Here is a 57,671-nt window from a genome sequence, read left to right on the forward strand (position 1 = left end):
TCCAGCGGCCAGCCAAAGTGCGCGGCAACCTCGCCCGCCGTCATGCCCTGACGCACCCCGGCGAGTTTTGCCAACAGCGCATCGGCGTTGTCTGGTACGCCAGGCGGCTGCGGCGCCGTTTTCGGCGCGGGAGGCGCCGATGCACGCTGAAACCCGCCGATCAGCCACTGGGTGTCATCCTCGGGCCGACCAATCTCTTTTCGGCTGATGACGCGTCCGGTGCGCTGCGCCGCGGCGCTTCCGGCATCCAGCGCCGCCCGACAGGCCGCCAGATCGCCCTCCACTACCAGCGTCACCTTGCCAGGGTCAAGCACTTCGTGATTCAGCAGCGTGACGTTGGCGGCTTTCAGCATGGCATCCACGGCATCCACCGCCGCGACCATGCCCTCCACTTCCAGTAATCCCAGCGCATTGATCATCGGCAACCTCCGTTACGCGCGCTGGATTGGACTACGGGCGATATCCAGAACCGCATCGGTAAAGGCATTGCAGGCCGCTTTACAGGCCGCCTGGCTCCCGGTTAAAAACGCAGCGGAATAGTTGGTTTCCGACGGCGGCGGCACGTAGGTCACCAGTTGAACATCGGCAGATTTCATCGCCGCATCAATACCAAAGGTCGCTTCCAGCGGCGGCGCAACCAGATAAGCGATCGGATCGCCCAGCGCAATCCCCGCGGTTGACGAGAGATACGAACCGGTGCGCGACACCACGTGCGCGAGAAATGCCGTATCTTCCGCATCGTTCGCCCACTGGAACGCAGCGCCGCTTTCAATATGGGCGACCATCGCGTCCAGTCCGGCGCGAACCTCCGCCGGGTTTGGTCCGCCGAGCATAATCAGCACTTCTCCGGCGGTAGGCGACGGGCCGTGGGCAGCGCCAGCGTATAGCGAGCGGCCATACACCACTTCCACCATCGCCTGTTTCGTCGCTTCGTCTGCGGCAATATACGTCACGTCATCAGAGTCTGCCGTGATGAGACCGAGGCTACGTATATGCGACGGTAATTTCAGTTCGCGCGCAAACCCGTCGTTTACGGAAGCAATCACGCGCATCGCGCTGACCGAGGGTCGAATCAAATCTAATGCTGGCATGATGCCTCCTTTAACGGGTCATGTTGATGCCGGACGCCTTTTGCTCCAGCATGCGTTTGGCCAAATCGACAATGACGGCGGCCGCTTCGACCGGCGGGGTGCCGCCCTGGTGGATGTTCGAAATACAGGTGCGATCGGCTTCCACGGTGGTCGCCACACGCGGGGAATAGACCGCGTAGCAGGAGAGACTTTCTGACTGCCCCAGCCCAGGACGTTCGCCGACCAGCAGGACAACCACCTTCGCACCGAGGATCTCGCCGATCTGATCTTCTATCTTCACGCGGCCATAGCGCACAAAGAACGGCGTGCCGACCTTCAGCCCCGCCTGCTTCAGCCCGGCGAGAAGGGGCGGCAAAATCTCCTCATAGTTGGCCGTGATCGCATCAGTGGAAAGACCGTCGGATACCACCACCTGCACGTCCGGATTCATCACGCACTGCGCTTTCAGCGCCTCGACCGCTTCCGGACTCAGCCGACGCCCCATGTCCGGGCGGGTCAGATACAGGTTTTTGTCGCTGATTTCCGAACGCACCTCCAGCAACCCCTGGGCTTTCACCCACTCTTCCGGCACTTCTTTCAGCACCGTGTCTTTCGAACGCGAGTGATCGGCGAGAAAGCGCAGCAGCGCCTGGGTGCGTGGGCGCGGCCCGGCGCGCCCCGTGCAAACCCGTGCGGCGGTGCTACGACGCAGCTCCGTGAGCACGTCGGCGCGGTGCGGATGCTCAACGCCAATCCACGCTTTCGCTTGTGCGGATCCTAAATCGACCTCACAGCTTTCGCTGGCGACGGGCGCCGCGCACTGCGGCTTATGGCATCCCTGCGCGGACGGCGCGGCGGTTTGTGGCGCGTCCTGGCCCATTGACGCCATCACGCTACGTACAATTTCTTCAATCTGTTTTTGATCCATGGTGTCTCATCCCCGCGTCATCAGAAGAACAGTGACGGATCGCCCGCCCGTTTGGTCAGACGACCGTTTGCCATAATGCCCATCGTTTCCAGCCAGCGTTCAAACTCCGGCGACGGGCGCAGATTCAGCAGCTGGCGCACGGTTGCGGTGTCGTGGAAGGCGGTGGTCTGATAGTTGAGCATGATGTCGTCGCCGAGCGGCATGCCCATGATGTAGTTGCAGCCGGCGGTGGCGAGCAAAATCATCAGGTTTTCGTTGAGGTTCTGATCGGCGTCGGCATGGTTGGTGTAGCAGCAGTCGCAGCCCATCGAAATGCCGCTCAGCTTGCCCATAAAGTGATCTTCCAGGCCCGCACGAATAATCTGGCGATCGTTATAGAGGTACTCCGGCCCGATAAAGCCCACCACCGTATTAACGAGGAACGGATCGTAGTGCCGCGCCAGCCCGTAGTTACGCGCTTCCATTGTCACCTGATCCGCGCCAAAGTTAGCGCCAGCGGAAAGCGCCGAACCTTGCCCGGTTTCAAAGTACAGGCAGTTTTCCCCGGCGATGCGGTTGAATTCCGCCCCCACCGCGCGCGCTTCATCCAGCATCGCCAGCTCGACGCCAAACTCTTTTAATCCCTTCTCGCTGCCGCAAATACTCTGGAAGATCAGCCCGCCCGGCGCGCCGCGACGGATCGCTTCGATCTGGGTCGTCACATGCGCCAGCACGCAGCCCTGGGTCGGGATGTTGAACTTGTCGATGACGCCGTAAACGGTATCCAGCACGCGGCTTAAGTTTTCCACGTCGTCGGTGACCGGGTTGACGCCAATCACCGCATCGCCTGCGCCAAAAGAAAGCCCTTCATAGATTTGCGCGGCAATACTCTGCACATCGTCGCGGGTGTCGTTCGGTTGTAAGCGGCAGCTAAAGGTGCCTGGAATACCGATCGTGGTATTGGCCTTTTTAATCACCGGCATTTTCTTGCCGCCGTAAATCAGATCGGCGTTGGAACAAATTTTCGCTACCGCCGCCACCACTTCAGAGGTGAGTCCTTTACGGGTAAAAGCGATGTCGTCAACGGATGTTTCGTCGCTCAACACGTACTCGCGCAGTTCGCTGATGCTCCAGTTTTTAATGCGGTTATAAGCGGTTTCGTTGACGTCATCCTGAATCAGACGCGTCACGCAGTCCTCCTCATAGGCAATCACCGGATTATTGCGAATATCCGCCACTGTCATTTCTGACAGTACTTGTTTCGCCGCCACGCGCTCCTGCGAACTTTGCGCTGCGACGCCTGCCAGCACATCCCCCGAACGCAGTTCGTTGGCCTTTGCCAGCACCTCTTTTACATCCTTAAACTGATATACATTGCCGAACAATGTGGTCTTTAGTTTCATAAGTCGTTCCCTCAGGAAGGAAATGCGAGTGATTTCACCGTCACCGGCACAACCGATCCGCCAAAAAGAGGCGTACCAATGTCGATATAGTCCCCCGCCCGCACGACCACCTCATCGATGACCGCCAGCGGGAGTTGCTGTAACTGCGGGCGCAACAACATGCCCAGGGCTTTACCAAAATCCTGCTCGGCCACCACCAGCAGGGGATGCGGATTGGGAAAACGCGCGACAAAGGCGGTCAGCGCGTCGATGACCGACAGTAACGCGGCGTAACGCACCGGAAGCGAGGCGGGCAGCGCCAGCACGTAAGCGTCGTTTTGGGGATCGAGATCGAGTTGAATGAGCGCCTGCTGCCAGGCAAGCAACAGATCCGCGTCATCCTGCGGGATCGCCACCGGCAGATTACGCAGCGGCAGTTGAACGTCGTCCAGCCAAATCGTACTGCCGGACAGCGACAGCGTATGCGCCCCCGCGCCGATCACCGTGGCCCGTACGGTCTGCGCCGGAAACTGCACGTTCATCTCCCGCAGGCGGGGATGTTCGTGCAGCGCCGTCGCTAACAGCGGTCCGATGTCAGCAAAACAGAACGGATCGGCGGGCAGGTTGCGGTAGCATTCGCCCACCCCGCCGGAAAGCGTAATCACATCAGGTTTCGCCCCGGCAGGCAGCAGCGCGGTTTGCATCAGCGCCTGCGCCAGCGGTGACGGCGTGCCGTCAATGATTTCCACAATCAGTTCCGCCATCCGCTGCGTCACCTCAACGACCTGCGCCACAGTAAGTGTACGGGCGTCAGTTCCTTCGCCGAACAGCGCTGCGACGATCTTCTGACCGGGTTGGTGAGCGTAAACCACGCGTCCCTGGCCGTCGGTTTCCAACAGACGGCCCCCCACATTCAGGCAGGCGGTACCGGTGACCTTTCCGGCATCAAACAGCGCGTAGTTCGACGTCCCGCCGCCGATGTCGATATTGAGCACCCGACACATCCGCTGCTCTGAAAGGGTTTGCGCGCCCGCGCCGTGTCCGGCAATCACCGACTCCAGATGGGGACCGGCGCTGGCGACGACAAAGTCGCCGAGCGACTGCGACAGCGCCATTACCGCCCCGCGCGCATTGCGGGTTTTCGCGCTCTCGCCGGTGATGATGATCGCCCCGGAGTCCACGGTTTCCGGCGCGATGCCGGCCGCATGGTATTGTTCAAGGATTAATGCCCTGAGTTCGGCCTCTTTTAACCCACCCTGCTTATCGACAGGCGTAAAGAAAACCGGGCTTTGCCAGCTAATTTCGCGTTTGATGAATTCGTAACGAGGCACCTGCGACACCGCCGCGCGGTTGACCAGTTCCAGTCGTGAGAAGATCACCTGGGTGGTGGTGGTGCCAATATCGATACCAACGCTCAGTAGCTGGCGAGTGTTCACGATTGCGCCTCCACGTCGATTTCTGCCGGGACATTTTCATCTTTTGGCACCAGCATCATCGCCACGCCAATCGCCGTGACGCCGCCAATGAGCTTGCCGACAATCATCGGGAAAATCATCGCGTTCATGTTGGCTGCCGCGAAGCCTAAGTGGTCGCCCAGCGCGAAGGCGGCAGAGACAGCGAATGCGCAGTTGATCACTTTGCCGCGGGTATCCATCTGCTTCATCATGCCGAACATCGGGATATTGTTCGCCAGCGTCGCCACCATGCCGCCCGCCGCCATATTGTTGATTTTGAGCAGGCCGCCGACGCGCATCAGTGGTTTTTCGAACCAGCGGGTCAGCAACAGCACCATCGGATAAGCGCCGAGCAGCACGCAGGAAATAGAACCGATCACTTCGATGGCGCGCATCACCTCGCCGGGCGTGTCGCCAGGGGCCATGAAGATCGGATCAAGCCCTGGGATCAGATCCCAACCGAGCAGGAATTTGATCACCGCCGCCGCCAGGCCGATAGTGATCAGCGCCACGAGGAATTTGGCGAAGATCTGGAAGCCGCTGATCATCTTTTCCGGAATGAACTTCAACCCCAGCGCCACCAGCACCGCAACGATGATCACCGGGATCATGTTCATCAGGATCAGCGCGAAGGTAAACTCCACCGGCTGACCGTTGATCTCAACGCCGGAATACATTGCCACCAGCCCCCCGGCGATACAGCCGATGGGGATCGTCACGATGCCCGCCAGCACGCCGAGCGCCAGCCAGCGGCGGTCAGACGGCTCAATGATCCCCAGCGCCACCGGAATAGAGAAGACGATGGTTGGCCCCATCATCGCGCCGAGAATTAACCCTGAGTATAGCCACGCCGCCACATCGCCGCCCGCCAGCTCTTTGGCGAGGAAGAAACCGCCCATGTCGCAGGCCAGCAGCGTACCGGCGAACATTGACGGGTTCGCACCGAGCATTTCATACAGCGGAATAATCACCGGTCCGAGCAATTTCGCTAACACCGGCGCCAGCGCGGTCATACCGACCATGGCCAACCCCAGCGCGCCCATCGCCATAAAACCTTCTTCAAACTGTCCACCGGACCCTTCAATGCTTTTGCCGAATTTTCCGAGGAAACGCGCTGAACCGCCGAACTGTGACAGGATCCTGTCCACGGCGGCAATCAGCATAAAGAACATCATGATGTACATGATGATTTCGTTAATTCCCATAGCCTCTACTCCCTGTCTTTTGTGATTCGTGGGCCTGATGGCGCTGCGCTTATCAGGCTGTTAATGTGCCGCCGTGTACAGGTCGATAATCTGTTCCCGGCTGGCGGTGCGTGGGTTGGTGCGCAGACAAATATCCTCCAGCGCCCCCGTCGCCCAGCCGCTGTAATGTGCTGCTTCCGCGCCTGCGTCGCCGAGGCGCGTCGTCAGGCCCACTTCGGCGATCAGATCGCTCACTGCCGTGATGGCATCGCGATCGTCCGATTTCTTATTGGTCAACGCCCGCCCGATATGCGTAAAGCGTTCACGGCACACCATTCGGTTAAACCCCATCACCGTTGGCAGCAGCATGGCATTCGCCTGGCCGTGAGGGATGTGCAGCGTCGCCCCCGGCTGGTGCGCCATCGCATGGCACAGCCCCAGTCCGGCGCTGGAAAACGCCATTCCCGCCATACAGGAGGCAAGCAGCATACTTTCGCGCGCGGCGAGATCGTGTCCGTAGCCCACCGCTTTCGGCAGTGATTTGCCGATCATCGCTATCGCGCCAATCGCCAGGCTGTCAGTAAACGGGGAGGCATTCAGCGCGCTGTACGCTTCCACCGCGTGAGTGAGCGCATCAATACCGGTCATTGCCGTGACCGATGACGGCACGCCTTCGGTCAGCGCGGCGTCAAGAATCGCCAGATCCGGCATCAAAGAGGCATGCGCCAGCACCTGTTTGCGCCCGCTCGCCGCGTCGGTAATCACCGTGACGTTGGTGGTTTCCGATCCGGTACCGGCGGTGGTAGGCACCGCGATCAGCGGCAGGCGCGGACGCAGCGTGCTGGTTTCCGTCATCTCTGCCAGCGTCAGGCTGGGATTGGTGACCAACAGCGCGACCGCTTTTGCCGCATCCAGCACGGATCCGCCGCCAAACGCCACCACGCCGTCGCATTTAGCCTCGCGCAGCTGCGCAACCGCGGCACAGACGTCGGTAATACAGGGTTCCCCTGGTGGACACGACCAGACCGTCATCGCCACGCCCTTCATCGCCAGGCTGCGCTCAAGCGGCGCGGTCAATCCGGCCTGATGCAGAAAACTGTCGACCATCACAAACAGATGGCTGAGTTCGCGCGTCTGCGCTTCCTGTCCGCAAGCGCTCAACGCGCCGAGTCCACACAGCGTGACCGGCGGAACGCTAAAGGTTTTCACGCGTTGCAGATTCAGGGTATCGAATGCCTGAAAGAGCGCCGTCTGCAAGTCAGCTTGCATAGATTCCCTCCGCTTTCTCTTTCCCGCTGTTAGCGATAGCCAGCGGCGTCATAAACAGGCTGTGTTGGGGCAGATGCACCTGTAAAGTCGGGAAACGCTGGCGAAACAGTTCGCCCACCCCCGGCTGCATGCAGGAACCGCCCGCCAGCCACAGATCGTTAATCCCCTGCCCTTCAATGTGCCGGGCGACAATCTCCGCCATTTTTTCGTACACCGGCTTAACCACCGGCCAAATCTCCTGCGCATTGCTGCGCTTGTACTGTTCGGCGTCCTCCAGCGAGATGCGCCGGTTTCCGGCAAGGGTCAGTGAAATGTGATGACCACCGGTCGCTTCGTCGGCGGACCAGGTCACGTCCCCCCGCTTCACGATGGCGATGCCGGTCGTGCCGCCGCCGATATCCACCACGCCGGCGTTATCGAGTTGCAGCAGATCCGCCACTGCAGTCGGTTCATCCAGCACGTGGCTCACCTCCAGCCCGGCCGACTCCAGCACGTTGATTGAAATGCGCGGATCGGTGCCCGGCGGGAATGAGGTCGCCGCATGGGTGAAGCGGCAGCCGAGCCGTTTTTCGAGCGTCTCGAGATGACGGCGCACCAGGGTGACCGCGCCGAAGAAATCCCAGACGATGCCGTCACGCACGACGTCAGCCCAGTCGAGGCACACCGCGACGGGCTGCGCGTCGCCGTCGACGACCATCGACACTACGTCGCAGGTGCCCAAATCCACGCCCAGCCACAGCGGAGACTCGCTGTCAGCGGGCGTCTGATTACAGAGCTGCGCGGCTTTTTGCAGTCGCGGCGTCAGCCAGCGTTGTTCGTCGTGCGCCATGTTTTATCCCTTAAACGATTCTGAACGCATCCACCAGCACGCAACGACGCAGACGCACAAAGGTACGCGCGCTGGTGACCCCTTCCCCGGTTGGCGTAGTGATGGTCATCGTGGTCCAGCCTTCACCGCCCAGCCCCAGTCCGGCAATGCACGGCCCGTTTTTGACGAAAATGCTGGTATCAATGGCGTTGGCCATCTGGTTCATGTTGTCGATATTGCGCGAGTGCATAGCCGCCGTATGGTGACAGCCGCCTTCCAGCTCAACCGCCAACGCGATCGCCTCATCGACATTTCCCACCCGTACGACCGGCAGCACCGGCATCATCAGTTCGGTAACGGCGAACGGATGTGTGGCTGGCGTTTCGACAAACAGCAGCCGGGTTGGCTCAGGAACCTTCAGACCAATGGCTGCCGCGATTTTCGCCGCGTCACGGCCCACCCAGTCACGGCTGACGGTGCCTTTGCCGCGTTCATCAATATTTTTCAGCAGTACCGGCTGAAGCTGTTCGGCCTGCGCGGCGGTCAGTTTCACCGCCTGTTGGCCTTCCATCAGACGCATCAATTCGTCGGCAACGCTGTCGACGACAATCAGTACCTTCTCGTCGGCGCAAATAATGTTGTTATCAAAGGACGCGCCTTTCACGATGGATTCGGCGGCGCGCGCGAGGTCGGCGGTCTCATCCACCACCACCGGCGGATTACCGGCCCCTGCGGCAATCAGCCGCTTGTTGGTGTGTTTACGGGCGGCTTCGACGACCGCTTCGCCGCCAGTGACCACCAGCAGGCCGATGCCCGGGTACTTAAACAGCCGTTGGGCGGTTTCGATATCCGGATTCGCCACCGTGACCAGCAGGTTCTCCGGGCCGCCCGCCGCCACCACCGCCTGGTTGAGCAGGGTGATGGCGCGCTGTGAAACGCCTTTCGCCGCCGGATGCGGGGCAAACACCACGCTGTTGCCGGCAGCAATCAGGCTGATGGCGTTATTAATCACCGTCGCCGCCGGGTTGGTGGACGGCGTCACCGAGGCCACCACGCCCCACGGCGCGTTTTCAATCAGGGTCAGTCCGTTATCACCGGTCAGTACCTGCGGCGACAGACATTCCACACCCGGCGTGCCGCGCGCCTGGGCGATATTTTTAGCCACTTTATCTTCGACACGGCCCATGCCGGTTTCTTTGACGGCAAACTCCGCCAGTTCTCTGGCGTGTTTTTCGCCCGCCTCACGAATGGCGTGAATCGCAAGCTGGCGCATCGCCACGCTTTTCAGCCCCTGCTGGGCGATTTTTGCGGCTGCCACCGCATCATCCAGGGAGGCAAAAACGCCCATTTCATGAACGGCGGCCACCGGATGGCTGCTGTCCTTCATTTTCAGCAGCACCGCTTTTACCACCTGTTCAATGTCCTGTTGATTCATGATGTTCAGTCCTATTTATGGAAAATCACCTGACCGCCCGCCACCACTTCATCGACGATGCCAATGACGCACAGATCCACCGGCGAGGCTTCACTGCGGTGCGCCTGACGCGCCGAGCTGCCGCTGACCAGCAGTACCCATTCGCCGGTTCCCGCGCCGATACTGTCGATAGCGACAGCGCACTGCCCGTCCGGGTTGCCCGCAGCATCAATCATCTCGACCATCAGCAGCTTGTCGTGGGCCAGTCCCTGATGGCGGACGGTGCAGACGATTTGTCCTGTAACGACAGCCAGTTTCATACCCGCCTCCTTGTTGCCGGATGACCGCGCCTGGCGCCTTATCCGGCCTACACAATCCGAACGCCGTGGGTGGTCTCCCGTAGGCCGGATAAGCACAGCGCCATCCGGCACCACGTGTCATGCTTAGATGTTGCTGTCGCCTTTGAAGCTGATCGGGAAGACTTCTTCCAGATCGCCATGCGGACGTGGGATAACATGTACGGAGACCAGCTCGCCAATGCGCTGCGCGGCGGCGGCGCCAGCATCCGTTGCCGCTTTGCACGCCGCGACGTCGCCGCGCACCATCGCGGTCACCAGACCACCACCAATCTGCTTCACACCAACCAGTTTCACGCGCGCGGCTTTCACCATCGCATCAGAGGCCTCAATCAGTGCAACCAGGCCCCGGGTTTCAATCATTCCTAAAGCTTCCATTGTGTTTTCCTCTCATGGGGTCCAGAACGGGACCGTTTATACAACCAGGGTTTGCGAATCGCGTACGCGGCTCGCGTCAGTCTGGCGCGGCACCGCAGCCACCAGCGCCAGTTCGATAATTTCCTGTACGCTACAGCCCCGTGACAGGTCATGTAGCGGCGCGGCCAGCCCCTGAATCAGCGGCCCGACAGCGCGGTATCCGCCCAGACGCTGGGCGATTTTGTAGCCGATATTGCCCGCCTCCAGCGACGGAAAGACCATCACGTTGGCGTTGCCCCGCAGCGGACTGTCGGGCGCTTTTTGCGCGGCGACCTCCGGCACGAAGGCGGCGTCAAACTGCAGTTCACCGTCCACCTGCAGTTGGGGCGCGCGTTCCCTCACGATCTCTGTCGCCTGCTGCACGTTAGCGACGTTAGGATGACGGGCGCTGCCGTGGCTGGAAAACGACAGCATCGCCACCCGCGGCTCGTCGCTGGTAATGGCGCGCCATGACGCCGCGCTGGCGATGGCGATATCCGCCAGTTGCGCCGCCGTGGGCTGCGGCACCACGCTACAGTCGGCAAACCCTAACGCTGGCCCAACGTACTGCGGCAGCATCAAAAAAATGGACGACAAGGTTTTGCAGCCAGGCTGAAGGCCGATGATGCGTAGTCCGGCGCGCAGCACGTTGGCCGTCGATGACAGATTTCCCGCAATGCACACATCAGCGTGCCCCGCGCTGACCATCGCTGCGGCAAACATCAGCGGGTCGCTCAGTTTTTCCACCGCATCCGTCGGCGTTTTTTCGCCTGCTTTTGCCAGCCAACGGCGGGCAAAATCCTCGCGCATTGCGGGATTGCTTTGTGGGTCGATGACCTGAATCCCGTCCAGGGCCACGCGGTGGCTCAACGCAAACTGACGCAGAGCGAATGGGCTGGCGACCAGAACCGGGCGCGCCAGCCCCTGCTGTTGCAGGTAGTGCGCCGCTTTTAACACGCGCGGGTCTAACGCATCCGGAAACACCACCCTGGCAGGCGCCTGTAAGGCCAACTGGCGGGCGCGTTCAATGATCATTGTTCACCTCCCAGTCGCTGTTGGATCTGACTGACGGTAAGCGGCTGCGTCGCGACGGACAAAATCATCATCACGTAGACCGCGCTGGAAAGGCGGTTCAGCGCCTGCATGATGTCTGGTCGCAGAACCTCAAAACTGCGGTTGATAAAGACCTGCGCGGCAATGGTTTCCGTTTCGCGCACTTTGGTGCGTAGCAGGTTAAGCAGCGCCGCGTCGCGCCCGTGGCGGGCTTCCGGCACCAGATGGTCGTGGTCGAGATAGCGCAACGGCTGATGAGAAAGGCGGTGCAGATCGTCTTCGTTCAGGCCGACAATCGACTGCGCCGCCAGCGGCTCGTCCATCGCGTCGGCGCGCATAATATTGCCAAGCCGCGAACGAATATCCGCCAGCCACGGCTGCCAGAGGTCCGCCAGTTCTGTTTGCAGCCACACAGTCAACGCGATAGTGCTGTCCAGCGCGGCGCGAAAACCCAGGCGCGGATCGCTTTTCGCGACCATTTTGTCCGCCGTCAGATGGGTCAGCGTGTCGGGCTTCTCCTTCACCGGTTGGCGGCACAGTTCGCAGCAGGCCTGCGGATGGGTGTCGCTGCTGGTCAGGCCGTGCACCGGCTGCAGTTGCTGTTGCTCGTCGTCGACGAACAGGCGGCCCTGCTCATCAAGAAATTTGATGCGCAGACGGCGACTTTCCAGCAGTTCACGGGCAGAGGGCGTCAGGCGGGCGTCGGCGGGAAGATGGATCTCCGCACCCTCGCTGAGCGTATGGTTCGCTCTGAGCCATGCTTCGGTGATGAAGTCGTTCATACCGATTGCCAGTTCGCAGGCCACGCTACGTACAGGAAACGCACGGTCGTCGGCGTGCCAAATTCAATGCTGGAGCCTTTAGGGATAAACATGACGTCCCCGGCTCTGGCGATCAGGGTTTCGCCTTCGTGACGCACATGCAGTTCGCCTTCCAGCACCATGTCGATTTCGTCGTAGTTCAGCGTCCACGGGAAGAAAGCGTTGTCCCACTGCATAAATCCGGCGGCCATGCTGCTGCCATCCTGCTCAGTCACCAGATCGGTTAAGCCCACGCAGTGCGGTTCGGCGCCGTCAAAACGACCAAACTTCACGCTGCTGCCGTCAACAACCTTGATTCCGCCTTTGCCGGTAACGGATTTAAAGCCCGGCTGCATCCCGGCCTGCTCCAGCGACTGTTTTTCTTTCAGCACTTTCTCCATCAGTTGCGAAACCAGGCTTTCGGTGAACTGCCCTTCCGGCAACTGCGCTATGATGGTTTCACGAATGCGCTGGGTATCGGATTTGCCCGCGTCCGCGCAGCTCGTCGTCGGGGCAGATTCGTCGCATTCCGTTATCGTCACGCCCAGCAGTTCCGCGACCTCTCGCGCTTCCGGGGTGATTATGCTGGCGCGCAGGACCACCGACATCGCCTGTTCGCCGCGTGCATGAGCCGCACGTATATCATTCGCTGTGATGAGTTTTTTCACCTGCCCCTTCCTCCTTTTGGCTAAGCTCACTCAGATGGTCCACCAGATGCTGTACGCTGCCCGGATCCTGGCTGTTGAGGGCAAAAATCGGCTCTGCAAAGCCCATCCCGCGCAGTAACGCCCGCGTAGCAGGCACGTCGGCATCCGGCCTGTCCGTTTTGCTGATCACCGCAATGTGTCGTTTACTGGCGCCAATATCTAACAGCCCGGCAGGTAAGCGACTTTCTCTGTCATTTGCCGCATGGACATAAATCAACGTGTCGACGTCCTGCAGCGTGGTTATTAAGGCGTGGTACCAGCGGGGATGGCTGAAATATTCCCCGGGGGTGTCAATATCGCCGTCGGCATTAAATTCCACGGCCTGCGTTTTCCTGGCGAGGGAATAATTTCCCTGCAGCGCGTTAAAAAGCGTCGTTTTTCCCGCGCCTACCGCCCCCACAAACGCAATACGTTTCATACCGGCTCCGAATTAGCTTTTGGTCAGCTCACACAGGGTAAAATTTAATAAGCGCCCTAGCCCGCTGACCGTTTGCAATAATGCTTCCTCTACCGCGCCGACGGTTCCATAAATCACCAGCGCGCCGCTGAACCGGTCGAGAAAGCCGATATGGACATCGGCGGCTTTCATCGCCAGATCGCCTGCAATCATGGCGGTCTCACCTGGCGTCAGCGTCATAATGCCGATAGCGCCTGCCTCGGGAACGCCGATCTTTTTCGCCAGTTCTTCACCTGGATGCGCAATGAGATGCGCCAGCGTGACCTGTTTACCCGGCACAAATTCCTGAATGATGCGTTCTTTATCCATTGGCCACCGCCCCTGTTGAAACTGGTCTTATCGTGGCAATTTTTTGCTGGGGTAAATAACAAAATTCGGCAAGGTGATTTAAAAGGTGAAGGAGATCACTATTACGCAGAAATAAAAAAGCGCGGGAGAGACCCGCGCCGAAATGAATTAAAGTGAAATTACAGCGGTTGCGTTTGTGCTTCGACGACTGCCAGCGCCACCATATTAACAATCCGCCGCACAGAGGCGATCGGCGTTAATACATGTACTGGCTTCGCTACGCCCATTAATACTGGCCCGACGGTCACGCCTTCAGAACTGGAAACGCGCAGTAAGTTGTAACTAATACGTGCCGCTTCCATATTCGGCATCACCAGAATATTGGCGGAACCTTTCAGCGGACTGTCCGGCATCCGGTCATTGCGAATACTTTCCACCAGCGCCGCGTCACCGTGCATTTCGCCGTCGATCATCAGTTCCGGAGCCCGTTGTTTGATCAGCGCCAGCGCTTCGCGCATTTTGCTGGCCGCTGGCGCATTGGATGACCCAAAGTTGGAATGCGAAAGCAGCGCCACCTTCGGCTCAATACCAAAGCGACGCACCGACTCCGCCGCCATCAGAGTGATCTCCGCCAGCTCTTCCGGCGTCGGATCTTCATTGACATAGGTATCGGCAATGAAGGTGTTACCGCTCGGCAGCAGCAGCGCGTTCATCGCCCCCGCCGCATGCACGCCTTCACGGTAACCGAACACCTCTTTGACCACGCTGAAGTGCTCATGGTAGTCACCGATAGTGCCGCAGATCATCGCATCGGCTTCACCGCGCTGCACCATGATCGCGCCAATGGCCGTATGATTGCCGATCATCGCCCGTTGCGCCTGCTCCTGGGTGATCCCACGGCGCTTCATGATCTGGTAATACTCGCTCCAGTACTCTTTGAAACGCGGATCGGATTCGTTGTTGACGATCTCAAAATCAACGCCCGCTTTGATCTGTAATCCCAGTTTCTGGATGCGCATCTCGATCACGCCCGGACGGCCAATCAGGATGGGCTTCGCCAGTCCCAGGGTCACTAACTCCTGGGTGGCATGCAGCACGCGCGCCTCTTCCCCTTCCGGCAGCACCACGCGCTTCGGCTCTTTGCGCGCCTGGGAAAAGATCGGCTTCATAAACAGGTTGGTTTTATAGACAAATTCGGTCAGCTTATCGACATAGACGTCAAAGTCGGCGATGGGCCGTTTCGCCACGCCGGAATCCATCGCCGCTTTCGCTACGGCCGGGGCGATTTTAACGATTAAACGCGGATCGAACGGTTTCGGAATGATGTATTCCGGCCCGAAACTCAGATCCTGATCGCCATAGGCCGAGGCCACCACTTCGCTCTGCTCGGCGTGGGCCAGTTCGGCTATCGCATGTACCGCCGCCAGCTTCATCTCTTCGTTGATTGCGGTGGCGCCAACGTCCAGCGCGCCGCGGAAAATGAACGGGAAGCACAGGACATTGTTTACCTGATTCGGATAATCCGAGCGTCCTGTACAGATAATCGCGTCCGGGCGAACCTCTTTCGCCAGCGGCGGCAGGATTTCCGGTTCCGGGTTCGCCAGCGCCAGAATCATTGGCGCACGGGCCATTTTCTTGACCATCTCCTGGGTCAGCACTTTCGGGCCGGAGCAGCCGAGGAAGATGTCCGCGCCGTCAATGACATCATCCAGCGTGCGTTTGCCGTCATCATCCACCGCATAGGCCGCTTTGGTTTCCGCCATGTTCGGCTCGCGACCTTTGTAGATCACGCCTTTCGAGTCGCAGACCACAATATTGTGTTTTTGCATCCCCAGCGCCACTAGCAGGTTCATACATGCGATAGCCGCCGCGCCCGCGCCGGAAACGACCATTCGCACATCGGAGATGTTCTTTTCCACCACCCGCAGGCCGTTCAGAATAGCGGCTGTGCTGATAATGGCGGTTCCGTGCTGATCGTCATGGAACACTGGAATGTTCATCCGTTCACGCAGCTGTTGTTCAATATAGAAACATTCCGGCGCTTTAATGTCTTCGAGATTGATGCCGCCGAAAGTCGGTTCCAGCGCGGCCACCACGTTGATAAATTTATCCGGATCCAGCTCGTCGACTTCGATATCGAACACGTCGATACCGGCAAATTTTTTGAACAGTACGCCTTTGCCTTCCATCACCGGCTTACCGGCCAGCGCGCCGATATTGCCTAAGCCGAGCACTGCCGTACCGTTAGAGATCACCGCGACGAGGTTGCCGCGCGCAGTGTATTTGTAGGCCGCCAGCGGATCTTTTTCAATTTCCAGACAAGGGGCCGCGACGCCCGGCGAGTAGGCCAGCGCCAGATCGCGCTGTGTCGCCAGAGGCTTGGTTGGAGAGACCTGGATCTTACCGGGGACAGGGAATTCGTGGAAATCAAGCGCGCTTTGTTTTAACTGGTCATCCATCTTGTTGTTCCTTTTCACGTAACGATCAAAAAATGAGACGCAACAGCCTGGTGCGCCGCACATTATCACCGCTGTGCGGGGCGCAAACTTTGAAGGTCGCCAAACTCTTACGACTCAAAATAATGAAATTGTAATCAACTCATAACAACCATGTTACCCGGTTGCGCCAGCAATACCATGCCTGTCTGCTATGCTTTTTTGTTATGCAGTTCATGAATTTTCCAGAAGTGTGAATTAACGCACTCACCTAACACTTTACTTTTCAAGGAGTATTTCCTATGAACCAGTTAGACGGCATCAAACAATTCACTACTGTCGTGGCGGACAGCGGCGACATTGAGTCGATTCGCCATTATCAGCCCCAGGATGCCACCACCAACCCTTCTCTGCTGCTGAAAGCGGCGGGTCTTGACCATTACAGCCACCTGATCGACGACGCCCTCGAATGGGGTAAAAAACGCGGTAAAACCCAGGAGCAGCAGGTCGCGGAAGCCTGCGATAAGCTGGCGGTCAATTTTGGTGCGGAAATTCTGAAAAGCATCCCCGGTCGCGTATCGACCGAAGTCGATGCCCGCCTCTCGTTCGATAAACAAAAAAGCATCGAGAAAGCACGTCATCTGGTCGACCTGTACCAGCAGCAGGGCATCGAAAAATCACGCATTTTGATCAAGCTGGCCTCCACCTGGGAAGGCATTCGCGCGGCGGAAGCGTTAGAAAAAGAAGGCATCAACTGCAACCTGACGCTGCTGTTCTCTTTCGCCCAGGCCCGCGCCTGCGCTGAAGCGGGCGTATATCTGATCTCCCCCTTTGTCGGGCGCATCTATGACTGGTATCAGGCGCGCAGTCCGATGGATCCGTATGTAGTGGATGAAGATCCGGGGGTGAAATCCGTGCGGAACATCTATGACTACTACAAGCAGCACCGCTATGAAACCATCGTCATGGGGGCCAGCTTCCGCCGTACCGAACAGATTCTGGCGCTGACAGGCTGCGACCGCCTGACCATCTCCCCTGACCTGCTGAAACAGCTGCAGGAAAAAGAAGAACCGGTCATTCGCAAGCTGGTGCCCTCTTCGCAAACCTTCCATCGTCCGACGCCGATGAGCGAAGCCGAATTCCGCTGGGAACATAACCAGGACGCAATGGCGGTTGAGAAGCTGTCTGACGGCATCCGCCAGTTCGCCGTCGACCAGCGCAAACTGGAAGACCTGCTCGCTGCCAAACTTTAAACACTGCCACGGAGAGAAATATGTCCCGTAAAGAACTTGCCAACGCCATTCGCGCGCTCAGTATGGATGCCGTGCAGAAAGCCAATTCCGGCCATCCCGGCGCCCCGATGGGGATGGCCGATATTGCCGAAGTGCTATGGAACGATTTTCTCAACCATAATCCGACCGATCCCACCTGGTACGACCGTGACCGCTTTATTCTCTCTAACGGTCATGCCTCGATGCTGCTCTACAGCCTGCTGCACCTGTCCGGCTACGACCTGCCGCTGGAGGAGTTAAAAAACTTCCGCCAGCTACACTCCAAAACGCCGGGCCATCCGGAAATCGGTTATACGCCGGGTGTAGAAACCACCACCGGCCCGTTGGGTCAGGGGCTGGCGAACGCCGTCGGCCTGGCCATTGCGGAACGCACTCTCGCCGCACAGTTCAACCAGCCGGATCATGAGATCGTCGACCACTTCACATATGTGTTTATGGGCGACGGCTGTCTGATGGAAGGGATTTCACACGAAGTGTGTTCGCTGGCGGGCACGCTGGGTCTCGGCAAACTGATCGGCTTTTACGATCACAACGGCATTTCCATTGATGGCGAAACCGAAGGCTGGTTTACCGATGACACGGCTAAACGGTTTGAAGCCTACCACTGGCATGTGGTGCATGAAATAGACGGCCACGATCCCGAAGCGGTGAAGAAAGCGATTCAGGAAGCCCAGAGCGTGAAGGACAAGCCGTCGCTGATTATCTGCCGTACGGTTATTGGTTTTGGCTCACCGAACAAAGCAGGTAAAGAGGAGTCGCACGGCGCAGCGCTGGGCGAAGAAGAAGTCGCGCTGACCCGCCAGAAGCTGGGCTGGCGCCATCCGCCGTTTGAGATCCCAAAAGAGATTTATCGCGCCTGGGATGCCCGTGAGAAAGGCGAAAAAGCGCAACAGCGCTGGAAAGAAAAATTTGCCGCCTATGAGAAGGCGTATCCGGATCTTGCCGCCGAGTTTAGCCGCCGGATGAGCGGCGGCCTGCCGGAAGCCTGGGAAGAGACGACGCAGAAATTCATCAACGACCTGCAGGCGAATCCGGCGAAAATCGCCACCCGCAAAGCCTCGCAAAACACGCTCAATGTTTATGGACCGCTGCTGCCGGAACTGCTTGGCGGCTCGGCGGATCTGGCGCCCAGCAACCTGACCATCTGGAAAGGCTCCACCTCGCTGAAAGAGGACCCGGCGGGAAATTATATCCATTACGGCGTGCGCGAATTCGGCATGACCGCCATCGCCAACGGCATTGCTCATCACGGCGGATTTGTCCCCTACACCGCTACCTTCCTGATGTTTGTCGAGTATGCGCGAAACGCCGCGCGCATGGCGGCGCTGATGAAGGCGCGGCAGATCATGGTGTATACCCATGACTCCATTGGCCTGGGGGAAGATGGCCCGACCCACCAGGCGGTGGAACAACTGGCGAGCCTGCGCCTGACGCCGAACTTCAGCACCTGGCGACCATGCGATCAGGTTGAGGCGGCGGTCGGCTGGAAGCTGGCGGTGGAACGTCATAACGGTCCAACGGCGCTTATCCTGTCACGTCAGAATCTGGCGCAGGTCGAGCGTACGCCGGAGCAGGTAAAAGAGATTGCCCGCGGCGGCTACGTGCTAAAAGACAGCGGCGGCAAGCCGGACATCATTCTGATCGCCACCGGTTCGGAGATGGAAATTACGCTGCAGGCGGCGGAAAAGCTGACCGGCGAAGGACGTAACGTGCGGGTGGTTTCATTGCCTTCAACGGACATTTTTGATGCCCAGGACGAGGCATACCGTGAGTCGGTGCTGCCGTCAAACGTGACGGCGCGCGTGGCGGTCGAAGCCGGTATTGCCGATTACTGGTACAAATACGTCGGCCTGAAAGGCGCAATTGTCGGTATGACGGGTTACGGGGAATCGGCGCCTGCCGACAAGCTGTTCCCGTACTTTGGCTTTACGGTCGAGAATATCGTTGCGAAGGCGCAGAAAGTGTTGAAGGCCTGATATCTGTCTTCACCTTAGCGCGTAATCCACAGCGTGGGCCAGGCATCTGGCCCATGCCAGCCATCGCAGCTCGGTTCTTCCGCGTAACGCACCAGGCGAAAACGTTGACCGTCAAAGCGCCAGCGGGTCTGAATACCGCAATCAGTCATTCCCCGCCCCTTCGCCAGAGTTATCAACTCGCGGGATTTCTCATCAAAACTGGCGTTCATCAACTCCATGTCATTGCCCCCCGACCCGTTTTTAAACGGCAGACGCAGACGAACAGCGTGGGAAGCCAACGGTTTTTTGCGCGACACAACCCACGCCAGATCGACGGTGTTCCACGCGCCGGCTTCACAGGCAATCATCATCAGGGCTTTATCATCGGTGAGCGCAGTGACGCGGACATCCCGGCGCGACGGATCAAGCGAACAGCGAATACCGTTCATTCGCCAGTTACCGTAATCGAGCAGATCGTTTCGTTCTTCAAGGGACAGCGGCGTGGGCGTGGGGTTAACTACCGCCACGCCTTTCAGTGCGGGCGCGGGCGGCACGCTGAGGGGGGGATCGTCGCCTTTATCAATCCACGCCGTTTCGCTTCCCACGCGCTTTTGCTGCGCGTCAATAAACAGCAGCGCGGCCTTCAGCCCGGTTAATGAAATGCGCTGACTGCCTTTACGCAGGGTAATCGCGTCGCTTTCCTGAATCGTCTGCAGAAACTCGCTTATGGTCGTCGTATCGTCAGTCATGAGATGCCACGCCGTGACGCGCCAGCGCTGGCCGTTCAGGGCCAGAGGATGACCGTCAAGCAGCAGTCGCGGCGCGATCTCTTTTTCGCCTTCTGGCGTTTTTAAGCCGCCAAGATCGATACGCAAAACGGCGTCAGTATGTGCGCCTGCGCTACGGCTGAGGGTCATCACCAGACCGCCATGGTCACCGGTATTACGCGCAATGCAGAAGTTTTGGTTATTACAGGTCACCTGCCAGTCAGAAAAGGCCTGCTGCGCCGGGGCCGCCCATAACAGTCGACCCGGAAGCAGGCCGAGCAGGAAAAGGAAAATGACGCGATAGCGCATGGACGGTGATAACCCCAGAAGTCAAACGAGCAACAGGTCGTATCTTCGTTGCGCAGTTAGCCATCCTCAATCGGATTTATCGGATTGCGTCAATAATTCGTAAAGAAATATAACCTTTAATTATCAATCCATTAAATGCGAAGAATGCAAATAGTTAAGCAATAACACGGTCTTACCGTCTCGTATCTCGCCCGTTTTAATCATCTCCAGCGCCCGGGTAAAGGGAAGCTCCAGCACGTCGATCTCTTCATCTTCGACGCCGCCGCCCGCATTTGCGCGCTGGCTGTCACTGTACTCAGCAATAAAGAAATGGATCAGTTCCGTGACGCCGCCGGGGGACATATACAGCTCAAATAATTTACGCACTTCGCCGACGGCATAGCCGGTTTCTTCAATGGCCTCTTTGCGGATACAGGCTTCCGGCTCGTCGTTGTCGAGCAGTCCGGCGCAGGTTTCAATGAGCTGTCCGCTTTCATTGCCGTTAACCCAGGTCGCGACGCGGAACTGACGGATCAGCACCACCGTTTTTTTCTCAGCGTTATACAGCAGAATGGTCGCGCCGTTGCCGCGGTCGTACACTTCGCGCTTGTGACGAATCACCTCGCCGCTTGAGCGGGTCAGATCGTAGGTGATATTGCGCAGGATGAAATAGTTATCAGAAAGGATTTTGTCTTTAACGAGGGTAATTTTTTGCGACATACCGGCTCCACAGCGTAAGGTGAGAAAACATACTACGCCGCGGATCCGGATTTGTCTGCGTGGGATTACGCTGAATTATGTGCGATGCCGGACGACGCTGAGCGTCTTATCCGACATCAGGAGTGCGAAGTCGACGCCTGCTTAACCACACCCCATCAGGCACAGGGACTATTCCCCCAGCCAGTCGATAATTCCCTGCGCGGCATGACGCCCTTCGGCCATCGCGGTCACCACCAGATCTGCGCCGCGTACCGCATCACCACCGGCGAAGATTTTCGGGTTAGTGGTCTGGTAGCGGTAGGCGCTTTCAACGTTTGCCGCTATGCGTCCCCAGCTATCCACCTTCACGCCGTGGGTTTCCAGCCACGGCATGCCGTGCGGATGAAAACCAAACGCCATGATCACCGCGTCCGCGGGCATCACAAACTCGCTGCCGGCGATGGGTACCGGACGGCGGCGGCCCTGGGCGTCCGGCTCGCCAAGCTCGGTACGCAGGAAGCGCACGCCGCAAACCCGGCCTTCGGCATTCAGTTCCAGCTCAACAGGCTGAACGTTAAATTCAAAATTAGCCCCCTCTTCGCGCGCGTTCTTCACCTCTTTCTTCGAGCCGGGCATATTGGCTTCGTCGCGACGGTAGGCGCAGGTCACTTTGCTTGCGCCGTGACGCAGCGCGGTACGCACGCAGTCCATGGCCGTATCTCCCCCGCCAAGCACCACGACGTTTAACCCGGCGGTATTGATGTACGGTTCATCCGGGTGTTCATCCAGCCCCATCAGCTGTTTGGTGTTGGCAATAAGGAACGGCAACGCGTCATACACGCCCGGCGCATCTTCGTTAGGTAAGTCGGCTTTCATCGAACGGTAGGTCCCTACGCCGACAAACACCGCGTCGTATTCGTCCAGTAGCGTCTCCAGCCTGACGTCGCGTCCTACTTCGCAGTTCAGCTCGAAATGAATGCCCATTGCGCTGAAGATTTCCCGGCGGCGCGCCAGCAGCGATTTGTCGAGTTTAAACGCCGGAATGCCGAAGGTCAGCAGCCCGCCGATCTCCGGATGCCTGTCGAAAACCGTGGCGCTGATGCCGTGACGCGCCAGCACGTCCGCACAGGCCAGGCCCGCCGGACCCGCGCCGATAATCGCCACCCGTTTATCACTTTGCCGTACGTCGCTGAGGTCCGGTCGCCAGCCGTTTGCCAGCGCGCGATCGGATATGTAACGTTCAATATTGCCAATGGTCACCGCGCCATATTCGTCCCGCACCGTACAGGCCCCTTCACAGAGACGATCCTGAGGACAAACACGCCCGGTGATTTCCGGCAAACAATTGGTTTGATGAGAGAGTTCTACCGCCGCATCAATGTCGCCAGCCTTCACCCGTTCAATCCACTGCGGAATGTGATTGTGCAACGGGCAGGTCCACTCACAAATGCTGTGCTCGCCGCATTTCAGGCAGCGCGACGCTTCCTGCTTTGCCTGAGCGCTGCGAAACGGCAGGTAGATTTCATCAAAGCCGGTTTTGCGCGCGTCAATGGCCAGCTTATCCGGCTCACCGCGCGCAGGCGTGGCGCGCATCTGCTCGATTTTGCTGATACCCGGCGACGTTTGTCCTCCTGTTTCCGCATGCCAGGGCTGGATTTCCTGGCGCGCGGTACGCAGTCGTCGCGCTTTCGCCAGGCGGGCTAAGCTCCCTTCCGTCACCAGTTGCAGCGCGTCCGCCGGGCAGTTTTCCACGCAGGCCGGTCCGTTTTCGCGCCCTGCGCAAAGATCGCACTTGTGGGCGGTCGCGTTAACCTGATCTTTCGCGACCGGCGTCAGGACAATCTGCATCGCGCCAAACGGGCATGCCACCACGCAGGATTTACAGCCAATACATTTTTGCGCATTGACCTGTACGCTATCGTTAATATGGCTGATGGCGCCGTTCGGGCAACTGCGGGCGCAAGGAGCATCCTCGCAGTGGTGACAGGTGACGGCACTGCGCTGATGCTGGTGTTTGATGACCGCGATCCGGGGCCGGTAATGTTGTTGACTCAGGACGTGTTGCTCATCATTGTGGGCCATAACGCAAGCCACTTCGCAGGCATGGCATCCCAGGCACTGTTGGCTGTTGGCCATAATAAAACGGTTCATGGCGACCTTCTTTTTTGGTTGTAAAAACCTTATTCTTTACGTGTTATTACCGACTAAGCAGGGCGTCGGCAATGTTCATCTGCCCAGGAAGCACAACTATTTCTACAGAACCTGAAGCAGATCAATTTATTTCAGCTTCAATGAAACTGCGTTTCATCCTGAACACGGTTAAAGGAACTCACGCCAGTGATCGTCAAACGTCCCGTCTCGGCCAGCCTGGCCCGGGCCTTTTTTTACATTGTTCTGCTGTCGATTCTGTCCACCGGCGTAGCGCTGTTAACGCTGGCGAGCAGCCTGCGCGATGCCGAGGCGATTAACGTCGCCGGTTCGCTGCGCATGCAGAGCTACCGGCTGGGTTACGATCTGCAAAGCCGTAGTTCGCAGTTGACCGCCCATCGCCAGCTTTTCCAGCAGGCGTTGAACTCTCCCGCCCTCAGCAATCTGAACGCCTGGTACGTGCCGCAGGCGGTAAAAAGCCGCTACGGGCAACTGCACGCCAACTGGCTGGAGATGAATAAGCGGCTGATTGACGGCGATTTACCCTGGTATCAGGCCAACATTAATGCCTATGTCGATAAGATCGATCTGTTCGTATTGGCGTTACAGCACTACGCCGAACGCAAGGTCATGCTGGTTGTCGGCACGTCGCTGGCGGGCGGCATCGGTATCTTTACCCTTGTTTTTTTCACCCTGCGACGTATTCGCCATCAGGTAGTACGTCCGTTAAGTCAGTTGGTGATGGCCAGCCAGCGTATTGAACACGGCCAGTTCGATTCCCCTCCGCTGGAAACCCACCTGCCGAACGAACTGGGGTTGCTGGCGAAAACCTTCAACCAGATGTCGAGCGAGCTGCACAAGTTGTACCGTTCGCTTGAAGCCAGCGTGGAGGAAAAAACCCGCGACCTGCACGAGTCCAGACGTCGCCTTGAGGTGCTTTACCAGTGTTCGCAAGCGCTGAATACCAGCCAGATTGACGTTCACTGTTTTCGTCATATCCTGCAAATTGTGCGCGAAAACGAAGCCGCCCAGTTTCTGGAACTGACCGTTGGCGAGAACTGGCGCATCAGCGAAGGCGAAAAACAAGCCGAATTGCCGATGCAGATCCTGCCGGTCACGATGCAGGACACTGTTTACGGTGAACTGCACTGGCAGAGCCAGAACGTGAACAGCGCAATCCCCCTGTTGAACAGCGTCTCAACGATGCTTGGGCGCGGCTTGTACTTTAACCAGGCGCAAAAGCATTTCCAGCAGCTGTTGTTGATGGAGGAACGAGCCACTATCGCCCGCGAACTGCACGACTCGCTTGCGCAGGTGCTCTCTTATTTGCGCATCCAACTGACGCTGCTGAAGCGTTCGATTCCGGAAGATAACGCCCCTGCGCAGTCAATCATGGATGACTTCTCCCGGGCGCTGAATGATGCATACCGCCAGTTACGCGAACTGCTGACGACCTTCCGCCTGACGCTGCAGCAGGCCGATCTCCCCTCCGCGCTGCATGAGATGCTGGAAACCCTGCAAGCTCAGACGCCCGCGAAACTGACGCTGGACTGCCGCCTGCCGACGCTGGCGCTTGACGCGCAGATGCAGGTGCATTTACTGCAAATTATTCGCGAAGCGGTCCTTAACGCGATGAAGCACGCGAATGCCAGTGAAATCGCCGTCAGCTGCGTGACCGCGCCGGATGGCGATCATACGGTCTATATTCGCGATAACGGCGTGGGCATTGGCGAACCGGATGAACCGGCAGGGCATTACGGCCTGAATATTATGAGGGAACGTGCGGAACGGCTTGGCGGCACGCTGAGTTTTTCTCAACCGTCCGGCGGCGGCACGTTAGTGAGCATTAGCTTTCGTTCGACAGATTCGCAAGACGATACCGCACATCTGACGTAGAATTTCACAAAACCGGACGTAAGCGCGCAGGAAGCTGACAAACGCCGCAAAGAGGCATGATAATTTACATTATCTCCTTTTTTTCTCCACGTTTGGTTTGTGCCTTGCCGCTACAGTGAAGCACATCACACCGATAAGTTATCAAGAAAAATGAGGTCCTCTTTCTGATGGCGAATTTCTTTATCGATCGCCCCATTTTTGCCTGGGTGCTGGCTATCCTGTTGTGCCTGACAGGAACCCTGGCTATTTTTTCTTTGCCTATTGAGCAGTATCCGGACCTTGCGCCGCCTAACGTGCGCATCACCGCTAACTATCCGGGCGCATCCGCGCAAACGCTTGAGAACACCGTTACCCAGGTCATTGAGCAGAACATGACCGGCCTCGACAATTTGATGTACATGTCATCACAAAGCAGCGGGACCGGCCAGGCCTCGGTGACGCTGAGCTTTGTCGCCGGAACCGATCCGGATGAGGCGGTTCAGCAGGTGCAAAACCAGCTGCAGTCGGCCATGCGTAAGCTGCCGCAGGCGGTGCAGAATCAGGGCGTAACCGTGCGTAAAACCGGGGACACCAACATTCTGACTATCGCCTTCGTCTCCACCGACGGCTCAATGGATAAGCAGGACATCGCGGACTACGTCGCCAGTAATATCCAGGACCCGCTAAGCCGGGTTAACGGCGTGGGCGATATTGATGCTTACGGTTCGCCATATTCAATGCGTATCTGGCTGGATCCCGCCAAACTCAACAGCTACCAGATGACCGCGAAAGATGTGACCGACGCCATTGAATCGCAAAACGCGCAGATTGCGGTGGGTCAGCTTGGCGGTACGCCTTCCATTGATACTCAGGCGCTGAACGCCACCATTAACGCCCAGTCGCTACTGCAAACCCCCGAACAGTTCCGCGCCATTACGCTGCGGGTGAATCAGGATGGCTCGGAAGTGACGCTGGGAGACGTCGCCACCGTCGAAATGGGGGCGGAAAAGTATGATTATCTCAGCCGCTTTAACGGCCATGCGGCCTCCGGGCTGGGGGTAAAACTGGCCTCTGGCGCGAATGAAATGGCGACAGCGACCCAGGTGCTCGCGCGGCTGGATGAACTGGCGCAGTATTTTCCCCACGGGCTGGAATACAAGGTCGCCTATGAAACCACCTCCTTCGTGAAGGCCTCAATCGAAGATGTGGTGAAAACGCTGCTGGAGGCCATCGCGCTGGTGTTCCTCGTGATGTATCTGTTCCTGCAAAATTTCCGCGCCACACTGATCCCCACTATCGCCGTACCGGTGGTGTTGATGGGGACCTTCTCGGTACTTTACGCCTTTGGCTACAGTATCAACACCCTGACGATGTTCGCGATGGTGCTGGCTATCGGTCTGCTGGTCGATGATGCCATTGTGGTGGTGGAGAACGTCGAACGCATCATGAGCGAAGAGGGACTTTCCCCGCGCGAAGCGACGCGTAAGTCGATGGGACAAATTCAGGGGGCGCTGGTCGGTATCGCGATGGTGCTCTCGGCGGTATTTGTGCCAATGGCATTCTTCGGCGGCACGACCGGGGCAATCTACCGCCAGTTCTCCATTACGATTGTCGCGGCGATGGTGCTGTCGGTGCTGGTGGCGATGATCCTCACCCCTGCCCTGTGCGCCACGCTGCTAAAACCGCTGCATAAAGGGGAGCATCACGGGCAGACTGGCTTCTTTGGCTGGTTTAACCGCACCTTTAACCGTAACGCCGAGCGCTACGAAAAAGGCGTGGCGAAGATCCTTCACCGCAGCCTGCGCTGGATGTTGATTTACGTGCTGCTGCTCGGGGGAATGGTGGTGCTGTTTCTGCGTCTGCCGACCTCCTTCCTGCCGCTCGAGGATCGTGGGATGTTCATCACCTCGGTGCAGTTGCCGAGCGGTTCCACGCAGCAACAAACCCTGAAAGTGGTACAGCAGGTCGAAAAATACTTCTTTACCCACGAAAAAGAGAACGTCCAGTCCGTGTTTGCCACCGTCGGCTCCGGCCCCGGCGGCAACGGTCAGAACGTGGCGCGAATGTTTATTCGTTTAAAAGACTGGGACGAGCGCAACACCACGACCGGCACATCGTTTGCCATTATCGAACGCGCGACCAAAGCGTTTAACCAGATTAAAGAGGCGCGGGTGTTTGCCAGCAGCCCGCCGGCTATCAGCGGCCTGGGCAGCTCTGCGGGTTTCGACATGGAGTTGCAGGATCACGCCGGGGCCGGTCACGATGCCCTGATGGCCGCGCGCGACCAGTTGTTGCGGCTTGCGGCGAGCGACAACCAGTTGACTCGCGTACGCCACAACGGTCTGGACGACAGCCCGCAGTTGCAGATCGATATCGACCAGCGCAAAGCTCAGGCGCTAGGCGTCTCTATTGATGACATCAACGATACGTTACAAACGGCCTGGGGGTCGAGCTACGTCAACGACTTTATGGACCGCGGGCGCGTAAAAAAGGTGTATGTTCAGGCGGCGGCGAAATACCGTATGCTGCCGGAAGACATCAATCTGTGGTACGTGCGCAACAACAGCGGCGGCATGGTGCCCTTCTCGGCCTTCGCCACCTCGCGCTGGGAAACGGGCTCGCCGCGACTGGAGCGCTATAATGGCTACTCCGCCGTTGAAATCGTCGGCGAGGCGGCGCCTGGCGTCAGCACCGGTACGGCGATGGACGTGATGGAGTCGCTGGTACGCCAGCTTCCAACCGGATTTGGGCTTGAGTGGACCGCGATGTCGTATCAGGAACGGCTGTCCGGCGCACAAGCGCCCGCCCTGTACGCCATTTCGCTACTGGTGGTATTCCTGTGCCTGGCGGCGCTGTATGAAAGCTGGTCTGTGCCGTTCTCGGTGATGCTGGTGGTGCCGCTGGGGGTGATTGGCGCCCTGCTCGCCACCTGGATGCGCGGTCTGGAAAACGATGTCTATTTCCAGGTGGGACTGTTGACGGTGATTGGCTTGTCAGCGAAAAACGCCATTCTTATTGTGGAATTCGCCAATGAGATGAACGAAAAAGGCCACGATCTGCTGGAGGCCACGCTGCATGCCTGTCGCCAGCGCTTGCGACCTATCCTGATGACCTCGCTGGCCTTTATCTTCGGCGTACTGCCGATGGCGATCAGCAACGGCGCAGGCTCGGGGGGTCAGCATGCGGTCGGTACCGGCGTGATGGGCGGGATGATCTCGGCGACAATTCTGGCTATCTACTTCGTACCGCTGTTTTTCGTGCTGGTGCGCCGACGCTTCCCGTTGAAGCCGCGTCCGGAATAAACAAACAAAAAGGCGACCTGCCAACGGGTCGCCTTTTCAGTGTGATGCGTCTCACACGATCTGTTCTGTTATTTGGATGCCTTTCCAGAATTTTATTTACGAAGCATAACTTCGATAAAGTCTTTCCAGTTCCCCAGTTCACGTTCAATCATAACGACCTCTGCTTCTTATTATGGGTATTCTACAAAACACCTTCACGCCGGGTGAAGTTAAATTAGCCGATTGCTGTGATTACATCCTCCGGGGAGACCGTGAAGTGATGTAAGCATCATGGCGCTGAACCCATAAATTTTATGTGACTTACTGCAATATTTTGAAACAATCATACCTTATTATCGGCAGCGTTTATTTTGATTAAAAAACAGCCGGATGCAAGAGGTAAATTCCGAATCGCGATAAACATCGATCCGGCGCAGATCAGGAGAATTATTATTCACACTCCTTCAACAATGATATATTTTCTGATCACCATTACATGACGAATCATATTATCAGTCACAACATTATTACTGATTAAAAAATCAGTTTACGATAATAAGGATGCAAATGATTACCCTTTACGGCATCAAAAACTGCGATACCATTAAAAAAGCCCGCCGCTGGCTGGAGGCGCAAAACCGGGATTATCGCTTTCATGACTACCGCGTAGACGGCCTGGATCCCGCGCTACTTACTACGTTTATCGAAGAACTGGGCTGGGAAGCATTGTTGAATACTCGCGGCACCACCTGGCGAAAACTCGATGAAGCCACACGCAATGCCATTACCGATGCCGCAGCAGCCACCGCGTTAATGCTGGAAATGCCGGCAATCATCAAACGCCCATTGCTCTGCGCGCCCGGGAAGCCTATGCTGCTGGGTTTTAGTGAATCCAGTTATCAGCAGTTTTTTGACGAGGTGTAGTCTATGTCGTGCCCGGTTATTGAGCTGACACAGCAGCTTATTCGCCGCCCTTCCCTTAGCCCGGACGATGCGGGATGTCAGGCGTTGATGATTGAACGCCTGCGCGCCATCGGTTTTACCGTTGAGCGTATGGATTTTGCGGATACACAGAATTTTTGGGCATGGCGCGGTCAGGGCGAGACGTTAGCGTTTGCCGGTCACACCGATGTAGTGCCTGCGGGTGATGCCGACCGCTGGATCAACCCGCCCTTCGAACCGACAATTCGTGACGGTATGTTGTTTGGTCGCGGCGCGGCGGATATGAAAGGTTCGCTGGCGGCCATGGTGGTGGCGGCAGAACGTTTCGTTGCGCAGCATCCCAACCACAAAGGACGCCTGGCGTTTCTGATCACCTCCGATGAAGAAGCCAGCGCGAAGAACGGCACCGTCAAGGTGGTGGAAGCGCTGATGGCGCGCAATGAGCGCCTCGACTATTGTCTGGTGGGCGAGCCGTCGAGCACCGAAGTGGTAGGCGACGTCGTCAAAAACGGCCGCCGCGGTTCTCTGACCTGTAACCTGACGATTCATGGCGTGCAAGGACACGTGGCCTATCCGCATCTGGCGGATAACCCGGTGCACCGCGCCGCGCCGATGCTCAACGAACTGGTGGGCATTGAATGGGATCGGGGCAATGATTTCTTCCCGGCCACCAGTATGCAGATCGCCAATATCCAGGCGGGAACCGGCAGCAACAATGTGATCCCCGGCGAGCTGTTTGTGCAGTTTAACTTCCGCTTCAGCACTGAGCTGACCGATGAGATGATCAAAGAGCGGGTTCATGCCCTGCTGGACAAACATCAGTTGCGTTATACCGTCGACTGGTGGCTCTCCGGCCAGCCGTTCCTGACGGCGCGCGGGAAGCTGGTGGATGCGGTGGTGAATGCCATTGAGCACTATAATGAAATTAAACCGCAGTTACTGACCACGGGCGGGACATCCGACGGACGATTTATTGCCCGCATGGGGGCGCAGGTGGTGGAGCTCGGCCCGGTGAATGCCACGATTCATAAAATCAATGAATGTGTAAACGCCGCCGATCTGCAACTGCTTGCCCGTATGTATCAACGTATCATGGAACAACTCGTCTCCTGACGATGTTCCGTTAAGAGGTAAAGCGCATGGACTGGCTGGCTAAATATTGGTGGATTCTGGTACTGGTGTTTCTGGTAGGCGTACTGCTGAACGTGATAAAAGATCTCAAGCGCGTCGACCATAAAAAATTTCTCGCCAACAAGCCGGAGCTTCCCCCGCATCGTGATTTCAACGATAAGTGGGATGATGAGGACGACTGGCCGAAGAAAGACCAACCGAAGAAATAACCCCATTATGGACTGAAAGGGGCCGGAAAAGGCGACGTTGCCTTCCGGCCATTTCATCGCCCAGGCGGAAAACATCGTTTCGCTTTTTTCCGCTCCTGACTATGCTTCCGACTTACATCATCTCGATGATATCGTCATCCTTTGGCGTCCCGCCGCTGAGTGCTTCATCAAAATAGTGCTTCGGCACGGTGTAGCGTAAATGGTCGAGCGCAAACTGCATGCTGCGATCGTCTATCGCATGTCCCAGATCGTCCACAATATCCAGCGTCACGTCGCCGCCCGCACGTTGCAGCGCGTCTTGCGCCGCCACCGCATGGGAAAGCTCAATTACCCGATCTTCACCGCCATGAATCAGATGGATAGTCGTCGCGGTGGTTGCCGTTTCCGGCAAGCTGGCGTAGCGGCCATTGAACGCAATCACGCGGGAAGCCAGGCCTGGCTCAGCCTTGATGCTTTCAAGCGCCATGATCGCCCCCTGCGAAAAACCGATCAGCGCCGTAGCGTTAGCTCCAACGCCGCTCTGCTGTTGCCACTCGCGCACAGTGTCAATAAAGGCAGGCATCACGGCATTTATCCGCGCCTGGCGATTTTCCTCGGTCACCCCGTCCACCGAGAACCATTGCCGTCCCGACGCTGTGCCGCTCGGCTCGATGCCGCCCACGCTCACCACCAGCGCGTCCGGAAAGACGGGTGCAAACCATGAGCCGATCTCGCCCATTGCGACCGGATTATCTCCAACGCCATGAAACAAGAGCAACAGCTGCTGCGCAGGTTTACCCGGACGTTGAACAACAAAATGATCATGTTTCATGGCATTCTCCTTAGCTTAGGGTGTCAATTCTACGCCCCCCAATCGCAATGACCATGCCAGAAAATTGAAGGAGTTAGTGAAAAAATTGCCATTGCACAATGCGATCGCGGTACTGCCGGCAACGTTCATCCTCTAACGCGGCAAGCGCCTGCGCCGCCTCGTCCCGTTGTTGCCTCAATAACGCTTTGCGCCCGGAAAGTCTCAGTGCGCCGCACAACTGCGCGTCACTATGTCGATCCTGTATGCCGCCCCGTAGCGCCGGGAGTGGCAGCGTACAGGAGGCCAACAGGCGGTTCAGACAGCCAAGCGAGGTGAGCAATGGCCGGTGAGCAAAGGCAAAACCAGACAGGGCGCGCCAGTCATCTTCATTAAGCGTAGACGTTTTGAGGGGGTCTACCGGAATCGTCTCGCCATTCCATTGACTAAGGACTTCCGCATCGCGGCGTAAACGCCCATGTTCCTCATTCGCGAGTCGTTTTCCAGCCGCCGTTAACGGCAGTATCGCCATCGCGGCGTAACAGCCGCTGCTGGCTTCTTTGTGATTCCCCATGCGGACCAGAATGAAGCCGCAGCGCTGCCAGAAACGCCAAAGCAGCGGCGTGTAGCCAAAGCTAACGGAAAGGTAGTCACAGGGGGCATCATGGGCCTGGGCAATCAGTTGCTGACCAATACCCTCCCCCTGCCGACCGGGATGTATGGCTATCCGGCTGACACGACGACCGGTCAGCGTGGCGGCCAGCGGATCGCCGCCGTGCGCCGCCAGCGACTGCGCCACGAGATTTCCGCGAGGCCGACGGTAACCCGCCCAGACGGCCTGGCTGAGTTCACCGCTCAGCCCGCCTTCATCCACCAGCCATAGCGCGCCAACGGTTTGTCCGGCGCAGCTTGCCTGAAAAAAATGCTGCCCCGGCGCATCCATCATCCGGCGCAGGTCCAACGGCGAGGTGCGATAGTGCGCACCGGAAAGTAGCCGGTAAGCCGCCAGCGGTAGCGCCGGGCGCGTTCGCCAGCTTTTTTGCTCAAAAGGGGTGATGGTTACGTCACCCTGCGGCAAAGTGGCAAAATCGTCATCGTCAAATACCAGCGCGTCGCTGACGGTTTTCTCCAGCGGGCACCCTTTGGCCCAGCGAACGGGGTGCTGGAGTTCGAAGCGTTGAAGCGTCGGAAAACGGGCGCAAAACTTAAGCAAAAATCCGCGTCCGGTGCCTTCGTAGCCCTGAACGGTGGTGGTCAATAAGACGCGGGGGAAACGCGATACAAGGCGGTGCAGGAGCGGCGCGGGGATCGCGGCCGCTTCGTCCACGATCAGCCAGTCGGCGCGTACGTCGGCTGCCAGCAGCGCATCCGGTGAGTAAAAGCAGAATTTATCGCCAGCAAACTGCGCCAGCACGTCCGTTGCCGCTTTCGCAGGCGCGGTGACGATCGCCGTCCCGGCAATACGCGCAATCAGCTGGCCCGCCAGGGCGGACTTGCCGCGACCGCGGGCGGCGATCGCGGCGGCAATGCCTTCCGGCATCGTTGACAGTTTCGCCAGAAGGGCGGCTTGTTCCGGCAACGGCTCACCGCTGGCAGGCTGCCACGCAGGACGCTGCGGAAAATGCGGGACGGTAAACGGCTGATGTTGCTGCCAGCATAGCGTCTCCCCGTCAGAGAGGAGGACATGGCAGAAATGGCGAACAAAATTGGGCGTCGGGATGGGCTGAGCGCAGTCGCTCCAGCGAAGCGAATCCGCATCCGGTTGCGTGGACCAACGCGCCAGCGGCGGAACCAACAGGACCAGCCAGCTTCCCGCGCGCAGCGTACCGCTTAAGGCTGCGAACGCCGCCGCATCCAGCCCCTGACGCACATCAAAAACCGCATGACGAAATTCTCGACCCAGCAGGGTTTGCAGCGCCTGCGGCGAACAGCAGGGCGCCGAGGGCGCATCGTCCGAAACCCAGAGCCAGTCGCCGGGAAGCTGTGCCCGCAGGCGCAACGCCTGTTCCCGACACCAGTCATTCTCGCCGCTCAGCACCAGCAGGCGGCGGATCCCCTCGCGCGCCAGCTGCGCGGTGAGCGCATTCAGCGTCATAACGTCGGACATCCCTGCCTCTGCAATCAGAGCGCTTTGCCGAAGGTATTACATTGCGCCGGATCGCCGCTGTCGAAACCGCGTTTAAACCAGGTGTAGCGCTGTTCAGACGTGCCGTGAGTGAAGCTGTCCGGCACCACGCGTCCCTGGCTTTGTTGCTGCAGACGATCGTCGCCAATGGCTTCGGCGGCATTCAGCGCTTCTTGCAAATCGCCAGCCTCCAGTACGCCCTGCTGCTGCATGTTGTGACCCCAGACGCCCGCAAAGCAGTCAGCCTGCAGTTCCATTCTCACGGAAAGACGGTTAACTTCCGTCTGCGAGGCATTTTGCTGCAGCTGGCGAACTTTTGGCTCAATGCCTAACAGTTTCTGGATATGGTGACCGACTTCGTGCGCAATAACGTAGCCCTGGGCGAAATCGCCGTCCGCGCCCAGCTTGTTTTTCATTTCGTCATAGAAGGAAAGATCGATATAGACCGTACCGTCCGCCGGACAGTAGAACGGTCCCATAATGGACTGCCCGGTGCCGCATCCGGTGCGCGTAGCGCCGCGGTACATCACCAGCTTAGGCTGCTGGTAGGTACGCCCCATTTTTTCAAACTGCTGCCCCCAGGTGTCTTCCGTTGTCGCCAGAATCACGGAGGTAAACTTGGCCGCTTCATCGTCGTTTGGACTGATGGAGCGTGAAGATTGTTGCTGCGAAACCGGCTGTCCGGTCATTAAGCCCGTCAGGTCGACCCCATAATAGCCTGCGACCAGAACGACAATCAGCAGAACCAGACCGCCTTTTCCGCTCGGCAAACGAAAACCCGGACCGCCCAGAGACGGGCCGCCGCCAGAACGGCTGCGTCGGTCTTCCACATTGTCACTTTCACGTCGCCCTTGCCAGCGCATAATCACCTCATCTCTCTATTCATTATGATGATGATCGTAGGCGGTTCAGCACAAGATTACCACTGGAAAGCGCAAGCGAGCCGGAGAAAAAGCCCCGGCCCGCCGGGTCTGTTAGTCGAGATTCACGCCCAGACGACGCGCAACGGTTTCGTAGGCTTCAATCAGGCCGCCCAGGCTCTGACGGAAACGGTCCTTGTCCATCTTGTCGAGGGTCTCTTTATCCCACAGACGGCTGCCGTCCGGCGAGAATTCATCACCGAGCACCACTTCACCTTTGTACAGACCAAACTCCAGCTTGAAGTCGACAAGGATCAGACCTGCGTCATCAAACAACTTCTTCAGCACGTCATTGGCTTTGTAGGTCAACTCTTTCATGCGCGCCAGGTTCTCTTTGCTCACCCAGCCGAAGGTTTCGCAGTAAGAATCGTTCACCATCGGATCGTGCATCGCATCATTTTTCAGAAACAGATCGAACAGTGGCGGATTCAGTTCGATGCCTTCTTCAATACCCAGGCGTTTGACCAGAGAGCCAGCAGCACGGTTACGCACCACGCACTCTACCGGCACCATATCCAGTTTTTTTACCAGACATTCGGTGTCTGAGAGCAGGCGCTCCATTTGCGTCGGGATACCGGCCTCTGCCAGTTTGGTCATGATAAAGTGGTTGAACTTGTTGTTCACCATGCCCTTACGATCAAACTGTTCAATGCGCGCGCCATCCCCTGCTGACGTATCATTGCGGAATTCGAGCACCAACAGATCCGGGTTTTCCGTGCTGTATACGGTCTTCGCTTTACCACGATACAACTCAGCTTGCTTTTGCATCTTCAATACTCCTGGGTGTGAATTTGTAGTCGAAACGGGAAACATTATGCCACGCACACGTTTGCGTAGCACGAAAATAAAAAGGGCCGGATTTCTCCAGCCCTGTATTTTTACTTGCTAAACGCTGCCTGGAAGACGGCCACCAGCGCGTCGTTCTGGCTCTGCGTCAGGGTATGCCCCTTCGGATCGATAAACTGCATGCTGCTGCGGTTGTCTAAGTCACCGACCTGCAGCTTATAGTCGCCGGACGCCAGGCCCGGATCGCTTGCGCCCAGCTCACGCCAGTCGCTATCAGACAGCGGTTTGTACGTCACCGCCATGCTGCCCTGAGAGCGGGTGCTGTCGGTTACCTTCATGCCTGCCTTCTCCAGCGCGGCGGGCAGACGCTGCCAGACAACGTTGAACGGACCACGCACGACCAGCATCGGTAAACCGGTCTCATCTGCGGCGCTCTGCACATCCATAGTAGCGGCGGAGCGGTTCTGCGCGGCGTTCGCGGCGTCATTCGCGGTCTTATCAAGACCCGCGGAAATAACGTTCATCATTTCCGCGCTGTAACGTTGCAGTGAAGCGGCGTCAGCAACCGGCTTACCCGCCTGTTCCAGGTTAACCAGTTTCACCATCACCGCCTGCTGATAGCCCTGCGGTTTCACCGAAATCTGATAACGGCCACGGTACTGCTGGTCTTCATCAAGACGGTTCCATTCAACCCAGTCGGTTGTCAGGGTCTGGCTGGCGTCGTCACGCTTTTCAATCGTGTAGTTTTTAGACTGAATCACGCTAACGACCTGCGGCCACAGCGTATTACCGCGTCCGTTTTCCACCAGCAGCGTTGCGGTATCGCCAGCAAACTGGGTACGCGCCCCGCTAACCAGCGCCAGCGGCTGAGCAGGCGGACGGATGTCCAGCGCTTTACCGACAGCGCCGCTGCCGTTGGTCACCGGAATGTTATAGTCACCCGTGGTCACCGGCAGAATCATACCTGCTGGAGCATGGAGTTCAGCAAGCGGCGCGGCATCCAGATAGGATTCATCACCGCTCACCTGGCGCTTGTAGCGCGAATCAGAACTACAGGCAGCGAGCAGCAAAACAAGCGAAACACCCGCAACCCTGGCCAGGCGCGACTTTTGTACTGAGTAAGCCATCAAATCTCCCTAAACTTTACAGCAAACCGGCGTGCTTGAGCGCCGCTTCGACGATGTCACGACCTTGGTCCGTGATCGGCGTCATTGGCAGGCGCAGCGTATCGGTCGCCACAAGGCCCAACGCCTTACATGCCCATTTCACTGGGATCGGGTTGGGTTCGACAAACAGTTTGTTGTGTAACGGCATCAGACGCTGGTTGATCGCCCGCGCCTCGGCAAAACGCCCTTCCGCCGCCAGCTTGCACATTTCCGCCATGTCGCGCGCGGCGACGTTAGAGGTAACGGAGATTACGCCATGACCGCCTAACTGCATAAAGTCCATCGCGGTCGCATCGTCGCCGCTAAGCAGCAGAAAATCGTCAGAAACCCGCTCTTTGATCTGATGAACGCGACTTAAGTTCCCCGTGGCCTCTTTAATGGCGACAATATTTTTCAATTCCGCCAGACGGCCTACGGTTTCCGGCAGCATATCGCAGCCGGTACGGGATGGCACATTATACAGAATTTGTGGCAGGTCAGTATGTTCCGCGATGGCTTTGAAATGCTGGAACAACCCTTCCTGCGTCGGACGGTTATAATACGGCGTCACCGTCAGGCAGCCGACAATTCCGCTGTCATTGAAACGCTGCGTCAGACTAATGGCTTCTGCGGTCGCATTGGCGCCCGTTCCGGCAATCACCGGGATACGGCCATCGGCTAACTCCAGGGTCATCATCACCACGTCGCCATGTTCATCATGGCTCAGCGTAGCGGATTCGCCGGTGGTACCCACAGAAACGATCGCCGAGGTGCCGCTGGCGACATGATAATCAATCAGTTTTTTCAGGCTTGACCGGCAGACATTACCTTTCTCATCCATCGGCGTAACAAGCGCGACAATACTTCCCGTGAACATGGGCCATCCTCTGTGCAAACAAGTGTCTCAATGGTACGTTTGGTACGGTAATAAAAGCAAGTGACCAGAGCCCTTCTGGTTGTTGTATGCCGGTTTTTTTTATGCTTTCCTTATGATTACCCCACCTATCAAAGGAAGAACAGGTTTGACACCTTCATCGCAACATTATTTGGTTATTACTGCGCTGGGTGCCGATCGCCCGGGAATTGTGAACACGATCACCCGTCATGTGAGCAGTTGTGGCTGCAATATTGAAGACAGCCGACTGGCCATGCTGGGTGAGGAGTTTACGTTTATCATGCTGCTGTCCGGTAGCTGGAATGCCATCACCCTGATCGAATCGACCTTGCCGTTAAAAGGCGCAGAGCTGGATTTATTGATAGTGATGAAGCGCACCACTGCCCGTCCTCGTCCGCCGATGCCCGCCACAGTATGGGTTCAGGTCGATGTGCCGGATTCACCTCATTTAATTGAGCGTTTTACAGCCCTGTTTGATAGCCATCAAATGAACATTGCGGAACTGGTTTCGCGCACGCAACCCGCTGAAAATGAAACGCCTGCGCAGTTGCACGTGCAGATTACGGCGCACAGCCCGGCATCACACGATGCGGAAAATATCGAGCAGGCGTTTAAAGCCCTATGTACAGAACTCAATGCACAAGGCAGTATTAACGTTGTTAATTATTCACAACATGATGAACAGGATGGAGTTAAGTAATGAATCCACTGAAAGCCGGTGACATCGCACCGAAATTTAGCTTGCCGGATCAAGACGGGGAACAAGTAAATTTGACCGACTTCCAGGGACAGCGTGTTCTGGTCTATTTCTATCCGAAAGCCATGACGCCGGGCTGTACCGTTCAGGCCTGCGGCCTACGCGATAACATGGATGAGTTGAAAAAGGCGGGCGTGGATGTGCTGGGTATCAGCACCGACAAACCCGAAAAACTTTCCCGTTTTGCCGAAAAAGAACTGCTGAACTTTACCCTGCTGTCTGACGAAGATCACCAGGTTTGCGAACAGTTTGGCGTCTGGGGTGAGAAATCCTTTATGGGGAAAACCTATGACGGTATTCACCGCATCAGCTTTTTGATCGACGCAGACGGTAAAGTTGAACACGTTTTCGACGACTTCAAAACCAGCAATCACCACGATGTCGTGCTGAACTGGCTGAAAGAAAACGCCTGACCGTTACCGGCCTACAGGCTATCTTTTGTAGGCCGGCTGCCACGCGTTTTACTCAAACGTGCCTTTTACGCACGCTTTTTTGTCCCGCACCATGACTTTGCCTTTCGCCCACAGATGTGTCACTTCCAGCGCTTCATTAAGCACCAGAATATCAGCGTCGCATCCGACCGCTAACCGGCCTTTATGGGCAAGGCCCAGGAATTCGGCCACCGTACGCGTAAGCGGGCACAACGCCTGCTCCAGCGGCAGATGATGAATAGTGACTAACTGGCGCAGCGTCTGTGCCAGCGAGTCGAATCCCGCCACGCCGATGCCGATCAGATTGCCGTTTTCATCAAACTCCGGCTGGCTGCCGTTACCGTCTGAACTGAGGGTGAGACGCGACAACGGAACATCATTCTGTAGGGCGGTAACGATCGCCGTGGCGGGATCAACAGGCTCATCAATGCTGCTGGTGATGTCGATATAGCCACCGTCGTGCGCATAATCCAGCGCCGCATGGAACAGCGACTCGGCGCGGTTAACATGTGTTGGCAGGAGTTTTGTGATGGGCACATCGGCATTCGCGAGGATCTCATACAACGGCTCGAGCATCCTGGGGCTACTGCCCATATGAAACACGCTCACGCCCGCTTTCTGCCCCAGTAGTCCGCCGACGCGCGCCTGTGCGGCCATATTAGCCAGCGCGGCGGCGTCCGGGGCAGACGAGCGGTGATCGGAAATCGCGCACTTCACCCCAATGACCTTATCGATCAGCGCCACGTCACGATCGACGCTGCCGGTGAGGGTCGGAGAGGGCAGCGAGTAGGCGCCGGTGAGCATCCACGCGCTGATACCTTCCGTTTCCAGCGCGCGGGTCTTCGCGAGGAGCGACTCCGGATGGCGGGTTATCCCATCAGTCCCCAGTAACCCGACTACGGACGTGATCCCGGCCTCCACCAGCCGCGACAAACGCACTTCCGGCGTGCGGGTATGAGGCCCCGCTTCGCCACCGCCGCCAATCAGGTGCACATGCTGGTCGATAAAACCCGGGCAGACAACGGCGCCTGCCAGATCAATACACTGGCAGCCAGGAAAATCGCCCGGCGCGATAGTGGGAGCAATCGCCACGATTTTGCCGCTGGCGACGAGAATATCCTGTACGCCAAGATCGTCAGGGGCGTAGACATGTCCACGCTGAAACAGCGTCAGGTTCAGAATTGAACAGTTCATAACCTTCCTTGTTAAACAATAAGTTGCATGACCCAGATCGACACCAGCGCGTTAATCACGCACACGGCGATGATGTGCGGATAATACCGCGGATCGACACCCGCTGTCCCGAGACAGCGTCCGACGTTTTGTACCGGGTTGCCCATCAGGTAGATCGCAGGTAAAAGGACGGTCGCGTCATGCCCCGTCAGCGATCCCGCCACCACCAGGCTCGCACAAACGCCTACGCCACCGCCCATGCTCATTACCGCAGCCAGCAGTACGGTGGCAGACTCGCCTGGCAAGCCCCAGAGCGCCATCACCGGCTCGCAGACGCGGCCAACGATATCAAGCAGTCCTGTCACCGTCAGCGCCTGGATAATGACAAACGCCATCACCACGTTGGGAAGAAGGCTGGTAGTGGCGATGGTAAAACCGCGCCGCGCGCCCTCGATAAACATATCCATGACATTTTTACGTACCTGCGTACTCATCTCAGGCCTCCCGTTGCAGACGACGATTTTCCAGCAGCGATATCCACAGCCTTAGCAGATTCGCGCCGACAAACTTAAAGACCAGAATCACCGCCAGCGGGGTAATGACCGGCACGGTAATCATGGTGAACAGCGCTGCGCCAGAGGAAAAATAATTGGTTATGCAGGCGCTACCGCTGGTTTGCCAGGTGGCGAAAATCGCGCGCTCCTGCCCGGTAATGAGCCCCTCTTCCGCCATTTCTTTGGTCATCCCTGCCGCAGCGTCGGTATTTTGCAGGTTCGCAATCAACGCCAGCGAGCAAATCCCTGGAATCCCCAGTAAAGGACGCAGAACGGGCGTCATCAACTGTTGGGCGGCGCGCAGGCCACCCAGCCCTTCCGTCACCGAAATAATCCCTAACGACAGAATGACCGACGGCGCGAGTTCGAGGGCGAAAAGAAATCCGTCTTTTGCTCCCGTTCCACCGATCCCGCGAAACGAGAGGGCTTTATCTCCCGCCGCGTTGATCTGACCAAACGTGCCGTTGAGCACGGTAAAATCGAAAACCCGCCACCATTCCGTGCTTTTCGCAAACATCCCTGAAAAAAAGAGAATCGTAATGAAAAAGGCGAGATAACCGCCCCACCCCGGTTTCTGTTGCGTGTGTGTGTTGTGACCCATTTTTTTCTCCTGTCGGTCTTTTCCATGCGTGACAAAAATTCATCACCCGGGTCACGTTAAAGACAAAAAGGAAGAAAAACGACAGCGTGGCGGTATATTCAGAAAACATTTAGAGGGGGAGAAGCAATCCGGTAACAGAACGTTACCGGATGAAAAGAGTTACGCTGCGTCAACGCGCTGCGCATCAGGCCAGGCATGGACCACGGCTTTAATTAAAGTCGCTAACGGAATCGCGAAGAAGACGCCCCAGAAACCCCACAGGCCGCCAAAAATGACCACGGAGAGAATGATCACCAACGGGTGCAGATTCACCGCTTCAGAGAACAAAACCGGCACCAGCAGGTTGCCGTCAAGCGCCTGGATGATCAAATAAACCGCGAAACAGCTCCAAAACTCGGTCCCCAGACCAAACTGAAACAGCGCCACGCCCACTACCGGGATCGTCACCACGAAGGCGCCGATATAGGGGATAAGAACCGAAAAGCCGACCAGCACCGCCAGCAGCAGCGAATAGTTCAGGCCAAACAGCAGGAAGCCCAGCCAGGTCGCCACACCCACCACCACCATTTCCAGCACTTTACCGCGGATGTAGTTGGTAATTTGCTGATTCATCTCTTTCCAGACCTGCCCCGCCAGCCCACGGTTGCGCGGTAGCACCCGGCGCACCGCATTCAGCATCTGCTCTTTGTCCTTCAGCAGGAAAAACACCATCAGCGGCACCAGCACCAGATAAACCGCCAGGGTCAGCAGGCCAACCAGAGACGCCAGTGAGTATTTCACTACGGAATCGCCCATCGTCAGCATGCGGGTACGCATGTTTTCCGCCATGGCGTCAATGATGCCCGCGTCCATTAACGCAGGATAACGACGCGGCAATGTCGCGGCGAAATCAGAGAGTTTATTCAACATGCCGGGCATGTCGCGGATCAGGTATATCCCCTGCTGCCAGGCCACCGGCATCACCACAAACGCCATAAGCAGTAAAATGCCTACAAACAGTACCAGCACAATCGACGTCGCCCAGCGGCGTGAACAGCCGATCTTCTCCAGGCGGACGGTCGGCCACTCGAGTAAATAAGCCAGCACGATAGACACCAGCAGCGGAGCCAGTAATCCGCTAAAAAAGAAAAGGATGCCGAACCCGGCAACCAGGATCACCAGCAAAGCAATCGCCTCCGGGTCGCTAAAGCGACGGCGATACCATTGCATCAACATTTCGAGCATAAAACCTTCCCTGAACCTCATTAGCGGGATTGCGATCCCGAATTGTATCGAAATGTCACAAAAAAGACTTCGCTTTTTATGACTGATTCAGGAAACTGAAAAGTCATTTGTGCAGGGTATTCATCCGCAGGTTTCACCGCTACACTGCCCTTGCAGGCAGAGCGGGAACGATACTGCCCGGCATCGGTCAAATGACTATCTCAAAGAAAACAGGACAGAGGTTATGTTCAGGCAGTTTAAGAAAAACCTGGTGGCTACCCTCATTGCCGCACTGACCCTCGGTCAGGCGGCGCCCGCGTTCGCAGACGCTGCGGACTCATTGCCGGACATGGGAACGTCGGCTGCAAGCACCCTTTCCATCGGGCAGGAATTGCAGATGGGCGATTATTATGTGCGCCAGCTGCGCGGCAGCGCGCCGTTGATTAACGACCCGTTGTTGGTTCAGTACATTAACGGACTCGGGATGCGCCTGGTTTCCCATGCCGACTCGGTCAAAACGCCCTTCCATTTCTTTTTGATAAATAACGACGAAATCAACGCATTCGCCTTCTTCGGCGGTAACGTCGTGCTGCACGCCGCGCTGTTTCGCTACTCTGATAACGAAAGCCAACTCGCCTCGGTCATGGCGCACGAAATTTCCCACGTTACCCAACGCCACCTGGCGCGGGCGATGGAAGATCAAAAACGCAGCGCGCCGCTCACCTGGGTTGGCGCACTGGGCTCCATATTGTTAGCAATGGCCAGCCCGCAGGCGGGGATGGCGGCGCTCACCGGGACGCTGGCGGGCACACGTCAGGGAATGATCAGCTTTACCCAGCAGAACGAACAGGAAGCCGACCGTATAGGGATCCAGGTGCTTCAGCGTGCCGGATTCGATCCACAGGCTATGCCGACATTCCTGGAAAAACTGCTCGACCAGGCGCGCTACTCCTCCCGTCCGCCGGAAATCCTGTTAACCCACCCCCTGCCGGAAAGCCGACTTTCTGACGCCCGTAACCGGGCAAACCAGATGCGTCCGGTCGTGGTGCAATCATCGGAAGCGTTCTATTTAGCGAAAGTGCGAACCCTGGGAATGTATAATTCCGGACGCAACCAGTTAACCAGCGATCTGCTGGATGAACTGGCGAAAGGCAACGTCCGCCAGCAGCGCGCCGCGCAATATGGCCGGGCGCTTCAGGCAATGGAAGGCAGTAAATATGATGAAGCGCGCAAAGCGCTCCAGCCGCTGTTATCGGCGGAGCCGGGGAACGCCTGGTATCTGGATCTGGCCACCGACATCGACCTCGGACAGAAGAAAACCCATGACGCGATCGCGCGTCTGAAAAATGCGCGCGATTTGCGGGTGAACCCTGTCCTGCAGCTTAACCTCGCGAACGCGCTGCTGCAGGGTGGACAGGCGCAGGAAGCCGCAACGATCCTCAACCGCTATACGTTTAATTATAAAGACGACAGCAATGGCTGGGATCTTCTTGCCCAGGCGCAAGCTGCGCTGAATCATCGCGATCAAGAGCTTGCGGCCCGCGCGGAAGGCTACGCGCTGGCGGGCCGTCTCGATCAGGCGATCTCATTACTCAGCAGCGCCAGCTCACAGGCGAAGCTGGGCAGCCAGCAGCAGGCGCGTTACGATGCCCGTATCGACCAGTTGCGTCAGCTGCAAGAACGCTTTAAGCCTTACACCAAAATGTAATTATCTGTCCTTTGCCCGGATAGCGATACAAGGAGAAGTCATGTCAGAAGCGGTAAAAATCTACCATAATCCGCGTTGTTCCAAGAGTCGCGAAACGCTGAGCCTGCTGCAGTCCAACGGCGTGGAGCCGGAAGTGGTGCTTTATCTCGACACCCCCGCCGATGCGGCAACACTGCGTCAACTGCTGAAAATGCTGGGCATGACCAGCGCCCGCGAACTGATGCGCCAGAAAGACGATCTCTACAAAGCGCTCAATCTGGCAGACAGCAATCTGACGGAGGCGCAACTGATTCAGGCGATGGTAGAAAATCCCAAACTGATGGAGCGCCCGATTGTGGTGGCGAACGGCCAGGCACGAATCGGACGACCGCCAGAGCAGGTGCTGGACATCGTCCGCTAACCGCCCATGCGCCGCCTCAGTATCGATTGCGGCGCTTTTCTATTATTTGGCTCTCAATAATTTTCCGAGGCTACTCGCATCCTTGCCGCTTCTTTCTCTTCTTTATTTTTCTTTCTGCTAGATTGCGGACTATTCATTAAAGAAGGAAAAGGATGCCATGAATAAAAAGAACACCTCGACACCGCATGATGCCGTGTTTAAACAATTTCTATCCCATCCCGAAACCGCGCGTGATTTTTTGGAGAGTCATTTACCCCGTGCGCTGCATAAACTTTGTGACCTCAGTACGCTTCGTCTGGAGTCTGCCAGTTTTATTGAGGAGACGATGCGCGCCTATTATTCGGATATTCTTTACTCATTAAAGACGCGCGCAGGTAACGGTTATATTTACGCGTTAATTGAACATCAGAGCTCTCCCGACCGGCACATGGCGTTTCGCCTGATGCGCTATGCCATTGCCGCCATGCAACGTCACCTTGACGCCGGACACGACACATTACCGCTGGTGATCCCGGTTCTGTTCTATCACGGTCTGGTTAGCCCTTATCCATACTCAATGCGCTGGCTGGATGCGTTTGCGCTGCCGTCGCTGGCTGAAAATTTCTATAATCACGCCTTTCCTTTAGTCGATATTACCATCATTCCCGATGATGAAATTATGCAGCATCGACGAATGGCGATTCTGGAAATAGTGCAAAAACATATTCGCTTGCGCGATTTAAATGAATTAATAGATAAATTAGTAATATTAATCAATCAAAACAACATCACCCACGAGCAGCTTAAAACAGTATTGCTTTACATATCAAAAAATGGAAAAGTAGAAAATCAACGCGCTTTTTTCCAGACACTGGCAAACCAACCAACCGAATATAAGGACACAATTATGACGCTGGCAGAATATCTGAGAAACGAAGGCTTTGAAGAAGGGCAAAAGCTCGCGGCGTTACGTATCGCAAAAGAGATGCTGAAAAACGGGCTCGACCTGCCACTCATTCTCACCGTGACGGGCGTCAGCGAAGCAGAATTACATCAGACAGACCCAGAGCAGTCTGCGGTTAAAGCTTGAGGATCTCTTTGACGAACGGAATCGTCAGCTTACGCTGGGCGGTAATCGAGGCATGATCGAGCTGGTCCAGCGTCATAAACAGCGTACGCATTTCGCGATCCAGCCGTTTAAGCAAAAAGCGCCCAACGTCTTCGGGTAGCTCAAAGCCACGTAGCCGGGCGCGCAGCTGAAGCGCCTGAAGTTTGTCTTCATCCGACAGAGGCTGAAGCTTGTAAATTTGCCCCCAGTCCAGCCGCGAGGCCAGATCGGGCAAGCCGAGATTAAGCTGACGTGGCGGACGATCGCCGGTAATCAGCAGACGCGTTTTTCCAGACTCGAGGATGCGGTTGTAGAGATTGAAAATCGCCATTTCCCACAGCGCATCGCCGGCGACACATTCGATGTTGTCGATACAGACCAGCGAAAGCTGTTCCATCCCGTCGAGCACCTCCGGAACAAACCAGGTGCGCTTGTCCAGCGGCACATAGCCGACCGCGTCGCCGCGCTGCGACAGTTCCGCGCAGGCGGCATGCAATAAATGACTGCGGCCCGCGCCTTCACGCGACCAGAGATAAATGTATCCGCTATGCTCCTGACGCAACACGTTTTGCAGTGCGGCCAGTAAAGAGGCGTTATCCCCCGGCCAGAAACTTGCGAAAGTTTCGTCGTCAGGAAGATAAAGTGGCAAGGAGAGCTGTGCCGGTGTGTTCAGAGATACCTCAACCCAGATTTCATTAAATCGCGATGAGTTTAACACAGAATTCCGCTGTGATAGAACCGGGCAGCGTCCCTGCCCGGTTTCTGCGTTACTGCTGCGGCGTATCCGCGTCTTTCGCATCCAGTACCACTTCTTCCGGACGCAATACTGAGATTAACTTGAAGATCAGACTCAGGCCAATCCCGACGATGGTGGCCAGCGCCATGCCTTTCAGTTCAGCGGCGCCAATGTGAACCTTCGCGCCGCTGACGCCAATGATCAGAATGACGGAGGTCAGGATCAGGTTCTGCGCTTTGTTGTAATCCACCTTCGATTCAATCAGCACGCGGATACCGGACGCGCCGATCACCCCATACAGCAACAGGGATACCCCACCCATCACCGGTAGCGGAATGATCTGGATAGCCGCTGCGAGTTTGCCTACGCAGGAGAGCAGGATAGCGAAGATCGCCGCGCCGCCAATCACCCAGGTGCTGTACACGCGGGTAATTGCCATGACGCCAATATTTTCGCCGTAGGTGGTGTTCGGTGTAGAGCCGAAGAAGCCGGAGATCAACGTTGATAAACCGTTAGCGAACATGGAGCGATGCAAACCCGGATCGCGTACCAGATCTTTTTTAACGATATTCGCCGTAACCACCAGGTGCCCGACGTGTTCAGCAATCACCACCAGCGCCGCTGGCAGAATGGTCAGAATAGCGAACCACTCGAAACGCGGGGTGTAGAATGTCGGCAGCGCAAACCAGTGCGCCTCGGCGATCGGTGTGGTATCGACAACGCCCATCGCGAAGGAAAGCGCATAGCCCGCCAGTACGCCAATGAGGATCGGGATAATCGCCATAAAGCCGCGGAACAGTACAGAACCGAACACGGTCACCGCCAGCGTCACCATGGAGATAATAATGGTCTTCGCATCCGCGGACTGACCTTCCGCCGGCAGCAGTCCGGCCATGCCAGCAGCGACCCCCGCCAGTTCCAGACCGATAACGGCAACAATGGCGCCCATCGCAGCAGGAGGAAACATCACGTCCAGCCAGCCAGTGCCTGCCTTCTTCACGATGAAAGAGACCAGGCAGAACAGCACGCCGCACATAATAAAGCCGCCCAGCGCCACCTCATAGCCTAACGGCAGCAGGAGCAGCACCGGGGAGATAAAGGCAAAGCTCGACCCTAAATAAGCCGGGATTTTCCCTTTACAGATAAACAAATACAGCAGCGTACCAATGCCGTTAAACAGCAGAACGGTGGCCGGGTTAATATGAAACAGAACGGGCACCAGCACGGTTGCGCCAAACATGGCGAACAGGTGTTGCAAACTAAGCGGGATTGTCTGTAAAAGCGGCGGTCTTTCACTTACCCCGATAGCACGGCGCGTCATAGTGTTTTCCTCTGTGTGTTTTGTTATTAGCAGTTGAGTTGTTTTATTCAAAAAAAAGCCGACTCTTAAAGTCGGCTGATATTTAATGATTCACTTATTTCGTCCCAAAGATCTTATCACCGGCATCGCCAAGCCCCGGAATAATGTATCCGTGCTCGTTCAATCCCTGGTCGATCGACGCGGTGTACAGTTCCACGTCCGGGTGCGCTTTTTCCAGCGCGGCAATGCCTTCCGGCGCGGCAACCAGCACCAGCACCTTGATGCTGCTGCAACCGGCTTTTTTCAGCAGATCGATGGTGGCGATAACGGAACCTCCGGTCGCCAGCATCGGATCAACGATCAGCGCCATACGCTCGTCGATGTTGGACACCAGCTTCTGGAAATAAGGAACCGGCTCCAGGGTTTCTTCGTTGCGGTACATCCCGACCACGCTGATACGCGCGCTTGGTACGTTTTCCAGTACCCCTTCCATCATCCCCAGACCTGCGCGCAGGATAGGCACGACGGTAATTTTTTTCCCTTTAATCTGGTCGACTTCAACCGGGCCATTCCAGCCTTCAATGGTCACCTTTTCGGTTTCCAGGCCCGCAGTCGCTTCGTAGGTCAGCAGACTGCCTACTTCCGAGGCGAGTTCACGAAAGCGTTTGGTGCTGATGTCGTTTTCACGCATCAGACCCAGCTTGTGTTTGACGAGTGGGTGTTTGACTTCCACGATCTTCATACTCTTCTCCTTTCCTCAGACGAGTGGCAACCACAAAAAAATCGCCGGATTATACCGCTTTTCCTCCTGGGCGCAACATAACGTATGCATGACCTGGATCAAGCAAAGTTATTTACCTTTGGCTGATGAGTATAAAACACGCCCCGCATTCTGCGCGGGGCGGCGGGTCAAGTCGCTGAAATCAGAGCGTTTCACCGTTGCTTTTAATCACCTGCTGATACCATGCGAAAGATTTTTTAGGCTGCCGGGCCAATGTGCCGCTCCCGTCATTATTTTTGTCGACGTAGATGAAGCCATAGCGTTTTTTCATTTCGCCCGTGCCAGCGGAAACCAGATCGATGCATCCCCATGGCGTGTACCCCATCAGATCCACGCCATCCTCCACCACCGCTTTTTTCATTTCGCGGATGTGCGCGGCCAGGTAGTCAATACGGTAACTGTCGTCCACCGATCCGTCAGGCTGCTGAACGTCAATGGCGCCGAAGCCGTTCTCAACGATAAACAGCGGCAGCTGATAGTGGTCCCAGAACCAGTTCAACGAATAGCGCAGGCCGACGGGATCGATCTGCCACCCCCAGTCCGACTTCTGCACGTAGGGGTTGGCGACCAAATGCTTCGTTTCGTCATAGTCAAGCTGTGGATTATCCTCCGTCGCTTTGGTGGTAAACGACATGTAATAGCTAAAGCCAATGTAATCAACGCAGCCCTCAGACAACGCGGCGCGATCGGCGTCGGTGATATCCAGCGCGAAGCCGCGCCGTTCGAAATAATTAAGGATGTGCTGCGGGTATTTACCGCGTACGTGGACGTCGGTAAACCAGTAGCGGCGGTGCATGGCGTTCATCGCCATCATCATGTCGTCCGGCGCACAGGTCAGCGGGTATATGGGGCACATGGCGATCATGCAGCCGACCTGTAGCGCCGGGTTGATTTCGCGGGCGGCTTTCACCGCCAGCGCACTGGCGACCAACTCGTAGTGCGCCGCCTGGTACATTATCGGTTCGCGATCTTCGCCCGGCTGGTATTTCAATCCGGAGTTAGTAAACGGCGCGAAGTCTTCATGATAATTCGCCTGGTTGTTAATCTCGTTAAACGTCATCCAGTATTTCACTTTATGCTGATAGCGCGTAAACGCCACCTTCGCAAAGCGCACGAAAAAGTCGATGAGCTTACGGTTGCGCCAGCCGCCGTATTCCGTCACCAGATGGTACGGCATCTCGAAATGCGACAAGGTGATCACCGGTTCAATGCCATATTTCAGACACTCGTCAAAGAGGTCGTCATAAAATTGCAACCCCGCTTCATTGGGCTGGGTTTCGTCTCCCTGTGGAAAAATACGTGTCCAGGCAATGGACGTGCGGAAACACCTGAAGCCCATTTCCGCGAACAGCTTTATGTCCTCTTTGTAGCGGCGGTAAAAGTCAATGGCGTGGTGATTGGGATAATTTTTGCCTGGCAGCACGCCGTCGGTGATTTCCCGCGCGACGCCGTGCGCGCCTGCGGTCATCACATCGGCCACGCTGATTCCCTTTCCGCCTTCCTGCCAGCCGCCCTCCAGTTGATGCGCCGCGACCGCCCCACCCCACATGAAATTCGCTTTAAATCCCGACATAGATCCCCTCGTTAATTCGCATTAGCAAAACAGAAACCGGTTTCAGTACGATACTGAGCAAACTTAGCGGCGCATTCAAGCAACGAAATGTACCCGGTTTCATTTTCGTGGCGCAGGTCATAAAAACGGCGCCGTACGAGAAAATCGCAGCAAAAATCAACATATAAAATCGGATGCAACGCAGGCTCGCAAACGTTTGCTTTCCCTGTTAGAATTGCGCCGAATTTTTCCTTTTACCGCAAGAAATAACGTGGGGAACCAGGCAGTGACCGATAAAACCTCTCTTAGCTACAAAGATGCCGGTGTTGATATTGACGCGGGCAATGCTCTGGTCGATCGAATCAAAGGCGTAGTGAAGAAAACCCGCCGCCCGGAAGTAATGGGGGGTCTGGGTGGCTTCGGTGCGCTGTGCGCGTTGCCGCAAAAATATCGTGAACCGGTACTGGTTTCCGGCACTGACGGCGTAGGGACCAAACTGCGTCTGGCAATGGATCTTAAGCGTCACGACACCATAGGGATTGACCTGGTGGCGATGTGCGTGAACGACCTGGTGGTTCAGGGCGCTGAGCCGCTGTTTTTCCTCGACTATTACGCTACCGGGAAACTGGACGTGGACACCGCAGCCAGCGTCATTCAGGGCATTGCGGAAGGTTGTCTGCAGTCCGGCTGCGCGCTGGTCGGAGGGGAAACCGCTGAAATGCCAGGGATGTACCACGGTGAAGACTATGACGTCGCGGGCTTCTGCGTCGGGGTGGTGGAAAAATCAGAAATCATCGACGCTTCTAAAGTTGCCGACGGCGATGTGCTGATTGCGCTGGGATCCAGCGGCCCGCACTCTAACGGCTACTCGCTGGTGCGCAAAATCGTTGAGGTTAGCGGCTGCGACCCGGAAACCACCGAGCTTGACGGTAAGCCGCTGGCCGATCATCTGCTTGCGCCGACCCGTATCTACGTGAAATCGATCCTGGCGCTGATCGAGAACGTCGACGTGCACGCCATCGCCCACCTCACCGGCGGCGGTTTCTGGGAAAATATTCCACGCGTCCTGCCGGACAACACTCAGGCGGTGATCGACGAATCTTCATGGCAGTGGCCTGCCGTGTTCAACTGGTTGCAAAACGCCGGTAATGTTAGCCAGCACGAAATGTACCGTACCTTTAACTGCGGCGTCGGTATGGTGATCGCCCTTCCGGCAAGCGAAGTGGACAATGCGCTGGCATTGCTGAAAGCAAAGGGTGAAAACGCGTGGAAAATCGGTATCATCAACGCTTCTGATTCCGAACAGCGTGTGGTTATTGAATAATGAATATTGTGGTGCTTATTTCCGGCAACGGAAGCAATTTGCAGGCGATCATTGATGCCTGCAAAGAGAAGAAAATCAACGGCACCCTTCGCGCAGTATTCAGCAACAAGGCCGATGCGTTCGGCCTTGAACGCGCCAGAAAAGCGAACATTCCTGTGCATACGCTGACGGCCGATCAGTTCGCCAGCCGTGAAGCGTTTGACCGGGAGCTGACCCTTGAGATCGACGCGTATGCGCCTGATGTGGTGGTGCTGGCCGGTTTTATGCGCATTCTTAGCCCAGCCTTTGTCGCTCATTATCACGGACGCCTGCTGAATATACACCCTTCCCTGTTGCCCAAATATCCCGGCCTGCATACCCACCGCCAGGCGCTGGAAAATGGCGACGAGGAACACGGTACGTCGGTGCACTTTGTCACCGATGAGCTTGATGGCGGTCCGGTCATTTTACAGGCGAAAGTGCCCGTCTTTGAGGGAGACGACGAAGACGAAATCACCGCGCGCGTTCAGGCCCAGGAACATGCCATTTATCCCCTGGTTGTGAGCTGGTTCGTCGAAGGCCGTCTGAAGATGCATGACAACGCCGCGTGGCTGGATGGTCAACGTTTGCCGCCGCAGGGCTATGCGGCTGACGATTAATTCGGTCCCTTTACAGGCCAGAAGCGCCGTCTTCTGGCCCTGACGCGTCCGTTCGCCGGATAGCGGCAAAATACCCTCTCCGGCCTACTTTTCTTCCCGCCTTTATGTTATCAAACAGTTTATTGTCATACTTTTCTGGCACAGTTGGACATCTGAGAGCATTGCTCGCCATAATGATCAGGTCGTGTCCCGTGAATCAAACGGAGTATAAGTATTAATGGGTCAGGAAAAGCTATACATCGAGAAAGAGCTGAGCTGGTTAGCGTTTAACGAACGCGTGCTCCAGGAAGCGGCGGATAAATCTAACCCGCTAATCGAAAGGATGCGTTTCTTAGGCATCTATTCCAATAACCTTGATGAGTTCTATAAAGTGCGTTTCGCCGAGTTGAAGCGCCGCATTATCATTAGCGAAGAACAGGGTTCAAATTCGCATTCTCGCCATCTGTTAGGCAAGATCCAGTCCCGTGTGTTAAAAGCCGATCAGGAATTTGATGGTCTTTATAACGAACTGTTGCTGGAGATGGCGCGCAACCAGATCTTCCTGATTAACGAACGCCAACTGTCGGTGAATCAGCAAAGCTGGCTGCGCCACTACTTTAAACAATACCTGCGCCAGCATATCACCCCCATTTTGATCAACCGCGAAACGGATCTCGTTCAGTTTCTGAAAGATGATTACACCTACCTCGCGGTGGAGATCATTCGTGGTGATTCGATACGCTACGCGCTGCTGGAAATTCCATCGGACAAAGTGCCGCGCTTCGTCAACCTGCCGCCGGAAGCCCCGCGACGCCGCAAACCGATGATCCTGCTGGACAACATTCTGCGCTACTGCCTGGATGACATCTTCAAAGGCTTTTTTGATTACGACGCCCTGAACGCTTATTCGATGAAGATGACCCGCGACGCCGAATACGATCTGGTGCACGAGATGGAATCCAGCCTGATGGAGCTGATGTCCTCCAGCCTCAAACAGCGTTTGACCGCTGAACCGGTGCGTTTTGTTTATCAGCGCGACATGCCCAACGCGCTGGTCGAAGTGCTGCGGGAAAAACTGACCATCTCGCGTTATGACTCCATCGTGCCCGGGGGGCGTTACCACAACTTCAAAGATTTCATTAACTTCCCGAATGTCGGCAAAGCGAATCTGGTGAATAAACCGCTGCCGCGCCTGCGCCATATCTGGTTTGATAATGAGAAGTTTCGTAATGGCTTTGACGCCATCCGTGAACGCGATGTGCTGCTCTACTATCCGTATCACACCTTTGAGCACGTTCTGGAGCTGTTGCGTCAGGCCTCCTTCGACCCGAGCGTACTGGCCATCAAAATTAACATCTATCGCGTGGCGAAAGATTCACGGATTATCGACTCGATGATCCATGCTGCCCACAACGGCAAAAAAGTCACGGTGGTGGTGGAGCTACAGGCGCGCTTTGATGAAGAAGCCAACATTCATTGGGCGAAGCGCCTGACGGAAGCGGGCGTACATGTGATCTTCTCCGCGCCGGGCTTAAAAATTCACGCCAAGCTGTTTCTTATTTCGCGTAAAGAAGGCGACGACGTGGTGCGCTACGCGCATATCGGCACCGGTAACTTCAACGAAAAAACCGCGCGCCTGTATACCGACTATTCGCTGCTGACCGCCGATGCGCGGATCACCAACGAAGTGCGCCGGGTGTTTAACTTTATTGAGAACCCGTACCGTCCGGTAACGTTTGATTATTTGCTGGTTTCGCCACAAAACTCGCGTCGCCTGCTGTATGAAATGATTGACCGTGAAATCGCCAACGCTCAGCAGGGACGCCCTTCCGGCATCACCCTGAAGCTGAATAATTTGGTCGACAAAGGGCTGGTTGACCGCCTGTATGCGGCGTCCAGTTCCGGCGTGACGGTAAATCTGCTGGTTCGCGGAATGTGTTCGCTGATTCCTTATCTTCCAGGCATCAGCGATAATATTCGCGTCATCAGCATTGTTGACCGCTATCTGGAACATGACCGTGTTTACATCTTTGAAAATGGCGGCAATAAGCAGGTGTATCTGTCCTCCGCGGACTGGATGACGCGTAATATCGACTACCGCATTGAGGTAGCGACGCCGCTGCTTGATCCACGCCTGAAGCAACGAGTACTGGATATTATTGACATCCTGTTCAGCGACACGGTAAAAGCCCGCTATATCGACAAAGAACTGAGTAATCGCTACGTGCCGCGCGGGAATCGCCGCAAAGTACAGGCGCAACTGGCGATTTATGACTACATCAAATCACTCGAGCAACCAGACTAACGCTATGCCAATACATGATAAGTCCCCACGACCGCAGGAGTTTGCGGCAGTCGACCTCGGCTCAAACAGTTTTCACATGGTCATTGCCCGCGTGGTGGATGGCGCAATGCAGATAATTGGCCGTCTGAAGCAGCGTGTCCATCTGGCTGACGGCCTCGGCCCGGATAACCGGTTGAGTGAAGAAGCCATGGAGCGCGGGCTAAGCTGTCTGTCGCTGTTTGCCGAACGTCTGCAGGGGTTTTCGCCCTCCAGCGTCTGTATTGTGGGGACGCACACGCTGCGTCAGGCGTTGAACGCCACTGACTTTCTCAAGCGTGCGGAAAAGGTTATCCCCTACCCTATTGAGATCATCTCCGGTAACGAAGAAGCGCGCCTGATTTTTATGGGCGTTGAGCACACGCAGCCCGAAAAGGGGCGTAAGCTGGTGATCGACATCGGCGGCGGCTCAACGGAACTGGTGATCGGCGAAAACTTCGAGCCAAAGCTGGTTGAAAGCCGTCGTATGGGGTGCGTCAGCTTTGCGCAGCTTTATTTTCCCGGCGGCGCGATCAACCCGGAAAACTTCCAGCGCGCCAGAATGGCGGCGGCGCAAAAGCTCGAAACCTTAACCTGGCAGTTTCGCATTCAGGGCTGGAACGTCGCGCTGGGCGCCTCCGGCACCATTAAAGCCGCACATGAAGTGCTGCTGGAGCTGGGGGAAAAAGACGGTTTTATTACCCCGGAACGTCTGGACCGTCTGGTGACAGAGATACTGCACTATCGCAATTTCGACGCCCTGAGCTTGCCGGGTTTATCCGAGGAGCGAAAAGCGGTGTTTGTGCCGGGTCTGGCGATTCTTTGCGGTGTCTTTGATGCGCTGGCCATCCGCGAGCTTCGCCTCTCCGACGGCGCGCTGCGTGAAGGCGTCCTGTACGAAATGGAAGGCCGCTTTCGCCACCAGGACGTCCGTAGCCGTACCGCCAGTAGCCTGGCGAATCAGTACAATATTGACAGCGATCAGGCCAGACGCGTACTGGATACCACCATGCAGATGTACGATCAGTGGCAGGCGCAGCAGCCAAAACTGGCCCATCCGCAGTTGGAAGCGCTGCTGAGATGGGCCGCAATGCTGCACGAGGTAGGCCTGAATATCAATCACAGCGGCCTGCATCGCCATTCAGCCTATATTCTGCAAAACAGTGATTTACCCGGCTTTAATCAGGAGCAGCAAACCATGATGGCGACGCTGGTTCGCTATCACCGCAAAGCGATCAAGCTGGACGATCTGCCGCGCTTTACGCTGTTCAAGAAGAAGCAATACCTGCCACTAATCCAGTTGCTGCGCCTTGGCGTTCTGCTGAACAATCAGCGCCAGGCCACGACTACGCCCCCGACGCTGACGCTCATCACGGACGACAGCCACTGGACGCTCCGTTTTCCTTATGACTGGTTCAGCCAGAACGCGCTGGTGCTGCTCGATCTGGAAAAAGAGCAGCAATACTGGGAAGCGGTCACCGGCTGGCGTCTGAAAATAGAGGAAGAACGTTCACCGGAAATCGCCGCCTGAAGGCCGCTCAGGTGCCGGTAACCGGCACCTGCGCTTTCAGTATGTCCCTTAGCGGTTGGGGTTCGCCGATTAAATATCCCTGCATATAGTCAATGCCCAGCGAGGCGACCGCGCTGCGGATCTCCTCGCTTTCAACAAATTCCGCCACCACCTGCATTTTCTTCATGCGCGCCAGATGGCAGATAGAAGCAACAATCTGGTAGTCGAGGCTGTTCGATACCATATTGCGGATAAAACTCCCGTCAATTTTTAAAATGTTGGCGCTGATATTTTTCAGCCGGGCATAGCTGGCATAGCCGGTATCGAAATCGTCAATCGCAATTTGACAGCCCAACTGTTGCAGATTATGCAGCGTTACCTGCGCCTGCTCGGCATTCAGCAGCGCGTAGCTTTCGGTGACTTCGAAGATCAACTGCCACGCCTCGATCTGGTATTTGCTCAGTAGCTTGCTGACTTCCAGTGAAAACTTCGCACGACAAATTGACGGAGCCGAAAGATTCAGGGCAAAACGGCGCGCGGGCATCTCTGCACGATTATCGGCCATAAAGCGTAAGGTATGTTCGATGACCCAGAGATCGATTCGCGAGGCCAGACCGAACTCATGCGCAACGGGCAAAAATACCTCTGGCGAGATCAATCCGCCGTCACTGTCTTTCAACCGCAGCAGGATCTCATGGTAGACATCGCCACGCAGGCCTTCGATAGGTTGCGCCATCAGGCAGAAGCGATCGTGTTCGAGCGCGTGCTGCAGGCGATTCATCATCGCCACTTTATCTTTCACATTGCGCTGCAAATTCACAGCTCCACGACGCTCCAGATTCTCCGGCGTGTTGGTCATAATCGACAGTTCAGCAATGGTACTAAGTTCGCCAAGCAGCAGATAAATATGGTTCACCGGAGACCGCACGTAGCAGTAACTCATGCCCACCTGCGGCTGGAAAGTCATACCGTCCCAGATAAAGCGAAACCGTTTGATGTGCTCGTCCAGGAGATCAATACGCTGCTGGTGTGATTCGGTGTTTAAGCGCAGCAGCAGGTCCGGGCCAGACATTTGGTAGACGTTTTCATCCGGCGACAGCTTTTCATTTATCCAGTGTGAAAGCTGCTGCTTATACTGAATCCGCAGCATAATGCCATAATTCTTCACCAGCACTTCGAGCTCAGGAACATGCAGAAAACAGAGCGCGGACCATGGGGCATTTTTCAGGGCGCGATTGAGCGCGCGGAGATTGGGCAGATGAACAACGGGATCGAGGAAAGCCAGCCTGCGCGCGCGGCTGTTGACAACCCGCTGACGCGTGGCCAATACCGCCATGTAATTGACGATAAATGAAAAAACCAGAAAGCTCGACGACGTGATCGCCAGTTGGACATCATAACCAGAATAATAGGGGGTATAGCTCTGGTAATTATGGATCGCAATAATCAGCACGGGCGCCCAAAGCAGAGAGATGAAGCGATAGCCATAGCGCATCGCGCCCCAGAGCATAACCGGCAGTAATAATGACATTGTATAATTTGTGCTGAATATTGAGCTATTTACATTCAGGGGCATACATAGCAAGGTCATTAATACAATGAGGATTAATAACCATAAGGCAACCTCTTTCTTCGAGGCTTTTGCATCAAACTGCAGTTTTAACTGGGAATAATAGCCGCGTAAATGAAGCGGGTTACGAATCACGCGAAGGAGAAAATAGAAAAACGGGACGCCAATTAAATTTCCGACAAGGATCCCCTGATAGTTAATTAATGCATTGATGTTAAACGGGGTGACGCCCATCAGATTCAGTCGGCTTTCATACATTCCGACAAACGCCGCAAACTGAAAAAGCACCAGAAACAGCGTAGCGGAGCAAAATACCTGCCAGAAAATTCGCTGGAACACCAGTCGCGGCTCGCCGTGTGAGACGCAATTCCGACGCGGATTAAAGACGCGATAGCCGCCCCAACTGAGGACGATAGCGATGAGGAAATGGGCGATTACCGGTAGCGTTTCAGCCAGCCCCACCTGCGGATATTTGCGTAAAAAGATGGCAAGAATAATTCCTGGTAATGCCGCCCAACTGAAAAAGTGCATCATGCTCATCATTAATGCTAACGGAAGATATAAAAGCACCACATCCCCGGAAGCCATATGCGCATAAGTATTGACGTGGCTCACTAATGGCAGCATTAAACACGGCAAAACCAGAGGAAGCCCCCACCACTTATCTCTGATTGCAATATAATTTTTATTCAGTCTCATAGATGCTCAGCAGAAACCCCGACTCCCGATGGGTTTTATCAGACAGGCATCCCCCCTGACCGCAAAAAGGCGATGAAAAGATCATCACGTGAGGCAACGATTTTAGTTGCCAGCGGAAAGCAA

The 57,671-nt window shown here is 56.5% G+C and carries 52 protein-coding genes (1 of these 52 running past the window's edge); 16 read left to right on the top strand and 36 right to left on the bottom strand.

Features of this window, described 5'->3' with window-relative positions:
• From eutK to maeB, 17 genes are all read right to left on the bottom strand, one after another.
• A protein-coding gene (gene eutK / locus CSE01S_RS16890) for an ethanolamine utilization microcompartment protein EutK (RefSeq protein ID WP_042290869.1) crosses the window boundary here: on the bottom strand, positions 1 to 419 show its 5' portion. Its footprint begins 82 nt before the window's first position; only the first 419 of its 501 coding nucleotides appear in the window; it begins with the start codon at positions 417 to 419; the stop codon falls past the left edge of the window.
• 12 nt (positions 420 to 431) lie between these two features.
• Positions 432 to 1,091, bottom strand: a complete 660-nt coding sequence (eutL, locus tag CSE01S_RS16895) for an ethanolamine utilization microcompartment protein EutL (protein ID WP_042290871.1) — start codon at positions 1,089 to 1,091, stop codon at positions 432 to 434.
• 10 nt (positions 1,092 to 1,101) lie between these two features.
• Positions 1,102 to 1,998, bottom strand: coding sequence for an ethanolamine ammonia-lyase subunit EutC (eutC, locus tag CSE01S_RS16900; RefSeq protein ID WP_042290872.1), 897 nt, complete (start codon positions 1,996 to 1,998; stop codon positions 1,102 to 1,104).
• Positions 1,999 to 2,018: 20 nt separating this feature from the next.
• Positions 2,019 to 3,380, bottom strand: a complete 1,362-nt coding sequence (gene eutB, locus CSE01S_RS16905; RefSeq protein ID WP_012906585.1) for an ethanolamine ammonia-lyase subunit alpha — start codon at positions 3,378 to 3,380, stop codon at positions 2,019 to 2,021.
• An 11-nt stretch (positions 3,381 to 3,391) separates the two neighbouring features.
• Positions 3,392 to 4,795, bottom strand: a complete 1,404-nt coding sequence (eutA, locus tag CSE01S_RS16910; RefSeq protein WP_042290874.1) for an ethanolamine ammonia-lyase reactivating factor EutA — start codon at positions 4,793 to 4,795, stop codon at positions 3,392 to 3,394.
• On the bottom strand, positions 4,792 to 6,018 hold the full coding sequence (gene eutH, locus CSE01S_RS16915; protein ID WP_042290876.1) for an ethanolamine utilization protein EutH: 1,227 nt from the start codon (positions 6,016 to 6,018) through the stop codon (positions 4,792 to 4,794). The genes eutA and eutH overlap by 4 nt, the downstream gene beginning before the upstream one ends.
• A 60-nt stretch (positions 6,019 to 6,078) precedes the next feature.
• Positions 6,079 to 7,266, bottom strand: coding sequence for an ethanolamine utilization ethanol dehydrogenase EutG (gene eutG, locus CSE01S_RS16920; protein WP_042290877.1), 1,188 nt, complete (start codon positions 7,264 to 7,266; stop codon positions 6,079 to 6,081).
• Positions 7,256 to 8,095: an ethanolamine utilization protein EutJ gene (gene eutJ, locus CSE01S_RS16925; protein ID WP_042290878.1), complete on the bottom strand. Its 840-nt coding sequence runs from the start codon at positions 8,093 to 8,095 to the stop codon at positions 7,256 to 7,258. Before eutJ ends, eutG begins: the two co-directional genes overlap by 11 nt.
• A gap of 10 nt (positions 8,096 to 8,105) precedes the next feature.
• Complete coding sequence (locus CSE01S_RS16930; RefSeq protein ID WP_042290879.1) at positions 8,106 to 9,509, bottom strand: aldehyde dehydrogenase family protein; 1,404 nt, start codon at positions 9,507 to 9,509, stop codon at positions 8,106 to 8,108.
• Between the two features lie 11 nt (positions 9,510 to 9,520).
• On the bottom strand, positions 9,521 to 9,808 hold the full coding sequence (eutN, locus tag CSE01S_RS16935; RefSeq protein WP_042290880.1) for an ethanolamine utilization microcompartment protein EutN: 288 nt from the start codon (positions 9,806 to 9,808) through the stop codon (positions 9,521 to 9,523).
• A 123-nt stretch (positions 9,809 to 9,931) separates the two neighbouring features.
• Entirely contained in the window at positions 9,932 to 10,222 is a 291-nt protein-coding gene (gene eutM / locus CSE01S_RS16940) for an ethanolamine utilization microcompartment protein EutM (protein WP_000387720.1), read from the bottom strand.
• Positions 10,223 to 10,258: 36 nt separating this feature from the next.
• The gene (gene pta, locus CSE01S_RS16945) at positions 10,259 to 11,275 is read right to left on the bottom strand and encodes a phosphate acetyltransferase (protein ID WP_042290882.1); all 1,017 of its coding nucleotides are present in this window, start codon (positions 11,273 to 11,275) and stop codon (positions 10,259 to 10,261) included.
• Entirely contained in the window at positions 11,272 to 12,075 is an 804-nt protein-coding gene (eutT, locus tag CSE01S_RS16950; protein ID WP_042290884.1) for an ethanolamine utilization cob(I)yrinic acid a,c-diamide adenosyltransferase EutT, read from the bottom strand. Before eutT ends, pta begins: the two co-directional genes overlap by 4 nt.
• The gene (gene eutQ, locus CSE01S_RS16955) at positions 12,072 to 12,761 is read right to left on the bottom strand and encodes an ethanolamine utilization acetate kinase EutQ (RefSeq protein ID WP_042290886.1); all 690 of its coding nucleotides are present in this window, start codon (positions 12,759 to 12,761) and stop codon (positions 12,072 to 12,074) included. The genes eutT and eutQ overlap by 4 nt, the downstream gene beginning before the upstream one ends.
• A complete protein-coding gene (eutP, locus tag CSE01S_RS16960) occupies positions 12,736 to 13,218 on the bottom strand; it encodes an ethanolamine utilization acetate kinase EutP (protein ID WP_042290887.1) in 483 nt (160 codons plus the stop codon). The genes eutQ and eutP overlap by 26 nt, the downstream gene beginning before the upstream one ends.
• 12 nt (positions 13,219 to 13,230) lie before the next feature.
• Complete coding sequence (gene eutS / locus CSE01S_RS16965; RefSeq protein ID WP_042290888.1) at positions 13,231 to 13,566, bottom strand: ethanolamine utilization microcompartment protein EutS; 336 nt, start codon at positions 13,564 to 13,566, stop codon at positions 13,231 to 13,233.
• 158 nt (positions 13,567 to 13,724) lie between these two features.
• Positions 13,725 to 16,004 carry an NADP-dependent oxaloacetate-decarboxylating malate dehydrogenase gene (maeB, locus tag CSE01S_RS16970; protein ID WP_042290889.1) on the bottom strand — a complete coding sequence of 760 codons (2,280 nt, stop codon included), beginning with the start codon at positions 16,002 to 16,004 and terminating at the stop codon, positions 13,725 to 13,727.
• Between the two features lie 278 nt (positions 16,005 to 16,282).
• Here maeB and tal point away from each other — a divergent pair, with 278 nt between their 5' ends.
• Positions 16,283 to 17,233, top strand: coding sequence for a transaldolase (gene tal, locus CSE01S_RS16975; protein ID WP_042290891.1), 951 nt, complete (start codon positions 16,283 to 16,285; stop codon positions 17,231 to 17,233).
• A 20-nt stretch (positions 17,234 to 17,253) separates the two neighbouring features.
• On the top strand, positions 17,254 to 19,248 hold the full coding sequence (tkt, locus tag CSE01S_RS16980) for a transketolase (protein WP_042290893.1): 1,995 nt from the start codon (positions 17,254 to 17,256) through the stop codon (positions 19,246 to 19,248).
• Between the two features lie 14 nt (positions 19,249 to 19,262).
• Here the strand turns inward: tkt and CSE01S_RS16985 are convergent, their stop codons facing one another.
• From CSE01S_RS16985 to aegA, 3 genes are all read right to left on the bottom strand, one after another.
• Positions 19,263 to 20,303, bottom strand: coding sequence for a DUF1176 domain-containing protein (locus CSE01S_RS16985; protein ID WP_042290894.1), 1,041 nt, complete (start codon positions 20,301 to 20,303; stop codon positions 19,263 to 19,265).
• 123 nt (positions 20,304 to 20,426) lie between these two features.
• A complete protein-coding gene (gene nudK / locus CSE01S_RS16990; protein WP_042290897.1) occupies positions 20,427 to 21,002 on the bottom strand; it encodes a GDP-mannose pyrophosphatase NudK in 576 nt (191 codons plus the stop codon).
• Positions 21,003 to 21,170: 168 nt separating this feature from the next.
• Entirely contained in the window at positions 21,171 to 23,132 is a 1,962-nt protein-coding gene (gene aegA, locus CSE01S_RS16995; RefSeq protein ID WP_042290898.1) for a formate-dependent uric acid utilization protein AegA, read from the bottom strand.
• Between the two features lie 186 nt (positions 23,133 to 23,318).
• On the opposite strand from aegA, the gene narQ reads away from it, so the two are divergent.
• Positions 23,319 to 25,025 (top strand): nitrate/nitrite two-component system sensor histidine kinase NarQ, encoded by a 1,707-nt coding sequence (narQ, locus tag CSE01S_RS17000; RefSeq protein ID WP_042290899.1) that lies wholly within the window; start codon positions 23,319 to 23,321, stop codon positions 25,023 to 25,025.
• A 167-nt stretch (positions 25,026 to 25,192) separates the two neighbouring features.
• On the top strand, positions 25,193 to 28,306 hold the full coding sequence (acrD, locus tag CSE01S_RS17005) for a multidrug efflux RND transporter permease AcrD (protein ID WP_042290900.1): 3,114 nt from the start codon (positions 25,193 to 25,195) through the stop codon (positions 28,304 to 28,306).
• A gap of 92 nt (positions 28,307 to 28,398) precedes the next feature.
• Here acrD and ypfM read toward each other — a convergent pair whose 3' ends face one another.
• Positions 28,399 to 28,458, bottom strand: a complete 60-nt coding sequence (ypfM, locus tag CSE01S_RS23150; RefSeq protein WP_001386977.1) for a protein YpfM — start codon at positions 28,456 to 28,458, stop codon at positions 28,399 to 28,401.
• 394 nt (positions 28,459 to 28,852) lie between these two features.
• Here ypfM and CSE01S_RS17010 point away from each other — a divergent pair, with 394 nt between their 5' ends.
• Genes CSE01S_RS17010 through CSE01S_RS17020 form a run of 3 tightly spaced genes read left to right on the top strand, consistent with a single transcriptional unit; the run spans position 28,853 to position 30,567 of the window.
• Positions 28,853 to 29,209 (top strand): ArsC family reductase, encoded by a 357-nt coding sequence (locus CSE01S_RS17010; protein WP_042290901.1) that lies wholly within the window; start codon positions 28,853 to 28,855, stop codon positions 29,207 to 29,209.
• 3 nt (positions 29,210 to 29,212) lie between these two features.
• Positions 29,213 to 30,340, top strand: coding sequence for a succinyl-diaminopimelate desuccinylase (dapE, locus tag CSE01S_RS17015; RefSeq protein ID WP_042290903.1), 1,128 nt, complete (start codon positions 29,213 to 29,215; stop codon positions 30,338 to 30,340).
• Between the two features lie 26 nt (positions 30,341 to 30,366).
• The gene (locus tag CSE01S_RS17020; RefSeq protein ID WP_042290905.1) at positions 30,367 to 30,567 is read left to right on the top strand and encodes a YpfN family protein; all 201 of its coding nucleotides are present in this window, start codon (positions 30,367 to 30,369) and stop codon (positions 30,565 to 30,567) included.
• Between the two features lie 112 nt (positions 30,568 to 30,679).
• Here the strand turns inward: CSE01S_RS17020 and ypfH are convergent, their stop codons facing one another.
• From ypfH to dapA, 6 genes are all read right to left on the bottom strand, one after another.
• Positions 30,680 to 31,378, bottom strand: a complete 699-nt coding sequence (gene ypfH, locus CSE01S_RS17025) for an esterase (protein ID WP_042290906.1) — start codon at positions 31,376 to 31,378, stop codon at positions 30,680 to 30,682.
• A 73-nt stretch (positions 31,379 to 31,451) separates the two neighbouring features.
• Positions 31,452 to 33,461 carry a tRNA(Met) cytidine acetyltransferase TmcA gene (locus tag CSE01S_RS17030; protein WP_042290908.1) on the bottom strand — a complete coding sequence of 670 codons (2,010 nt, stop codon included), beginning with the start codon at positions 33,459 to 33,461 and terminating at the stop codon, positions 31,452 to 31,454.
• Between the two features lie 14 nt (positions 33,462 to 33,475).
• Complete coding sequence (gene ypfJ, locus CSE01S_RS17035; RefSeq protein ID WP_042290909.1) at positions 33,476 to 34,342, bottom strand: KPN_02809 family neutral zinc metallopeptidase; 867 nt, start codon at positions 34,340 to 34,342, stop codon at positions 33,476 to 33,478.
• 111 nt (positions 34,343 to 34,453) lie between these two features.
• Entirely contained in the window at positions 34,454 to 35,167 is a 714-nt protein-coding gene (gene purC, locus CSE01S_RS17040; RefSeq protein ID WP_042290911.1) for a phosphoribosylaminoimidazolesuccinocarboxamide synthase, read from the bottom strand.
• A gap of 110 nt (positions 35,168 to 35,277) precedes the next feature.
• Entirely contained in the window at positions 35,278 to 36,312 is a 1,035-nt protein-coding gene (gene bamC / locus CSE01S_RS17045) for an outer membrane protein assembly factor BamC (RefSeq protein WP_042290912.1), read from the bottom strand.
• A 16-nt stretch (positions 36,313 to 36,328) separates the two neighbouring features.
• The gene (gene dapA, locus CSE01S_RS17050; RefSeq protein ID WP_042290913.1) at positions 36,329 to 37,207 is read right to left on the bottom strand and encodes a 4-hydroxy-tetrahydrodipicolinate synthase; all 879 of its coding nucleotides are present in this window, start codon (positions 37,205 to 37,207) and stop codon (positions 36,329 to 36,331) included.
• 145 nt (positions 37,208 to 37,352) lie between these two features.
• Here dapA and CSE01S_RS17055 point away from each other — a divergent pair, with 145 nt between their 5' ends.
• A complete protein-coding gene (locus tag CSE01S_RS17055) occupies positions 37,353 to 37,925 on the top strand; it encodes a glycine cleavage system transcriptional repressor (RefSeq protein ID WP_042290914.1) in 573 nt (190 codons plus the stop codon).
• Positions 37,925 to 38,395: a thioredoxin-dependent thiol peroxidase gene (gene bcp, locus CSE01S_RS17060; protein ID WP_012906615.1), complete on the top strand. Its 471-nt coding sequence runs from the start codon at positions 37,925 to 37,927 to the stop codon at positions 38,393 to 38,395. Before CSE01S_RS17055 ends, bcp begins: the two co-directional genes overlap by 1 nt.
• A 48-nt stretch (positions 38,396 to 38,443) precedes the next feature.
• Here bcp and iadA read toward each other — a convergent pair whose 3' ends face one another.
• The 4 genes from iadA to CSE01S_RS17080 form a co-directional block, all read right to left on the bottom strand.
• The gene (iadA, locus tag CSE01S_RS17065) at positions 38,444 to 39,607 is read right to left on the bottom strand and encodes a beta-aspartyl-peptidase (protein ID WP_042290915.1); all 1,164 of its coding nucleotides are present in this window, start codon (positions 39,605 to 39,607) and stop codon (positions 38,444 to 38,446) included.
• 11 nt (positions 39,608 to 39,618) lie between these two features.
• The gene (locus CSE01S_RS17070) at positions 39,619 to 40,080 is read right to left on the bottom strand and encodes a YjiG family protein (protein ID WP_042290917.1); all 462 of its coding nucleotides are present in this window, start codon (positions 40,078 to 40,080) and stop codon (positions 39,619 to 39,621) included.
• A gap of 1 nt (position 40,081) precedes the next feature.
• A complete protein-coding gene (locus tag CSE01S_RS17075; RefSeq protein ID WP_042290919.1) occupies positions 40,082 to 40,741 on the bottom strand; it encodes a nucleoside recognition domain-containing protein in 660 nt (219 codons plus the stop codon).
• Positions 40,742 to 40,900: 159 nt separating this feature from the next.
• Positions 40,901 to 41,965, bottom strand: coding sequence for an AI-2E family transporter (locus tag CSE01S_RS17080; protein WP_042290921.1), 1,065 nt, complete (start codon positions 41,963 to 41,965; stop codon positions 40,901 to 40,903).
• Positions 41,966 to 42,188: 223 nt separating this feature from the next.
• Between CSE01S_RS17080 and bepA the strand changes: the two genes are divergently transcribed.
• The 3 genes from bepA (at position 42,189) to CSE01S_RS17095 (ending at position 45,121) form a co-directional block, all read left to right on the top strand.
• On the top strand, positions 42,189 to 43,652 hold the full coding sequence (gene bepA, locus CSE01S_RS17085; protein ID WP_042290922.1) for a beta-barrel assembly-enhancing protease: 1,464 nt from the start codon (positions 42,189 to 42,191) through the stop codon (positions 43,650 to 43,652).
• A gap of 40 nt (positions 43,653 to 43,692) precedes the next feature.
• Positions 43,693 to 44,052: an arsenate reductase (glutaredoxin) gene (arsC, locus tag CSE01S_RS17090; RefSeq protein ID WP_042290924.1), complete on the top strand. Its 360-nt coding sequence runs from the start codon at positions 43,693 to 43,695 to the stop codon at positions 44,050 to 44,052.
• Positions 44,053 to 44,209: 157 nt separating this feature from the next.
• Positions 44,210 to 45,121 carry an Rpn family recombination-promoting nuclease/putative transposase gene (locus CSE01S_RS17095; protein WP_042290926.1) on the top strand — a complete coding sequence of 304 codons (912 nt, stop codon included), beginning with the start codon at positions 44,210 to 44,212 and terminating at the stop codon, positions 45,119 to 45,121.
• Here the strand turns inward: CSE01S_RS17095 and CSE01S_RS17100 are convergent.
• From CSE01S_RS17100 to CSE01S_RS17115, 4 genes are all read right to left on the bottom strand, one after another.
• Positions 45,111 to 45,812 carry a DnaA inactivator Hda gene (locus CSE01S_RS17100; RefSeq protein WP_217997764.1) on the bottom strand — a complete coding sequence of 234 codons (702 nt, stop codon included), beginning with the start codon at positions 45,810 to 45,812 and terminating at the stop codon, positions 45,111 to 45,113. The two genes, CSE01S_RS17095 and CSE01S_RS17100, sit on opposite strands and share 11 nt — an antisense overlap.
• A gap of 94 nt (positions 45,813 to 45,906) precedes the next feature.
• Complete coding sequence (uraA, locus tag CSE01S_RS17105; protein ID WP_042290928.1) at positions 45,907 to 47,196, bottom strand: uracil permease; 1,290 nt, start codon at positions 47,194 to 47,196, stop codon at positions 45,907 to 45,909.
• Between the two features lie 94 nt (positions 47,197 to 47,290).
• The gene (upp, locus tag CSE01S_RS17110; RefSeq protein WP_003037929.1) at positions 47,291 to 47,917 is read right to left on the bottom strand and encodes a uracil phosphoribosyltransferase; all 627 of its coding nucleotides are present in this window, start codon (positions 47,915 to 47,917) and stop codon (positions 47,291 to 47,293) included.
• A 181-nt stretch (positions 47,918 to 48,098) separates the two neighbouring features.
• Positions 48,099 to 49,529 (bottom strand): 6-phospho-beta-glucosidase, encoded by a 1,431-nt coding sequence (locus CSE01S_RS17115; protein ID WP_042290930.1) that lies wholly within the window; start codon positions 49,527 to 49,529, stop codon positions 48,099 to 48,101.
• Positions 49,530 to 49,794: 265 nt separating this feature from the next.
• On the opposite strand from CSE01S_RS17115, the gene purM reads away from it, so the two are divergent.
• The 4 genes from purM to ppx all read left to right on the top strand — a co-directional run bounded on the left by purM (position 49,795) and on the right by ppx (position 55,300).
• A complete protein-coding gene (gene purM / locus CSE01S_RS17120) occupies positions 49,795 to 50,832 on the top strand; it encodes a phosphoribosylformylglycinamidine cyclo-ligase (RefSeq protein WP_042290955.1) in 1,038 nt (345 codons plus the stop codon).
• Positions 50,832 to 51,470: a phosphoribosylglycinamide formyltransferase gene (purN, locus tag CSE01S_RS17125; protein ID WP_042290932.1), complete on the top strand. Its 639-nt coding sequence runs from the start codon at positions 50,832 to 50,834 to the stop codon at positions 51,468 to 51,470. The genes purM and purN overlap by 1 nt, the downstream gene beginning before the upstream one ends.
• 217 nt (positions 51,471 to 51,687) lie before the next feature.
• Positions 51,688 to 53,754, top strand: coding sequence for a polyphosphate kinase 1 (ppk1, locus tag CSE01S_RS17130; RefSeq protein WP_042290933.1), 2,067 nt, complete (start codon positions 51,688 to 51,690; stop codon positions 53,752 to 53,754).
• A 4-nt stretch (positions 53,755 to 53,758) separates the two neighbouring features.
• The gene (gene ppx / locus CSE01S_RS17135) at positions 53,759 to 55,300 is read left to right on the top strand and encodes an exopolyphosphatase (protein WP_042290934.1); all 1,542 of its coding nucleotides are present in this window, start codon (positions 53,759 to 53,761) and stop codon (positions 55,298 to 55,300) included.
• A 7-nt stretch (positions 55,301 to 55,307) separates the two neighbouring features.
• On the opposite strand, the gene CSE01S_RS17140 is transcribed toward ppx, so the two are convergent.
• Entirely contained in the window at positions 55,308 to 57,548 is a 2,241-nt protein-coding gene (locus CSE01S_RS17140; RefSeq protein ID WP_042290936.1) for a bifunctional diguanylate cyclase/phosphodiesterase, read from the bottom strand.
• Positions 57,549 to 57,671 lie beyond the last annotated feature (123 nt).

The sequence above is a fragment of the Citrobacter sedlakii NBRC 105722 genome (assembly GCF_000759835.1).
Taxonomy (GTDB): domain Bacteria; phylum Pseudomonadota; class Gammaproteobacteria; order Enterobacterales; family Enterobacteriaceae; genus Citrobacter_A; species Citrobacter_A sedlakii.

Coding starts and splice junctions, on each gene's coding strand:
- nudK (WP_042290897.1), bottom strand. CDS start 21,002: ATGTCGCAAAAAATTACCCTCGTTAAAGACAAAATCCTTTCTGATAAC.
- dapE (WP_042290903.1), top strand. CDS start 29,213: ATGTCGTGCCCGGTTATTGAGCTGACACAGCAGCTTATTCGCCGCCCT.
- CSE01S_RS17115 (WP_042290930.1), bottom strand. CDS start 49,529: ATGTCGGGATTTAAAGCGAATTTCATGTGGGGTGGGGCGGTCGCGGCG.
- ppx (WP_042290934.1), top strand. CDS start 53,759: ATGCCAATACATGATAAGTCCCCACGACCGCAGGAGTTTGCGGCAGTC.
- CSE01S_RS16985 (WP_042290894.1), bottom strand. CDS start 20,303: ATGCGCTATCGCGTCATTTTCCTTTTCCTGCTCGGCCTGCTTCCGGGT.
- ypfH (WP_042290906.1), bottom strand. CDS start 31,378: ATGAAACATGATCATTTTGTTGTTCAACGTCCGGGTAAACCTGCGCAG.
- CSE01S_RS16930 (WP_042290879.1), bottom strand. CDS start 9,509: ATGAATCAACAGGACATTGAACAGGTGGTAAAAGCGGTGCTGCTGAAA.
- ypfJ (WP_042290909.1), bottom strand. CDS start 34,342: ATGCGCTGGCAAGGGCGACGTGAAAGTGACAATGTGGAAGACCGACGC.
- dapA (WP_042290913.1), bottom strand. CDS start 37,207: ATGTTCACGGGAAGTATTGTCGCGCTTGTTACGCCGATGGATGAGAAA.
- purN (WP_042290932.1), top strand. CDS start 50,832: ATGAATATTGTGGTGCTTATTTCCGGCAACGGAAGCAATTTGCAGGCG.
- eutT (WP_042290884.1), bottom strand. CDS start 12,075: ATGAACGACTTCATCACCGAAGCATGGCTCAGAGCGAACCATACGCTC.
- pta (WP_042290882.1), bottom strand. CDS start 11,275: ATGATCATTGAACGCGCCCGCCAGTTGGCCTTACAGGCGCCTGCCAGG.
- purC (WP_042290911.1), bottom strand. CDS start 35,167: ATGCAAAAGCAAGCTGAGTTGTATCGTGGTAAAGCGAAGACCGTATAC.
- CSE01S_RS17070 (WP_042290917.1), bottom strand. CDS start 40,080: ATGAGTACGCAGGTACGTAAAAATGTCATGGATATGTTTATCGAGGGC.
- eutC (WP_042290872.1), bottom strand. CDS start 1,998: ATGGATCAAAAACAGATTGAAGAAATTGTACGTAGCGTGATGGCGTCA.
- CSE01S_RS17080 (WP_042290921.1), bottom strand. CDS start 41,965: ATGCTCGAAATGTTGATGCAATGGTATCGCCGTCGCTTTAGCGACCCG.
- aegA (WP_042290898.1), bottom strand. CDS start 23,132: ATGAACCGTTTTATTATGGCCAACAGCCAACAGTGCCTGGGATGCCAT.
- maeB (WP_042290889.1), bottom strand. CDS start 16,004: ATGGATGACCAGTTAAAACAAAGCGCGCTTGATTTCCACGAATTCCCT.
- uraA (WP_042290928.1), bottom strand. CDS start 47,196: ATGACGCGCCGTGCTATCGGGGTAAGTGAAAGACCGCCGCTTTTACAG.
- bepA (WP_042290922.1), top strand. CDS start 42,189: ATGTTCAGGCAGTTTAAGAAAAACCTGGTGGCTACCCTCATTGCCGCA.
- arsC (WP_042290924.1), top strand. CDS start 43,693: ATGTCAGAAGCGGTAAAAATCTACCATAATCCGCGTTGTTCCAAGAGT.
- tal (WP_042290891.1), top strand. CDS start 16,283: ATGAACCAGTTAGACGGCATCAAACAATTCACTACTGTCGTGGCGGAC.
- eutH (WP_042290876.1), bottom strand. CDS start 6,018: ATGGGAATTAACGAAATCATCATGTACATCATGATGTTCTTTATGCTG.
- bamC (WP_042290912.1), bottom strand. CDS start 36,312: ATGGCTTACTCAGTACAAAAGTCGCGCCTGGCCAGGGTTGCGGGTGTT.
- CSE01S_RS17020 (WP_042290905.1), top strand. CDS start 30,367: ATGGACTGGCTGGCTAAATATTGGTGGATTCTGGTACTGGTGTTTCTG.
- eutN (WP_042290880.1), bottom strand. CDS start 9,808: ATGAAACTGGCTGTCGTTACAGGACAAATCGTCTGCACCGTCCGCCAT.
- eutJ (WP_042290878.1), bottom strand. CDS start 8,095: ATGGCGCACGACGAACAACGCTGGCTGACGCCGCGACTGCAAAAAGCC.
- eutP (WP_042290887.1), bottom strand. CDS start 13,218: ATGAAACGTATTGCGTTTGTGGGGGCGGTAGGCGCGGGAAAAACGACG.
- eutS (WP_042290888.1), bottom strand. CDS start 13,566: ATGGATAAAGAACGCATCATTCAGGAATTTGTGCCGGGTAAACAGGTC.
- CSE01S_RS17010 (WP_042290901.1), top strand. CDS start 28,853: ATGATTACCCTTTACGGCATCAAAAACTGCGATACCATTAAAAAAGCC.
- eutL (WP_042290871.1), bottom strand. CDS start 1,091: ATGCCAGCATTAGATTTGATTCGACCCTCGGTCAGCGCGATGCGCGTG.
- eutM (WP_000387720.1), bottom strand. CDS start 10,222: ATGGAAGCTTTAGGAATGATTGAAACCCGGGGCCTGGTTGCACTGATT.
- CSE01S_RS17095 (WP_042290926.1), top strand. CDS start 44,210: ATGAATAAAAAGAACACCTCGACACCGCATGATGCCGTGTTTAAACAA.
- CSE01S_RS17030 (WP_042290908.1), bottom strand. CDS start 33,461: ATGTCCGACGTTATGACGCTGAATGCGCTCACCGCGCAGCTGGCGCGC.
- ppk1 (WP_042290933.1), top strand. CDS start 51,688: ATGGGTCAGGAAAAGCTATACATCGAGAAAGAGCTGAGCTGGTTAGCG.
- CSE01S_RS17075 (WP_042290919.1), bottom strand. CDS start 40,741: ATGGGTCACAACACACACACGCAACAGAAACCGGGGTGGGGCGGTTAT.
- iadA (WP_042290915.1), bottom strand. CDS start 39,607: ATGAACTGTTCAATTCTGAACCTGACGCTGTTTCAGCGTGGACATGTC.
- bcp (WP_012906615.1), top strand. CDS start 37,925: ATGAATCCACTGAAAGCCGGTGACATCGCACCGAAATTTAGCTTGCCG.
- acrD (WP_042290900.1), top strand. CDS start 25,193: ATGGCGAATTTCTTTATCGATCGCCCCATTTTTGCCTGGGTGCTGGCT.
- eutG (WP_042290877.1), bottom strand. CDS start 7,266: ATGCAAGCTGACTTGCAGACGGCGCTCTTTCAGGCATTCGATACCCTG.
- tkt (WP_042290893.1), top strand. CDS start 17,254: ATGTCCCGTAAAGAACTTGCCAACGCCATTCGCGCGCTCAGTATGGAT.
- CSE01S_RS17140 (WP_042290936.1), bottom strand. CDS start 57,548: ATGAGACTGAATAAAAATTATATTGCAATCAGAGATAAGTGGTGGGGG.
- eutB (WP_012906585.1), bottom strand. CDS start 3,380: ATGAAACTAAAGACCACATTGTTCGGCAATGTATATCAGTTTAAGGAT.
- upp (WP_003037929.1), bottom strand. CDS start 47,917: ATGAAGATCGTGGAAGTCAAACACCCACTCGTCAAACACAAGCTGGGT.